We start from the raw sequence: 47,109 nt of genomic DNA, 5'->3' as shown, positions 1-47,109 counted from the left end.
GTCCCGCAGCGGTATTCGGATCGGGCAACGGAAGCCGGGTGACGTACTGCGTGATCCAGCGCCGCCGCCCGGCGTAGAGCCGGTTTCCGCACACGGCATCGTAGAACCGCAGCCCGAGCGTCGAATTGGCCACGCCCATCAGCAAATAGGCGATGTGTTCGTCGCCGATATCGGCCAGCGACATCCAGTAGCAGTCGCCGTTCACCACCGCACCGCTGCGATCGAGCGCGAACCGCGGCGCCACACTGATATCCGGGAACACCACCTTCGGCCGGCACCACAGATGCGGTCGCTGCGGCACCCAGATCTCGAACCACTCCCGCCCGGTGCCGATGAGGTAGTCCCGAGCGGCCAAGGTGTCCTTGTGCTGAGCGAGATAGGCTGCGGCACGCGGATATTCGTTCAGGTCGATCGGTGTGCGGCATGTACAGGAAGCATCGTAGGGATACAGCACGCGGGTATCGTGGGCGCGTGCGATCCGCCACGGAACGAGATCGTGATGAGTCAGCAGCCCCTGGAGCAGTTCGGGCTCCGGACAGCAGGGCCGATTTTCCCACTGATCCGAGATGAATACTCGATCCGCATTCGTCTTGATTCCCACCCTGATTCGCGCGACCTCGCCGAACGTGCGCCACGTGCCGGCGGCGATTCGCGCCAACCAGGCGTCGGTATCCGGTCGCGACATGCGCCACGGAGTAGCGGGATCGAAAGTGCCCGTGAGCGATCCGTCGTCGCACTTCACGTCGGCCTCGACACCCTCGGCGGGTGCCCACGAAGGCGCGTCCGCGGGCGGTTGCCCAGGCCCGACCACATCCCCGCGCCGCCGGTCGATCGACGCCGCATGCCCTGCCATCCCGGATTCAGCGTCATGCTCGCGGCCGATCCAGATGCTGCGGTGCGCCGGAACACCACCGGCAGCTCGGCTCGCTCCCGCTCGGCTTGCGACCACTGGCGACTCTCCACTCGCCGTGGACTTTTCGCTCGACGGTGACCTCCCGCCGGCCGCTGCCACGGAGGGGGCCATACCGAGCTCCGGATTCCGCACTTGCCCCGCGCTGTCGTGCGCACCGGTCCACAGTGTTCCGGTCTCCACCGCGATGCGACGCCCGCCGTGTTCGACTACGGAATCGGCCGGGCCGACCAAAGCGCCGAACAGGTCGGCATCGGCCGTCGGTTCACGCTCCGACTCGTAGGCCGTGACGAACCGGCAGGTCCGCTGCTCGCGCCCGCGCACAGCGATCGTCACCGCCGGCAACACCGCCGCCTCGAACAGCCGAGTATCCCCGAGGTCGTAGAGCTCCACCGGCGTCAACTGCGCATACAACAGCGCCCTCAGATTCGCTCCCGCCTTCGTGCTGAGGAATCGGTTGGCACACAGCAGGCCCAGCACTCCGCCGGGCCGCAACAGCCGTGGAATCGTCGCGACGAACGGATGGGTCAAATCGATACGTCCCGACAACCCGAACTGCTTGCTCAGCATCTGCGCGGTCACGCCGCCGAGTTGCTGAGTCCGCACATACGGCGGGTTCGTGATCACCGCGTCGAAGTGCGCGTCAGTCAACTCGGTTGCGGCACAGAGGAAATCGCCCACCCGCCAATCGATGACGATACGATTCGACGGCGGCGCGACATCCGTCCCAGGCCCCGCATCGAAGCATGCACCGACCGCGTCCAGCGCCCGCGATTCGGCGGTGCCCTCCTCCGGCGGGCTCCTGAATCGGCTGTTCCACGACACTCCCCGGGCCCGAGCTTCGTGAACCGCCGCGGCATTCAGGTCGTACCCCACCAGATGCAAGGTTGTGTCCGGAAAGCGTTGCGCCGCAACATGTGCCAGTGCCGACAGCAACTCACCGTCCCCGCAGGCCGGGTCGAGCACCGACAATTCACTGCCCGGTCGCATATGCGCGAGCATCCGCTCCGCGAGAAACTCCGCCAACCGCGGCGGCGTGTAATGCCGCCCGTGCCGTTTCCGCGCCCGACTCCCGCCCGGCTCCCGTCCCGCCCGGCGGTCTGCTGCTGGCTGCTCCCGCCCGCCGCGCATGTCCGCATTGTGCCTGCTGCGAGCACAAATGTGGGCGAACTCGACGTATCGCGCCGCCGAAGGTCAGCCTCTACCCGGGCGCGGTACCTCAGGGCGCGTCACCGTGACAACAGTGAGTAGTTCTTCCAACCCCTCGAAGTCCGATGGGTTGGTCGTGTAGAGCGGCAGCTGTTCGGCGACAGCCACAGACGCGATCATCAAATCGGTGAAACGGCGGCGCGGCTTACGGCCGACCCCGATCACGGCAGCACAGACTCTGCCGTATGCCCGGGCAGCTTCCACGTCGAACGGTATGGGGTCGAACTCGTTTTCGGCTCGCTGTAGGACGTCGAGCCGGCGCGCCCGCTCGGCATGTTCGTCGTAAAGGTCCTGCTCATCGTTTGCGCGAACTTCGTGTGGCCCGGCGGAGAGCTCGGCCAGAGTGACTGCCGTGATGGCCATCTCGTCCGGAAGCTCCATCGGGTCCAACCACCGACGCAGGATCATGATGTTTGTGTCGATGATCCCGCGAGTCCGGCCGGTGTGATCAGCGCTCATACGGGTCGTCCAGTCGCTGCTCCGCCGTGCGATCTTGGTCTGCGCGGAAGCTGTCCACATCAAGGGCCGGAGCTGTCTGTGACATCGCGGCAAACTCGAGACGCGAGACGAATCTGCGACGACGGCGCAACGGAACCAGTTGCCCGATCTGGTGGCCATCACGGGTAACGGTGAACGACTGCCCGTCTTGAACAGCGTCCATAATTTCTTTCGACCGATTGCGCAGGTCGCGCTGCGTGATCTCGGGCTGGGCGCTCATGACCACATGATACAGCGCGATAGCACGTGGTGCCACGGCGTGCTACACCGCACTCACCGGCGTTGAACGCGCTCCTCCGGCGGGCCGACCGCTCCCCGCTGACGCAGGTAGGTCTCCAACGCGTCCAGATCGGTCGGGCCGACCGTCGTGTCCGTACCCCGCGTGAACACCGCGAATCCGTCGCCGCCGGAGGCGAGGAAGTTGTTGGTGGTCACCCGGTAGGTCGCGACCGGATTCACGGGCCGGTCGCCGATGCGGACGGAGTCGGCGACCACCTTGTGCCCCGGCGCGGCCTCGTCGTCGTAGGCGTAGGAGATGCCCGCTACCGAGAGCAGGGCGGGTTTGCTCTTGTTGTCCCACTGCTGTTCCAGCAGGTCCAGGATCTGGCGGCCGGTCAGGGTGACGGTGACGACCTGATTGCCGAACGGCTGCGTCTCGTAGATGCTGCCGTAGGTGATCGGCCCGGGACCGATATCGGCGCGCACCCCGCCCGGATTCATGAACGCCGCGACCGCTCGAGCCGAGTCGTGGGTGACGTCGAGCATCGCATCGGCGATCACCGCACCCAGCGGCGATTCACCGCCGCCGCGATCGCTGCGCGTCAGTGGCGCCGTGGCGGTGCCCACGACCCGTTGCGCACGCGGCGCCGCCTGACCGGAGAAGAACCCGATCAGCTTGTCCACCGCCGGATCGGGAGTGACATCGCGCGTGACCACCCGATTCACCGCGTGCGCGGACACCTTCCCGTGGTCGAACCGCAGTGTGACGTCGGTGATCAGGCGGCCGTAGGACGCGGCCTGGGTCACCACCTTGCCGTCGAATTCGCAGTTGTACGCCTGGTGGCTGTGACCGGTGAGCAGCACCCGAACGGCAGGATCCGTATGCGCCGCCAATGCCGGCACATCGGGACTGATGTCGCCGCAACCGTTGTAGTCGGTGGTCTTCGCCGCTGTTCCCTGCGCACCGCCGTCGTGCACGAGAGCGACAACGGTTTCCGCACCGGCCTGTTTCATGGCAGGCACGTACTTGTTGATCGCCTCGGCCTCCTCGCCGAAGGTGTAGCCGCGAATGCCCTCCGGGAAAACGAGATTCACCGTATCCGGCGTCACCACACCGACCACGCCGATCTTGTGCCCGCCGACCGTCAGCATCGTCCACGGCCGCACCCCGGCCGGGGGCTCACCGCGGGAGTCGGTGAGATTGGCGGCGAGGAAATCGAACCGCGCACCCGTGAACGGCTCCCCCGGCGAGCACCCGTCGAGCGCACAACCGCCCGCCCGCAACCGTCCCAGCTCGACGACCCCGTGGTCGAGCTCATGATTACCCACCGCCGACGCCGCGACCCCCACCTGATTCAGGAAGTCGATCGTCGGCTCGTCGTGGAACAGCGACGACACCAGCGGACTCGCCCCGATATTGTCCCCCGCCGACACCACCGCGCTGTCCGGGTACGCCGCCCGCAACCGCTGCAGATGCGTGGCCAGATACGCCGCCCCACCCGCGGTGTACTCCCCCACCTGCCCGTTGCTCGCCTCCGGCGGTTCCAGATGGCCGTGCAGATCGTTGAACCCGAACAGATGCACCTCACCGGGCTGGGCCGACGGGAGGTCGCCGGTGGACACCAGAGGTATCGCGCCCTGATGCGCGGTGTCGCTGCCGCCGCCGCATCCGGACAGTGCGACCAGACTCACCGCGACGACACCACCGGCCGCCAAGCGCCGCAGAACACCCATACCGTCAGACTCTGACATACCGGAACGTCCCCGAAACGACAGTTCGGTGAACTCTGCTGTCGCCCTGCACTTCCGCGGAATCGAAACGGCGATCACACCGCGACGCCGAGGCCGCCACGGGCGGATGCCGACGCTTCGGCGCGAGCTGTTGTGATGCCAATGCTGTGAGGCGGTGCTCGAAGCCGCTGCACCACATCCGGTCCCGGGTGCGGCGAACACGACGGCGGCAGGGCGGACCCGTCAGCCCACCGTGATCGGCAACGTCTCCCAGCCTCGCACCGTCGAGGTCGACGACAAGGTGATGTTGTCCCAGTCGACGTCCCAGGTCGGGAAGCGGCGCAGCAATTCCTCCAGCGCCACGCGGCCCTCGAGCCGGGCCAGCGCCGCACCCAGGCAGAAGTGGGTGCCGAGGCCGAAGGTACGCAGATTGCTGACCTTGCGGTGGATGTCGAACCGCTCGGGGGCTTCCCAGCGCTCCTCGTCACGGTTCGCCGACGCGATCAGCAGCATCATCGCGCTTCCGGCGGGCACGGTGGTCCCGTAGAGCTCCACATCTTTCGTGACGTAGCGGGCGATGGCGTGCCCGGTGGGCTCGAATCGCAGGGTCTCCTCGATCGCGTTCGGGATCAGGCTCGCATCGGCGACGAGTTCGGCGCGCTGTTCGGGATGACGAGCGAGCAGCGCCCCCAGCCAGCCGATCAACCTGGCGGTGGTCTCGTTGCCGGCTCCGGCGACGACGGAGACGTAGGTCAGGATCTCGTCGCGCGTCAACGTCCGCGTCACGCCCTCGGTGTCGACGAATTCGGCGCGCATCAACTCGGTCATCAGATCGTCGGAGGGATTGTCGGCGCGCCAGTCGATGTATTGGGCGAACTGCTCCGCATCCGGAATCGCCTTGTCGGAGATCTGCATCCCCTGTCCGGGTTCGGTGCGTAGCGCGCTGTCGGCCTTGTCGCGCACGGTCTGCTGATCGGCCTCCGGAATGCCGAGCAGCATGCCGATCACACGCATCGGCACCTCGTTCGCGAACGCGGTCATCAGATCGAACCGGTCTTTCCCGGCGAGCCGGTCCAGCGACCGCCGGCACAGGTCGCGGATCTGCGGCTCCAGCGACATCACCCGCCTGGGCGTGAACACCCGCTTGAGCAACGCGCGATGGGTGTCGTGCGCCGGCGGATCCTCCATCAGCAACGTGCCCGGCGGAATCTCGATCCCCGCCTTGATGATCTCCAGGATCGGCCCCCGCGACGACGAGTACGTCTCCCAGTCGAGCAGCGCCGGATCGATATCCGACGCGCGGGTGAGGGCATAGAAGTCGTGCTTGTCGTTGTAGTAGAGCGGCGCTTCCGCCCGCATCCGCCGGTAGATCGGGTAGGGATCCTTGGCGATCTCGCGGTCGAACGGGTCCCAGTAGACCGCGTCGGCGCCATCGGGCGCGGGGGCGTCGTCGAGTGCTGTGGCAGGGCTAGGCGTGTCAGGCATGGAAGCATTCTCTCTCAATGAGAATGAGAATTCCATAGTGGAGAATATCAATACCCTCCTGGTGATCGCCGACCGCAAGGACTCCGGCCCTGGCGGCCGGTTGGCGGCCCTTCCCGGGCAAGGCGATGCTCCGACCAGCCCGGCCACGCAGGGCATCGTCCGGCGGAGACGCCGTGTCGTCCACCGACCAGCTGGAACGCCGAGCCGGGCGGGGATCACACGCACGCGTCGAGCGATCGCCTCGAGCCGACATTCCGTCCGGTCGGAATCTGTTGTCTCATATCACTTTTCGATCGAAAATTCCCGCCGTAGCAGCCCACCAGCGATGACGTAGCGAAACCCCTTGCAGCGCAGTGTTATCACGCGACTTTTCGTGGAAGCCCTCGGTTAACGTTGATGTGTTACAACGCTTCTGGAGGTCGAACCGGCCATGCTGATAATCAACGGCGACATCACCAAACCGAAGACCGAACAGCAGGTCGTCGAATGGCTCGCGAACTACGTCACCCATCCCGGAATCGCTGTTTCCGGCGTCTACGTCCCGAGGCTGGACGGCGGGAGCACCGAAGCCGGTCTTCTGGTTTTCACTCCGCACGCGGTGGCTGTCATCGAGGTCGACGCGCTTCGCAAGAAGGCTCGTGGACCGCTGTCCTGTTCGATGAACGAGCGGTGGTCGGCTCCCGGCATCCACGGCGACCCGGTCCAACTCCGCGGCGACGACCTCAACCCCCTGCACCAAGTGCGCAGGCCTGTCTCCGCGTTGAGAACCTTCGTCGCCGAACTGACCCGCGGCCCGGAACCGTTCGTCGACGGCCTGATCCTGCTCATGCCCAAGTCCGGCAGCACACTGGCCCTCGACAAGGGCCCGATGCCCGGCGGTTTCACCGTCCTCCTCGGCGACAGCGCCTCCCAGCTGTACTCGTGGTTCGGCCGAACCGCCCAGCACCGCGACCGAACCCCGTGGACCGCCGAATTGGTCGTCACCGTACTGACGGCCCTGCGAGTCGACCGCACCCGCGACGCCGAAAGCCGCCGGCGGTTGTACGCCGACCTGGTGGGGGAAGGCTTTCCGACCGAGGTGCCAGCGGTTCGGAGGGATGGAGACACAGACCCAACTGCTTCGTCGGCCGCCCCCTCAGGCGCACCGACCGCCCAGCCGGATCCAGCAGGCCAAACCGAACCGAATGCACAAGCGGATCCGGCAAGTTCGCACATCCCGCCTTCGCAGGACGAGTCAACCCCCGCAGCCCCGTCGACCCCGGCCTACATCTCCCCTCCGTCGGGCACACCGGACGCCCAGCCGGGGATGGCATTCCAGGTCGAAGCGAATTCGCAAGCGGTCCCGACAGGTTCACACCCCTCGACCGCGTCGGCTGCGCATGCCGATCCGACACCCTCCCCTACACGAGCTTCGCGACCGTTCCCCAACGATCCAGCCGCAGGCGCCCCCGCAGCCACAACTCATCATTCGAACTCCGCCCCGCTCCCCTCGTCCGGACCGCCCCGGAGATCGGCCGAGCCCATCCCCGCTCCCTTCCCATCCGGCACCACCGCCCACACCGCGCCGATCACAACCCCGCAAGCTGACGCACCGGAGCCCAACTGGCACGAGCCTGCCCCAGAGGTCGACCCACGAACCCAGCCCCCAGCCAACCACCGCCTCCGCACCGCACTCCTGGGAATCGCCGCCTCCCTGATCCTCGTCTGCGGCATCGGCTACATGGCAGGCAAGGACCACCCCCGCGCCCAAACCGGCTCTCAACCGGCACCATCCCAGGTCCGCGCACCCGAGAGGACAACGACACCGATCCCGACATCGCCCGTCACGCCCACTGAGCGGCAAGGCACCTCACCGCGTTCGACAACGCCTACCGAAGGGGCAACCTGTTATCCGTTCCAAGCGGGCTGCTGACGCATTTCAGCCGCGAGTTCAGCACCAGCGTCGCTCGTTCACCGAGAAGGCCCTGCTATAACAAATAGGTTATACTCGATGCGGTGACCTGGGAGATCAGTCTTCATCCGGAGGTGGAGTCGTGGTTCTTGGCAGTCTGCGCGGACGATCCGGAGTCTGGAGACCTCATCGAAATGGCGCTGGATTATCTGTCCGCAGAGGGGCCCGCCGCCGGAAGACCACTGGTGGACCGAGTGAAGGGCAGCCGCTTCCACAACATGAAGGAGCTCAGGCCCGCATCGACCGGACGCTCGGAGGTGAGGATGTTGTTCGCATTCGATCCGGCGAGAGAGGCGATAATCCTGGTAGCCGGCGACAAAGCCGACGATTGGCAGGGGTGGTATTACGAAGCGATCCCTCTGGCCGACAAGCGCTTCACTGAGCATCTGGAAGCGTTGAAGGAGCAGCGATGAGTTCGAAGTTCAGCACTTGGAGCGAAGTAAAGGCCAAGGCGCGCGATGCCGATTCCCGAACCGAGCCAGAACGCGCTGCAGCACGAGATCGTGCCCGAGAACGGCACGAGGCTTATTTGCGTGGCCACCAGCTCGCCGAGATCCGAAAGTCGATCGGCCTCACGCAGACGGAAGTCGCTGAAGCTTTGGGGATTTCGCAGGCGAGAGTCTCGAAGATCGAGCGAGGCGAGGTGTCCGGCATCGACACGATCCGAGCGTATGTCTCGGCTCTGGGTGGATCGGTCAACCTTGTCGTCACGCTTGGCGACCGTACCTGGAAGGTCGCCTGAGACGAGACCTCTCGCCTTGCTCAACTACTTCGCGTGGACAGCGTCTATTCGAAGCCGGGCGGCGGGGTGAATCCGCCGAACTCCTGCTCGAGCAATTCGGCGAATCGCAAGGTTGTCGGGTCTTCGAGATAGGGCCCGATGATCTGCGTGCCGAAGGGCAGCCCTTCCAGTGAGCGTCCGATCGGCGCCGCGGTGGCCGGGAGGCCGAGCAGGGTGGCGATACTCGCCCAGACCAGGTTGTAGTTGTACGGGTAGGCGGTGCCGTCGATTTCGAGCGTGCGGGTGTCCATGGCCGAATGGTCGTGGGGGAAGGCGGGTGTCGGGGTGATCGGGCACAACACCACGTCGAATTCGCCGAACAGCTGTCGCCACCTGTCGGCCAGGCCGATGCGGACGCGGTCGGCCTTCATCCAGTCGCCGTGGCTGGCAACGAACGCCCGTTGGATGACCGCCTCGAGGGTGTCGGTCTCCGGCGGGATCTCGGCAACGACGGCTTGGATCGCTCGGATGGCGTCGGGCGACGCGTCGGCGCCGAATTGCGACATCAGTAGTGTGAAATAGGTTTTCGCTGTCAGCGTCAGGTCGGGCAGTAGCGCACTCTGCCGAGCGACCGAGGCACCGGCCTTCTCGAGTCCCTGCGCGAGCCGTTCGAAACCGTCGCGAATCACGGTGGAGGTCGGCACCAGCGGATGACTGTCGATGATCAGCACGCGGAACTGTGCGAGTTCCTCGCCCCGCGGCGGTGGCAACTCGAGCTTGTAAGCGACCGCTTCCACGTCGTCGGGCCCGGCCAAGAGCCGTGTCGCCAACGTCAGGTCGGCAGCGCTGCGAGTCATCGGCCCGACTACGGGAAGGTCCATCGGCGCCGCCAGCGCCGGGGTGCGCGGCGGTATATGTCCGCGACCCGGCAGCAGGGTGCGGGACGGTTTGTGTGAGTAGACGCCGCAGAAATGCGCCGGAACCCGCAAGGAGCCGCCGATATCGGAGCCGAGCGCGAGCGAGACGTACCCCGCCGCGAGCGCTGCGGCCGACCCTCCGGACGAGCCCCCGGGCGATCGGGTCAGATCCCAAGGATTGTTGGTCGTGCCGTAGATGTCGTTGTAGGACTGCCAATCACGCAGGAAGAACGGCACATTCGTTTTGCCGACGACAACCCCGCCCGCTGCCTTGACACGTGACACCAGCACCGCGTCCTCGGCCGGCTCCCAGCCCTTCGCGTCGGGAAGCCCCCACGTGGTCGGCAGACCGGCGATATTGAAGGATTCCTTCACCGCGACCGGAACGCCGAGGAGCGGCGCATCCTCGCCCCGCGCCAATGCCGCATCGGCCTGTTTCGCCGCAACGCGAGCACGCTCGAAGTCCCGCACCACAACGGCATTGACCTTCTCGTCGAACTTCTCGATCCGCGCAATGCTCAGTTCGAGCAGTTCGGCCGCCGAGATGGTCTTGGCCTGCAACGCGGCTACCTGCTCCCGCAGCGTCGCAAACTCCGGTCCGGGCATCAGTTCTCCTTGCATCTCCGGGTGCGTGGCGCCCCTATTGTTCGTCGCCGACGCGTCCGTCCGGCGGCGCGGTGACAGACGCGACTCCCCCAACCTCCGACGGACGAAATTTATTCCCACAGAAAGCAATTGCCCGCAGCACACCGACAGCGACGGTGTCCGCATAATGCGGATATGGAAGCTAGAGCACACGCCGACGCCTGGCTGGCGGCATGGAGCGCGCGCGACCTCGACGCGATCATGGCCTGCTACGCCGACAACGTCGACTTCGTCGCCTCTACCGTGACGCGCCGGTGGGGCACACCCGATGGCCGGCTACACGGCAAGTCCGAACTACGCAAGCACTTCGAACTCGGCTTGCAGCTCGCTCCCGCCCTCACATTCACCGAAGAAGCACTGCTGACCAGCCCCGGTGGTTACGCCCTGCTCTACCGCCGCGAAAACGGCAATCGAGTCCTCGATGTCGTCGAACTCGACCAGGATGGCCACGCCGCCCACGTGCGCGCGTTCTACGAAGATCAGCAGCAGTAGCCCATTCGATGCGCGGAACAATGAGGAGCGCTCGATGGACATACCCCGGCCGCTCCCGCAGCACCGCATCGGACCACCCGGCAGGCCTACGATGACGACATGTCCCAGCCACGGATCGAGCGCCCCGACCTCCCGGAGTTCATGACCTGGGAAGAACTCGAACAGTTGCCCGAGGAGATCTCCGCGCAGATCGAGCTGTGGAATGGTCGTGTGGTGTGGGTTCGCCGCGGTCCGGCCGAGCACCAGATCTTCACCAACCGTCTGTGGGCCGCGCTCGAGCGGCACACTCGGGAAGTCACTCGAACGGTTCCCGACCAGTATTGGCGAGTGACGACCGAGACGAATGTTTTCCTCGGCAATAACGGTAAGTCCGACTTCCTGACCCCGGCTGTTCTCGTGCATCGTTGCCTCGGGTCCCCGTACCAGGACATTCGCTCGGCCGACGCGTTGCTTGTCGGCGAGGTACTGTCGCCGACCAACACCCAATCCGATATGGAAGCCAAGAAGGCGCGCTATGCGGGTGCCGGAATCCCCTGGTACTGGGAGGTGACCCTGGCTCGAACGGAAAGCGCGATCGCCACGATTCGCGCCTACGCCCTCGAAACGGGGCACGGCGACCTACCTCCGGGCGTCCGACCGCTGCATCCCGCCAACTACTTGCTCGCCGGCGAATGGTCCCCCACCGACTCGGAAGAAGTACGGATAGATTTTCCATTCCCCATCGTCATCGCGTGGCGCGAACTCGAATACTGATGCTGGAGGCCCGGATCAGATTCGAGTATTTGGAAACATTTCACGCGTAACTCGGATCGTTGTCCTCGCGGAAGCCCTGGACCGTCGCGTCGATGAGGCGTTGCAGGTGGTTCTGGACGATGGATGTGTCGGCGGGGTCGGCGCGGAGGTCGTGTTTGGTGTGGCGGACGAGGTAGCGGCCGTCGGAGTAGTCCATGATGTGGAAATCGCGGGCCGGGGTGGGGCGGCGGTCCCAGGCGGGGCCTGCGCAGACGGCGACGTGGAGGACGGTGCTGCGGGGGCGTTCGAAGAAGCGGGCGGCTTCGTCGCGGGGGGAGCGGGGGGCGTCGTCGTGGAATGCGGTGTAGGGGCGGTCGTCGTCGGTGAGGTCGGCGCGGTTGACCTGCAGAGCGGGGCGGGTGCCTCGGGGGTGGCCGGGGATGGCGGCGAGCAGGTGGCGGGTGAGGTTTTCGGCGCGCAGGAGCGACATCCGCACGGTCCCACCGGATTCCGGGTCGGATGAGGGTTGCTGAGTGACCAGGACCGCCTGCCGGTAGTGCACGGCCGCGTGGATGCGGACGCGATGGCGCGGATCGCCCATCTGCTCGAGATCGCCCGAACCGTTCGACGCGGCGGCGAATCCGGCGATCTCGATGCGTGATTCCGGACCGTGTAGGATGCGCACCGCGGCTTCGGCGTTGTCGTCGATGCGGCCGGCGAGGTCGGCGGCTTCGGCTTTCCACTGGGCTTCCAGTTCGTCCGAGGTCTCGGCCGTGGAGCGGAACTGTAAGGGATACGGCAGGATGTCGTGTCCCGCGGCACGCCACAGGACGGTGAAGCCGAGCGCGCTGAAAGTCCAACCTGCCATGCGCTATTCACCCAAGACCGGCGGGACGGTCTTCTGCCGTTGTTCCTCGGAAAGGCCGGTCAGTTCGTCGCCGTTGTCCCGTGACACCAACTCCTCGCTGATCTTGGACTTGTGGGTCTTCTCTTCCTCTTTCTTCGACTTGGCGCCGGGCGGCATCATGCCGGGCATACCGTTCATCCCGGCTGCCCCCTTGCCCACACCGGTCGCCAACCCACGAGCCGTCCCTTGCCCCGGCGCGCCGGCCCCTGGCACCGATGTACCGCGACCGGGCGAATTGCCGGAGCCGCCAACGGTTCCCGCCACGCCGGGTCCGCCCGAACCGTACGGGAGCCCGGTCCGTGGGTCGATACCCGAAGGCGTCACTGCCGACGGGGTGGTCTGTGTGCCGGCCGCTGACGGATCCCATCCAGCCGGGTTGGCGCTGGCCGCGGTGGTATTCGCGGGATTCTGCGCCGAGCCGGTCAATGTCGACGGGTCGACCGCGCTCGGTGTGGTGCCGTCCCCCGGACCTTGATCGGGATTTGGCGGTTTGGGCTGATCGGTATCACCGGGGCCGTGGCCATCGTCGGGGCCCTTCGAGGGCGGGCCTACCGGCGGAACTCCCGACGGCTTCCATTCCGTGTCGTCGGGCGTATTCACGGGATTGTACGGCCGAGGCGCCAACGGCACCTGCGTGTCACTCTCGCGCACGGCCGGGTAGAACACGTTGTTGATCAAGTGCTCGTTCGCCGCGCCGGCCTGAGTTTTGCGGTGGTCGTTCAGTTTCCACGTCGGCCCCGGCACCCAACCGGCAAGATCGCTGGTCCAACTCGTGTGCGGAGTCGGCTGCGCGGCAGGTTTGACGATCTCCACCGCCGAGCGAACCAGCTTCACCTTCTCGCTGACCAACTGAGCGGAGCTCACCAGATCTTTTTCTTTGTCGGTGAAACTCTTGATGCCCTCGGCAGTCTTCTGAGCCGCCGCACCCTGCCACTTCTCCTGAATGGCCTTCTGAATCTGCGGCCCGAAAGTGTTGTGCCCGTTGTCGATTTTGTTCCGCAGCCCCTCCCAGAAGTTGTGCAACGTCACCACCGTGCTGGGCTGCATCTTCTGAATGCGGTCGTACAGATTGTCGATATTCTGCGGATTCTTGTACGCGTCCTGCCCGACCTGCGGGTTCTGGTACTGCCCTCCGAATCCGCCGTTCACTATCTGGTTGATCCGATTGCGCGCCGCGGTCGCGTCCGGGCTCTGATCGCCCTGCGCATTCGCGAAAGAGTCGGGCGGGCCGCCCTTGTGCTGCTCCCAGAGGGCAGCAACCAGCGGCACGAGTGGAAGTACCATGTGCTCCCCCGTCAGTGGTTCTCGGAGCCGGCGATGGTGCCGGCGTTCTGCTGGTCGTGGTCGACGAGGCGGTCGACGGAGTGCTTGATGGTGTCGCGGATGAGTTGGAGCACCTCGATGTGGTCGCGGAAGGCTGTGTCAAAATCTCCCTCGCCGCCGATGGCTTTGGCGCCCAACATCTTCGCGAGTTGATCGGCCGCGGGGAAGTCCCCGAGCCCGGTCACATTCGACATATTTCCCAGCATCTGTCGGCAGTCGCGATAGACCGCAAGCTGGTCCTCACACGCTTTCAGACAATCGCGTGAGACCGAAGGGTCCAGTTCGAGGCGACCGGCCTTCGACTCCTCGGCCAGGAACATCCAGAGTGTGACATCTTCGCTTTGCGCCATGTTCACAACCATCCCGTTATTTCGGAAACAGGGGCACGATGTCTTGCGCGGCGGCCATCACGCTGTCACAGGGCGCCTTGGAGTCCCCCGGATCGTTGTTGTAGAACGACAACTGGTAAGCGCCTGGGGCAGCAGGGAAGACAAGGTCACACTTCTCGTTGTTCCGATCACTCGCTCGATGGAATTTCCAACCTTGCCGTCCAGCAACGGTAACCGCCGTGAAGTCGACGTTGTCTTGCTTGTTTTTGATGTCGTCCAGCGAGAAGGTGGTCGACCAGACCACCAACGATCGAGCATGCATCGGCGCAGCAGACCACGAACAGACTTTCCATCCATCGACTGGCACACCGCCTACGCCGGATTCGCGGGTTGACGGGTCTGCGCCCACCTGTCGCAGCACGCCATCGGTGACCTGTGTGCACGGGTCCCATAACGCCGCCGTCGCCACCTTCGGATCACTCGTCTCCGGCGAAGCCGTCCCCGAAGTCGACGAGGAACACCCGGCCCCCACCAACACCACCGCAACCGCCAGCACAGCCGTAGCCGCCTTACGTATCACCGATGCCTCCCGTTGATCCCCGCGCACACGTCCTCCTGGAGTCTAGGACGCACTCGACGGCCACTCGGTTCCACTTATTGATCATCACAAGAGAAGAGGAAGCCGGGCGCACCGCGGACGCCCACGCCCATTGACCAGGAATAGTTTTGTTGCAAAACTGTTGGCCCATGAGGATCGTGATCGTCGGCGCCGGCATCGGTGGCCTCGCCGCGGCTCTGAGCCTGCATGCGGCCGGATTCCGGGATGTGACCGTGTACGAGCGCGCCGATGTGTTGCGGCCGCTCGGTGTGGGGATCAATCTGCTTCCGCATGCCGTGCGTGAGCTGACCGAACTCGGCCTCGGCGAGCGGTTGGCCGCGCTGGGCGTGGCGCCGCGAAAACTGGTTTACTACAACCGGTTCGGCCAGGAGATTTGGTGTGAGCCGCGTGGTCTCGAAGCCGGATACCGCTGGCCGCAACTGTCGGTGCATCGCGGCACGCTGCAGAGGGAATTGCTCGATGCCGTGAACGAAAGACTCGGCGCGCAGACCGTCCGCACCGGACATCGCCTCCGCACCGCTAACACCGACGGTCGTGCCCACTTCGCCACGGCGACAGGCGAATTGACGGTCGACGCCGATCTGGTCATCGGCGCCGACGGCATCCATTCGGCCCTACGCCGCCGGCATCAGCCGGACGAGGGTCCACCCGTGTGGAACGGACTGATGCTGTGGCGCGGGACAGCGAAGCTCCCCGGCTTCCTCGACGGTCGCACGATGATCATGGCCGGTGATGCCGAGCAGAAGTTCGTGGCGTATCCGATCCGCGGCGCGATCAATTTCATCGCCGAGCGCCGGACAGTCGGATTCGGCGGACAGAATGCCGACTGGAATCGCGCGGTCGCATCGGTCCAGATAGTGGATCTGTTCCGAGAGTGGCGCTTCCCGTGGCTGGCAGTGACCGAATTGCTCTGTGCCGCAGACGAAATCCTCGAATATCCGATGGTCGACCGCGACCCGCTCGACCGCTGGACGTACGGGCGGACCACCCTGCTCGGCGACGCGGCACATCCGATGTACCCGAACGGTTCGAACGGTGCATCACAAGCCATTCTCGATGCTCGTACCCTCGCGTTCCACCTGGCCACCGCGCGCACCCCCGAGGAGGCTCTCGTTGCCTATGAGCAGGATCGACGCCCCGCCACGACAGCCCTGGTGCACAGCAACCGCAACCAGGGCCCCGAACAGGTCATGGTTCTCGCCCACGAACGCGCGCCGAACGGGTTCGCGCACGTCCACGACGTCATCTCGCCGAAAGAGTTGGCCGCCATCGCCACCGGCTACAAGAAGGCCGCCGGGTTCGATCGCGACACCCTCAACAACCGGCCGTCGCTGACCCCGCCATTCAACGAGGGGCATGTCTCGTGACCGATCTCGATCCCGCCCGGCTGGCATCGGTCATCTCACCGCTGCGCCGAAGCTTGCTCTCCGCCGCCCGCGCCGCCGAACATCTCCCGGACATCCCGGATGCGCAGATCGAAATCGTGCGCGCCCTGCCGCCCGGCACCGTCAGCACCTCGAGCGAATTGGCCGGACGACTCGGACTGAGCCGCCCCACGGTCAGCAATCTGCTGACCGCGATGGAGGCGAGCGGCTTGGTCGAGCGCCGCCCCCGGCCCGGCGACCGCCGCCACGTCGAAATCGCGACGACCGCGCGGGCCCACAATCTGTTCGCTCGCTTCGACGAGGCAAGCGGCGCTCTCATCAACGCCGCGGCGGCGACTCTCGATCCCGAGGACCGCGCCGCGCTGGCCACCGCCCTCCCCGCGCTCGAACGCCTGCGCGAGGCTCTCCAACGACTCCAGACCACGGAGGAAACCGAATGAGCACGCCCCGCCAGCGCCTTTCGCGGTGGATACAAGCGCGGATCATCACAGGACTCGTTCCCGGCCCGCACGACATCGCCGTCCGCAAGAACCTGCGCGTCCCGATGGACGACGGTGTCGAGTTGCTCGCCGACCTGATCACGCCGATCGGCAACCCCGATCCGAGGCTGCCCACCATCGTGATCCGTGGCCCGTACGGGCGCAGCGGACCCGTTGCCGGCCATGCCCGCGCCCTGGCCCGCGAGGGTTTTCCGGTGCTGTTCCAGAGCTGCCGCGGAACCTGGGGTTCCCGTGGTGTGTTCACCCCGCAAATCGACGAGCAGCGCGACGGTATCGCGACCCACCGCTGGGTTCACGAACAAGACTGGTGCACAGGGCCGGTGGTCACCTTCGGACCCAGCTATATGGGCTTCACCCAGTGGGCGGTGGCGGGAAAGCTGCAGAAGGAGGACCCGGACATCGCGCCCGATGCCCTCTGCCTGGTCGTGACGATGCCCGATTTCGGTGCCATCACCTGGGACAACGCGGCCTTCGCACTGCGCAACGCGCTCGGCTGGACGCAGATGATGGACCGGATGATCCACCGCGAACTGCTCGCCCTGGTGCTGGGTCAGTTGCGTCCGGATCGCAAGCTGCGCAAGGCATTCGACGTGCTACCGCTATCGCGCGGCGATGTGGCCGCGAACGGGCGCACGGTGCACTGGTACCAGGACTGGGTCGGTCACGAACGGCTCACCGACGAGTATTGGACCCAGCAGTCGCATACGGCGTCGGTTCCCGATGTCACCGCGCCGGTGTACATGATCACCGGTTGGTACGACATCTTCCTGCCGTGGCAGCTGCGCAACTACGCACAGCTCGCCGAAGCGGGACGACCACCGCGCCTCACTGTCGGCCCGTGGGGCCATCTCACCCGAGATATGGGCGCACCGACGGTCGCCGAGACAGTGGAGTTCTTGAAGGAGCATTTCGCCGATGCTCCGAGCAAGCGGGTAGCACCGGTGCGCGCCTATCTCACCGGCGCCGAACAATGGCACGACCTGCAAACCTGGCCACCGTCCGGCACAGCGAGCGAAACGCTGTACCTGCACGCCTCACGCAAGCTCGGCCCCGATGCCCCGGAAGGCGGCATCACCAGCTACGTCTACGACCCCGCCGATCCCACACCCGCCGTCGGCGGCCCCAGCCTGGGCCCGGCCTCGAGCCCGGTCGACAACGCCGCACACGAGCGTCGCGCCGACGTCACCGTATTCCGTGGTGAGCCGCTCACCACTCCGGTCACGGTCGCCGGAGAACCGGTGGCGCGCATCAGCTTTCGATCGTCACAACCCAGCGCCGACATCTTCGTCCGGATCTGCGATCTCCATCCGGACGGGCGATCGATGACCGTGTGCGACGGTATCCGCCGCATCGGCAGCATCGCCACGACCGAGACGGATCCGGTGCCGGACGCGGACGGTTTCCGGGATGTCGAGGTGCGGCTGTGGCCCACCTTTCACCGGTTCGCGGCCGGCCACCGCATCAGCGTGCAGATCAGTTCCGGCGCCCATCCGCGATACGCCCGCAATCCCGGATCCGGCGAGCCGGCCGCCACCGCAGCCACCATTCACTCTGCGACGCAAGAGATCTCACACGCCTCAGTGTCTCCGTCGCGGATCGAACTGCCGGTGTGGTCATCGTGAGTGCCCCGGCAGTGCCCGGCTTGGAGGTGGCGTTCCGGGTGGAGGCACGCCTGGGCCCGCCGGAGGACCACGGGGTGACCCGCGCCGCGAACGCGGTCGCTACACCGCCTATCGCCTCACCTAGACCAGATGCAGCCGAGGTGACGGCGGGAACGTGACCGGCAGTGCCGTCATCGAGCGATGGAACGGCCCAGGCCGCCAACTGATCTCACTCGGATCGACAGCGAGGCGGATTTCCGGCAGCGCGTCGAGCAGCTGATCGATCGCATCCTGTACCACCAGATACGCCACCGACCGGGCCGGACACGCATGCGGGCCCGCACCCCAAGCCAGATGCGAGCGATTACCGGTGCGATCGCCGCCCGCGATCTCGGGATCGTTATTGCACGCGGCCAGACTGATGATCACCGGTTGATTGGCAGGCAGCCAGGTGGTGTCGATCAGAATCGGCTGGCGAGGGTAGGTCATGCAGAAGTTGGCCAGCGGTGGATCGGTGAACAGCACCTCGTCGAGCGCATCGCGCGTCGACAGGCTGCCCGCGAGAATGTCGCCGCCGAAACGCTCGTCGGTGATCATCAGCAGCAGGGTGTTGGAAATTAAATTCTGCTGCGGTTCGATGCCTCCGCCGTAGAAGACGATCAGGTTGCGAACCATCTCCTCGTCGTTGAGCTTGGCCGGATGGTGGGCGAGATGCGAGGTGACATCGTCGGCGGGCGCGGCACGGCGCAGCTGCACCTGCTCCATCAGCGCCTGACTCATATGGTCCATACCCCATGCGGCGTTCACCGTGTCGAAGATCGCCGCCATCCCGGTGGCCACGCGACGGCCCAGATCCGCCGAACAGCCGACCATGCGGTTCAGCACCTCGAACGCCAGCGGAAATGCGTATTGCGACACCAGATCCGCCGAACCCGACTCGCAGAACTCGTTGATCAGCGGGATGGCGATCTTCTCGACGGTAGTGTGCAATTCGTGCAGGTCGACCCGGTCGAAGGCCGCCGTGAACGCCTGCCGATACCGCGCATGCGCACTGCCCGCGCTGCGGATCACGTTCGGATACCACTCCATGATCGGCCGCACCGGGCAATCCGCGGGAACGGTTCGCTCCCACGCCCGCGGGTCGGCCGGGAAGTGGTCGGGATCGTTGAGGATCTGCAACGCGGTGTGATAGCCGATGACCAGCGTCGCCGGCACGCCGGGCGCCAGCTCGATCGGCACGATGGAGCCGAAGCGGCGGCGCATCGCCTCGTAGGCGCGATGGGGGTCGGCGACGAATGCCGGTGTGTCCAGCACGATTCGGGGGCCGTCGGTGTCGAAGGGTGTACCGGCCTGATGGACAGGGCAGCCGGGGGCCGCAGCCAGGTCGGAAGGTGGGGTTGACAAAGGGGGTGACTCCAGAGAATGAACCAACAAGCGCGGCAGGGGATTCGCCGTCAGCCGACAGCGTCACCTCGTGCTTGGTGAGGATAGGGGCTGTGGCAGCCCTCCAGCTAGCGTTTTCGAAAACGGACAGGCGTCCTGTGAGCAGAAGGCGCGCACCCTGCGGCAGCGTTATCCCACTGGTCGATTGACCACTTCGCGGGACACGGCACCCGCCTGGCTACACCCAACGGGTCGGACCCCGCCGTGCATATCGTCCAGACGTCCCGGACGAGAGAGAGGTGCACCCGAAGACGAACGCTGGGGTCTGAATTTTTCGAGAGCCTCGCGCGCCCCTCTGCGCTGCGTCGAATCAGTCCACCTCGTCCAGTGCCGACAGCGCTGCACTCGCCGCGAGCCCGGCCAGGCAGCCAGGGAAACAATCACGGTGGATTTCCCACAATCGGCGAGCGCAGTCTCGTTCGAGGTGAGTGGGCTCCCAGGTGCAGTCGTTCAACGGTGGTGGTTCTACGGCATACGGTTTCGTTGTTCCGGCGAGCCACAACCGAGGTGGTGCGACGGTGGCCAGATCGAAGTCGGCGCTCACACGTTCAGGCCGATCGTCGACGTGGGCCAGGTCGTAGACGAGGACGGCCGACGCGTCCATCCCCGACGCGATCGCGAGGATGTCGCCGAGCGGGTCGCGAACACCCTCGGGCGGACGCAGCGTGCACAGCCAGCGAAACCCGAGATGATGAGCAAGACATTGGATTTCGATGTCGTGCCGCGCTGTGTCGGTCCCCGAGATCTCCGTACGCACCAACCCGACAGCCTTGCTGCGCGCCACCGACATCACCGCCAGCGCACCGGCGACATCCCGCAGAGCCGCAATCGATTCCGTCTCCTCCCTGGCGGGGTCCAACCCCTTCATGCCCCTCTCCTTCTCGAAAGATGTTCGAACAGCGGCACGCCTGGCCCGGCCAGGAAGCCGGTGGCGAGGCCCCTCCCCCGGGCCGGATTCCGCGCCGCGATCAGGCAAGGAGGCGGCGACAGGTTCTTCGGACGCAGGCGCAGGCATGGGACTCGTATTTCTCATCGGCGGTTCTCCCTTTTGGTCACCGGTGAGCAGCCGGCCGAAGCAGCTATGTCCGCCCAGAAATCGCGCTTGACGCTGTCCCACAATCGATTCCACTTCGGATGGAGCTCACGCGCCTGCGCCAGGTCCGTGCCGGGCGCGAACCGCCGGATCTGTTCCGGAGTTGCGCCGGCGTCGAATACGGCCGATATCTCGATGCGGCCACGTGGGTCCCGCGTCGATCGCCATACGGCACGCAATCCCTCCGCCTCGGTGATACGCTCACCAACTGCCGCGTGATCCTCTCCGCGCATGCGCGCCAACGGGTTTGCCTGCCCCGGGCGTTCCACTCGATCTGCTGTCATCACTGGCGATGCCTTGGTTCGATGGGAGGGGCCGACGGCTGTTCAGCACGCCCCGCCCCAGATGCAGTCCCAGCACAGCGAATTCGTCGTGAACCGACAAGCAAGTGTGGATAATCCGCTGGGATTCATCAGAAGTCCAAGCTCGTCGTCCCAGAACCCCGCGGTGTCCATCCACAACCCCGGACCGCCGCATCCAAAGGAGGCAGCTCGTCATGGTGGATATCAGTTCGACGCTCCCCCGCCGTCAGCTCGGCCGGTATCTACGGGAGCTCCGTCAGGGATCCGGCCTGACGATCGCGGAGCTCGCGCGCCGCATCGAACGCGGCGCCACCACGGTCCAGCGGCTGGAGACCGGCACCGCCGACCGGATCCGGCTGTGGGACGTCGACGCGATCTGCCAAGTCTGCGGCGCGGACGACACGACCACCGAAGCCCTCAAAGGGCTTGCGCAGCAGGGAAACAGTAAGAGTTGGTGGCATCAGTACGGGGATCTGATCCCGATGAACTTCGACGTATACATGGGCCTGGAATCCAGTGCGGCAAAGCTGACGTCATTCGCCGAACTAGTGCCGGGCCTGTTGCAAACACCCGAATATGCGCATACCCTGAGCCGACTTGCGCATCCGTCCGAGCCGGAAGGCGAGATCGGCAGGCGGGTCGAGATGCGAACGCGACGTCAGGTTCTGATCACCAAGAAGGCGGCGCCACTACCGATAGCAGTGATCCTTGACGAATCGGCATTGCATCGCGTTATCGGAACTCGTCGCGCGATGGGCGTGCAACTCCGTCATCTCGCAGACATGGGCACTCGGTCGAACATCTCGGTTCGAGTTCTCCCATTCGGCGCCGGCGTACCGCTGGGCGACTTGACCGGCCCCTTCATCATTTTGGATTTCGACCAACCCACGACTGAACGGCCGGTCGAGCCGTCCGTCGTGTACGCCGAGGGATACACCGGCGCGATGTACTTCGACGATCCCGAGGTCGTCGAACGGTATCGCCAGGCGCATGCCGACCTCCGGAAGGTAGCGTTGGATGAGCAAGACAGCAGAAAGTTGCTGAGGGATAAGGCAAGGGAGTTCGCAGGGTGAACGCTGATCTATCCACGGCTCGCTGGTTCAAGAGCAGCCACAGCGGCGGCAGCCAAGAATGTGTCGAGGTGGCCTTCCTCGCCGACGGCTCGGTCGGTGTGCGCGACTCGAAGAACCCGACAGGACCCGCACTCGCCTTCGCTCCGGCGGACTGGGATGCCTTCACCGCGACCGTAAAGCACGGCGGGCTCATCGCGCCGACCGCATAGCGGCCCCGCCGCGCACATCGCAATCATGTCGGCCAGCTTGGAATTGCCATGCGTTTCGTAGGCCACGAGCCTACGAAACGCGTTCCGGCACATATTGATAGAACCGAGCAGAGCCGGCGGATGAGCACCGAAACCCGACGTGTTCTTCCGACCCCGCCATAACCGTGCTGCACCGCGCCAACTACATCCTGACCGGCGCCCTGCCCGCCACCGCCGGGATGTGGTGACCATCGATCCCGTTTTCGATCAGTATCCCCTGGTCCGATCTCGAGCTCTGAGTCGAGTGTGACGGCCTGGGCGTAAGTACCCTCCAGACTGGACGACCTCAACCGCAGCGGCGACAGACCGCGCCCGGATTCGGCTCCTGAGTTGCCTGACTACCCCTCGGGATAGAACAGGAACAGCGTGCACCCCGTCTCGCTCGCCGGAACGTGCCAGCTTCCCGCCGGGGCATGGATGAAGGTGCCCGCCGAGTAATCCCGGGCGCCGTCGTTGAAGATGCCGGTCAGGATGAAGACCTCCTCGGGCCCGGGTTCGTGCACGTCGCGGCGGGGCCAGGAGGTGCCGGGGTCCATTTCCAGCACATGGGCGTGGGCGCCGTTGTCGCCCTTCCACAGTTGACATAGGCGGATGCCGGGGAAGAGTTCGCGACTCGGAGCGTCGGCGACGTCGGTCCAGGTGTAGCCGGGCTGGGCGAGGATTTCGGGGTTCATATCTGTCACGGTGCCGGATGCGGCGAGACCCGGACAGTGTCTGAGTCGACGTCGAGGGGTACATTCTTGCCATGCATCGTGTGGTGGCATTGGTGCGACCGGTGCAGTCGACGTTCGAACTCGGTTGCGCTGTCGAGGTTTTCGGTACCCCGAGAGATGGGGTGCCGCCGTACTACGAGTTCGAGGTGTGCACGGAGGCGCCCGGGGCGGTGCCGACGACTGCGGGTTATGCGATATCGGTGACGCGGGGATTGGCGGCGCTGGACTCCGCGGACACCGTGATCATTCCGGGGTGGCTGCCGGTGGAGACGCCGCTCTCGGAACCGGTGCGGCGAGCGCTGGTCCGGGCGCACGGCCGCGGGGCGCGGTTGGTCACCATCTGTTCCGGAGTGTTCGCGTTGGCGCGGACCGGGCTGTTGGACGGGCGTTCGGCGACGACGCATTGGGCGCGGGCCGGGCAATTGGCGCGGGAGTTTCCGCAGGTTCGGGTGGAGCCGGATCGGCTGTATGTCGACCACGGCGATGTGGCCACGAGTGCGGGGGCGGGTGCGGGAATCGACTTGTGCCTGCACCTGGTTCGCGCGGATCACGGGGCCGCGCATGCCGCACTCATCGCGCGGCACATGGTGATGCCGCCGCATCGGGACGGCGGTCAGGCTCAGTACGCGCCGCCCTCGCCGGTCGAGGACGGATTCGACGGTTTGCTGGAGTGGGCCGAGGCGCGGCTCGAGACATCGTTGTCGGTGGCCGATATGGCCGCGCATATCAACGTCTCGCCACGAACGCTGGCGCGCCGGTTCGCCGATCAGGTCGGCACCAGCCCGGGTGGGTGGTTGCTGGAGCGTCGGGTGGCGCGGGCGCGAGTTCTGTTGGAGAACACGGACTTACCGATCGATACCATCGCGGTCCGGGTGGGTCTGGGCTCGGCGGTCAATCTGCGTCGCCGCTTTCACGACCACGTCGGCACAACGCCGGGCGCGTATCGGCGCGCGTTCCGAACTCCGGCCGCAGGTAAAACGTAGATACTGCCGCCGACAGGAGCAGGCTCCGGCGGTTCGTCGTGATCAAGGAGTTCCGCAGCAGTCCCCCGCCAAGCCGGAGAGGCTGGAGCGCTGTATGTAGCAGCTGTTGCGGCTGCCTGAAAGGAAACCAGGCGCAGGAGTCCGCCGATTCCTCGTACCAGACGGTATCGGCCGAAACCTGCGACGAGACCGCACGCCGCAAGCCTTTATCACCGCCTCATCCGAACCCGACCGAGTCCATGTCGTCGTTGCGTCCCAGCCGACCAGCAGTGGCCGAGGGTTGTGACCGACTCGCAGGAGGGCCGATCCCACGCCGCGTAGCAAGCCGTGAGAATCCGATGAGGAAACCGACGTCGGCCACGAGCCCCACGCATTCTCGACGAGGGTTTCGTCGGGTGTGGCCGGGTAGACCGCCAGTGTGGACATCGGCGGACCCGGCGACCGCGAGGCAGTTCGTACGCTCGACACGCGTGGCGGCTACTCGCTGACACTCAGCGATCTCACGCTGCGCAACGCCGATCTGCGCACTCGGTGTGCGGCGGCCGCGGGCGCCGGCTTCACCGGCATCGGGCTCTCGGTCGAGCACTACCGTGCGGCGTTGACGGACCATTCGAACCACGTGGAAATCGCCGCCGTGATCGCGGAGCACGGTCTCCAGGTGAACGAAGTCGAGCTGGCCGCCCACTGGGCGGATCCGGCCGCATATTCCGCGGACGAACTCGAATCGGACCGCATCGTGGTGCGGATGGCGGCCGAACTCGGCGCCAGCCGAATCCACACGACCATGTCGCAACATTTCCCGTTGGAGACCCTGGCACGTGGGTTGCGCGAATTGTGCCACCGCGCCGCCGGTGCGGGGGCCTGCGTCGCCCTCGAGTACATGCCCTACGCCGCGATCGATTCCGCGACCTGCGCCTGGCAGGTGATAGAGGCATCCGGCGCGGACAACGCCGGACTCCTCATCGATGCCTGGCATTGGGAGCGCGCCCACACCGCCGACGAACCGGATTCCGCACTGCGGGCCATTCCGGCGGAGCGGATGGCGGCGATCCAATTGTGCGACACCCTGCCCGAACCGTTGTCCGACCTTCGCCGCGAGGCGCTGCATTGTCGCCGGCTGCCCGGTCACGGTGCGGCCGCGCTCATTCCGATGTTGCGCCGACTCGCCCGCCACGGTGTCCGGGCACCGATCGCGGTCGAAGTCGTATCCGATGACCTGGACGCGCAGGATCCGTACGTCACCGCCCGGCAGGCTTACGCCAGTTCGCGACGCGTTCTGCGGGACTCCGGCTGGCCGGATTCGTCTCCGCGCAGATCGGTGCGGTGAGCGCGCCGGACCACAAGATCGGCTGCGATCAGGATCCGTGCGCCGTCCGGTGAACCGGAATTTCGCGATGCCCATTGGTCACAATGCTCGGAATCGGCCGCAGCTCAGCAGGATCCACCGCGAGTTCCATATCGGGAAACCGCTCGAACAGACCCGGAAGCGCTATCGCCGCCTCCAACCGCGCCAGCGGCGCCCCCAGACAATGATGCACCCCGTACCCGAACGCGAGGTGTTCCTTCGACTGCCGCCCGGCATCGAACACATCGGCATTGTCGCCGTGCACTTTTCGATCCCGCCCCGCACCCGCCAACGACGCGATGATCACGTCACCCCGGCTGATCCGCACTTCCGGGAAGTCGGAATTACCGGCGATGTCGATGTCCTCCACCGCGAAACGCATCGGCATATGCGCCAGCGGTGCGTTCCATCGCAGTCCCTCTTCGATCACCTCGGACCACGGCGTTTGTTCCGCGATGGCGGCCTTCCGTTGGTCCGGATGGGTGAGGAGACCGACGATGCTGTGGTCCAACAGATTCGCGGTGGTTTCGTGACCGGCCGTAATGATCAGCAGCAGTGTGTCACGCAACTCCTGCTCGTCGAGCCGCGATCCGTCCGCGTCGTCGTGGGCGTTCATCAACACGGTCGTGAGGTCGTCGCCGGGATTCTCCCGCTTGTGCCGCAGCAGTTCTTCCATGAGGACGAACAGCGCGCCGAAATGCGCACCGACTTCGGCGGGGGCGAGGCTGGTATCGAGAATTCCGTCCGCGTGGATGCGCAGTTGTTCATCCATCCCGGCCGGAACACCCATCAGTTCGCCGATGACGCGAATCGGCAACTCGGTGGCGAAACGCGCACGCAGATCGACGATTTCGCCGTCGGGGACAGCAGACAACTCGTCGAGCAGTTCGGCGACGAACGCGTCGATCCGCGGCCGAAGCGCCTGGGTGCGTTTGTTCGTGAACGCCGGCGCCACGAGTTTGCGCAGCCGCTGATGCTGCTCGCCGTAGGTGGTGAGCATATTTCTGGCCGCCACCCACGGAAACATCACCCACTCGGGCCCGATCTCGCCGTCGATGAACCGCGGCCAGTGCTGGTGTGCGTCCTTGGAGACGCGCGGATCGGTGAGCAGCCGCCTGAGGATGGCGGCGTCGGTGACCGACCAGGCCGGTACGCCGCCGGGAAGCACCACCTCGGCCACCGGGCCGCGAGCGCGGACGCGGGTCAGCTCGCCCTGAATATCGGCGGCGCTGGGATCCAGCACCAGCGGCTGCGTATCTGTCATCGGAGATCCTCCATCAGGTGAGACGCATCGGCGGGCATGCGGGAAACACCACCGGCAGGGCTGCCAAGGCGCGGTGAAACTGCCCAGTTCTCCAACTTAGTTGCTGCGCAGGAACTTCCGGGCGAATATCCGGAAGCGCATCGAGCAGCAAATCGATGGCCTGCCGCGCGATCGTCTGCGCGAGCGGCTGCGCCGGGCACGAGTGCGGGCCGACTCCCCACGCCAGATGAGACCGGTTCCCTCGCCGGTCGCCGCCGACGATACGCGGATCGGTGTTGCATGCCGCCAAGCTGACGACCACCGGCTGATCGGCCGGCAACCACACGTCGCCGATGAGTTGCGGCTGTCTCGGATACGTCATGCAGAAATTGGCCAGCGGCGGATCCGCGAACAGGACCTCGTCGATGGCATCGCGGGTATCCATGGCACCGCTGAGCACGTTGCCGCCGTACTCTTCGTCGGCCATCAACAGCAGCAGGGTGTTCAGGATCAGATTGCAGGTCGGCTCCGTGCCCGCCGAGAACAGCAACGCGGCCTGGTTCACCATCTCCATGGGGTCCAGGCCCTCCGGGTGGGTCAGCAGTCGCGACGTGAGATCGTCACCGGGACGCTCGCGCTTCTGCTCGACCACCGCGAGCAGCGCCTCGATGAACCGCTGCTGACCTTCTTCGGCGCCGACTCCGTCCAGCATCGCGGCCATCCCCTGGTAGGCCGCCGATGCGGCGTCTTCGGGGAAGCCCATCAGCTCACTGAGAACCCGAAAGGTCAGTGGGAAGGCGTAATCCATCCGGAGATCGGCGGTGCCGCGCTCGCAGAAGGAGTTGACGAGAGCGTCGGCGGCGCGTGCGACCGCGCCGTGCACCTTGTGCAGGTTGACGGTGTCCAGCGCGTCGGTGATCGTGCGCCGGTAACGGGCATGTTCGGCACCCGCGGTGCGCAGGGCGTTCTGCCGATAGCCGAGCATCGGCGTCACCGGGCAGTCCGGCGGAGCGTTCTTCTCCCATCGGCGCGGATCGGCGGGAAAGCGAGCCTCGTCGTTCAAAATCTGCAGTGCCGCTTGATATCCGATCACCAGAGTGGCCGGCACCCCGGGCGCCAGCTCGATCGGTACCAGCGGCCCACGGCGGCGCATGGATTCGTAGGCGCGGTGCGGGTCCGCCGCGAAGTCGGTGGAATCGAGCCGGATCTGCGGTTCCGCGGAGCGCGCCGGAGAGCCGTGGCCGGACGTCCGGCCGCTGTGGTGCACCGCGTTTGCGTCGTTCAGCATGCGTCCCCCGCGTGTGATGTTGCGTGTCCTGTCCGATGTCCTGCGAGATTGCCTGCCATTCGTTGTATGGGCACGGCGGACACCCTAGCGGAAACCGTTGTACTTCAATGTTTTTGACGAAACAGTCAGCGAGGTAGCTTGTTGCGTGCAGGTAGCTGCTCGGCGACGAGCGTTACTGCTCCTCGCTCGGCTCCCGCATCAGCTCGGCGAGCCGGTCCCACGCCGGCGATGACGCACCGGGTTGCGACCGGACCGCCAGGCGGGCGATGGTCGCATCGTGATCCGGCACGTCGCTCGCTCCATTGTGTCTGCGCCCGAACCATTCTCGCGTCCGCGCCGCCAACTCGGGGAGCCGCGGATCCGCCGGGGAGCAATCGTAGACGGCGTCGTAGTCGAGATAGATGGCGCGGAATTCGGGATCGGTGAGTAATTCGCGCTTCTCGGCGATCCACGCGGCGGCCGCTGCGGGTGAGGCGGTCTGCATGAGGATCCAACCGTCTCGTTCCAGCTGGATCTGCCGCTCGCTGACGCCGAGTTCGCGCAGCTCGTCGAGATGATCGGCGACGTCCGCGGACACGTAGAGGCGGTCGCCGCCACGCAGCTGCGTGAGTTGTTCCCGGGTGCGCCGCAACTGCTCGATACGGTGTTCGAGGTCGTGGTCGATCTCGGTGAGGGCCGCCGAAAGGGCGCCCGGGTCGGCATCGAGCAGATCCTTGACGCGGGCCAGCGGCACCCCGGCGTGCGCCAGTGTCCTGATCTTGACCAGGTCGATCGCGTGCTGCGCGGTGTAGCGGCGATAACCCGAGGCATCGCGGTCGGGTTCGGCGAGCAGGCCGCGCTGGTGATAGTGGCGCACGGCCTTGACGGTCACGCCCGCATAGTCCGCGAGCTGTCCGATCGTGAGCATACCGACATCCTTCCGCGCGCCCGGGCGGTCAGGAACGCCGGGTCAGGCGGCCGCCGGCGTTGCGGAAACGAGCACGACCGTCGCGAATGTCGTGGTAGGAGACCAGCAGCAGTCGCAGGTACCCGTCGAAGATTTCCGGCGGATAGCCCACCGGCGCGAACAGACCGGGCCGGACCGGAACATACCGTTGCGGCGGTGCCGAGGTCGCACCCCCGGCGAATGCGGTGAAGATGCGTTCCTGCGTCGCGTCGTCGGGTTCGTAGGTCACGCGCTCCTCGAGCTGCCCGTCGACGATGTCGACATCGACGCGGAGCTGGCCCGACCGGTAGGTGCCGGCGTACGGGGTGAGGTCGAACTCCGCGTCGAATTCATCGATGAGCGTGGGGATTTCGATGTCCAGATGTTCGGTCAGCAGCCACCGCAGCAGCCGGTCGTGCAGCACGATCGCTCCGGATGTGTTGCCGAAGGCGGTGAAGACCAGGTCGTATTCGGGGACCACACACAGAATGGACACCCCTCCCGGTGACGCGCCCGACATCGCCAGCACCGTGGTGTCGCCGAGCGGATATCGCACCCAGCCGAGTCCCATCGGCGGGACGTTCAGAGTGTGCATATCGTGGGCGACTCGTCGCATCGTCGCCGTCGATTCCGCGGACAGGACCCGCACACCGGTGGGCGCGACGCCACCGGCGAGGTGGGTGCGTCCGAACGCCAGCAGGTCGGCGACCGTGCCGATCGGGGTGCCGCCGGCCGGTCCCCAGGTGTCGGGGAGCATGAACATGCCGGTCGGCGCGACACTCCCGGTGTCGGGATCGATGAAGTGGCCGACCGCCGTGCTGCGCAGAATCGCTTGTCGCGCAGAGGTACTCGACGTCGTCATGCCGACCGGGTCGAACAACTCCCGTTGCAGCAGGTCCGGGTAGGGCGTCCCGGTGACCACCTCGAGCAGACGGCCCGCCACGATCATGCCGCCGTTGGAGTAGCTGAGCTGCTCGCCGGGTGCGAACAGGGTGCCACACTGCGCGAGGCCCTCGACGTAGTGTCGCAGCGCGTCGCGGCCCTCGGCATCGGGGAAGAACAGGTCCGCGTCGATACCGTTGGTGTGGGAGATCAGGTGCCGGACCAGGATTTTGTCCGCGCCGTCCGGTTCCGCGAGCAAGAATTCGGGCAGGTAGTCCACCACCGGCGCATCGAGTTTCAGCAGTCCGCGTTCGACCTGTTGCAGTACCAGCGTGGTGGTGAGCACCTTGGTGACGGAACCGAAGAGGAACCCGGTGTCCTCGCGCATCGGGGCGCCGGTGGCGAGGTTCGCGGTGCCGTGCGAGACGAGAATCTGTTCGCCCGCGTGGTAGATACCGGCGACGTAGCCGGGGACCTGGTCCGATTCGCAGAAGGTTTCCACCTGCGAGCGGATCCGGTCGGCGATGGTGTGCAGTGCGTTGTCGTTCATGCGGACCATCGTCGAACCCTGCCCCTGGGTCAAGGTCAAGCCGGAGGCGGAAATTGTTCGACGCTATGACGCGGGGGCCTCCGGGCTCAGCTCATAGGCCTTCCGGACCATCGGCGACCGCTCCCCGACCCGGTCGGTGGTACGACGCCTCCACACCGAGTCGAACTGCTCGCGCAATTCACGGGATGTGGTAGACACATCCGCCCATTCCGAGGTAATCCCGGAACTCACAGATCAGATTGCTCAGCGCAGTCGCCGAGCCCGAGGCCGAACCCGTGCCGGTCGTGTCGGCGGATGCCGACGGCGCGGCCGCGAGCGGCAGCGCCAGGGCGGCAGCGGTCACGACGGTGACGGCGAATCGCTTGCTCATGAGACTTCTCCGTATCGATGAGTGTCAGGGCTGACTCCGGCCCCCACTTCGAAGAGTAAGAAGCCCTCGGAGTGCGAAACAGCCCCGAGTTTCCAGGTCTGGTGACCTTGGTGATTCGGGTCGCAGAGCGCACTGGCCGGGCGGGTGGCGGGATAGCCTGGGCCTCGAGGGAGGGCACCATGATGATCGATTTCGTTCCGGACAAGAGTCTGTATCCGTTCGAGTCGCGTTGGTTCGACTCGTCGGCCGGGCGCATGCACTACATCGACGAGGGGTCCGGGCCGACGATCCTGTTCTGCCACGGGTCTCCGACGTGGAGTTTCCTCTATCGCCGTATCGTCACCGAACTGCGGGATCGATATCGGTGCGTCGCGGTGGATTATCCGGGGTTCGGATTGTCCGAGCGACCTTCCCATTTCGGTTATACCGTCGCCGAAGTCACCGCGGTGCTCGGCGAGTTGATCGATCATCTGCGGCTCGACGAATTCATCGTCATGGGACAGGATTGGGGCGGGCCCATCGGGTTGGGCGCGGCGGTCGCGCGGGCGGATCGGGTGCGGGGAATCGTGTTGGGTAACACGGTGTTCTGGCCGATCGAAGCAATGGCCAACAAGGCATTCAGCGTGATCATGAGCAGCCGTCCGATGCAGCGCCGAATACTCGAGCAGAACTTTCTCATCGAGCGCGTACTGCTCTCGGAATTGGGGCGCACGCTCACCGCGGCGGAAGCCGAGCATTATCGCGCGGTGCAACCCGCCGCGGCGGCGCGTTGCGGACTTGCGGTGATGCCCAGGGAAATTCGTGCTGCGACTCCCCTGCTGGAGCAGCTTTCCCGAGACGTTCCCACGCGCCTCGGGGACAAGCCGGCGCTGTTGGTGTGGGGGATGCGCGACCCCGTGTTCCGGCCGAAAACGTGCATTCCGCGCATACGCGCCGCCTTCACCGATGTCGAAACGGTCGAACTCGCCCGTGCTCGTCACTTCATCCAGGAGCACGCGCCGAATGAGATCGCGACGGCCATCGCGAATCGTTTTCCGTAAGTGTTCCGCGGCAGAGGCGTAGCCCTCCAGGCTTTACCGGCGCGCCGTCCGACACTCCGCGCGGCGAACCGAACTATACGAAGACCTGCGCGGCTGTCGGTCGAACAGCTTATTGTGGACGCCGACCAGCCCCGCGATAATCGGTAGCCGATCTGCGGCAAGTCGGCCGACCACTCGAACCTGATGAGACCGAGAAGGTTTCGGAAAGCGTGCGATGAACAGGCGTGCAGTTGTTTCACCGTTCGTCACGATGTCGATCTGCCTGCTGACGATGGGCGTTGTCGGGTGCGGTGGTTCGGCCGGCGAGGCGGTCGGCGACAACGAGGCGGTCGGTGACGTGCGGAGTGTCGGGACAGCCTCGCCCGCAGGCACATCGGCTGCGTTGTCGAATATGGCGATGCCCGGCGTGGCAGTGGCCGATGCCCGGTCGTACGCGGCCAACTCCGGCGGGATCGACGGTTACTACTTCACCACTCCGGCCGGGCGATGGCATTGCGCGATCGTCGTCGGCGGTGACCCACATATGGCCGGATGCCAGCCCGCGACGAACACCGGCGCGGGGATCGGCGTGAAAGGCGCTCCGACGGTGGAGAGCCACTACTCCCACAAACAGGTCCCGCCCGACACGATCATGATCGAGCGGGGCAGCCAACCGCGTTTCGCGGTACTGGGGCAAGCGGTGTTCCGGCAGGCGCCGAACGAGGCAAAAGTGTTGCCTTACAACACATCCCTGTCGGCCGACGGCTTCACCTGCACCGCCCGAGACTCCGGCGTGTCGTGCCGAGACGATGCCTCCGGAAAGGGGTTCACCTTCTCCACCGAAGGCTTTGCGATGAACTGAGCCAGCACGTACACCACCAGGCGGTAGGCGAGAACAGCCGGCTACGACGGCGATCGAACGGCGAAATCTGGTGCTCGCAACTCCGGACCTATCGGACTCCCCTGGGCCCGAGGGTAATTCCATACCTCACCGTACCCGGCGATCGAGCCACCCTCCGGCCCACGAACCAGCTCACCAGCCGTTCGTCGGCGAACCGGTTCAGACCTCGGAGACGAAGCCGCGCAGTGCGACCACCCGCCGGCCGTCGACCTCCAGTTCCGCGATCCCTCGTTCGGTCGGGGTGCGCACACTGACGGTCACGAATCGGCCCGCCGCGATGGTCTTGCCGACCTCGAGTCCGCGCACCCGCTTGACGAATTCGGCATGGCCCACATCGGAACCGGCCGGCCATTCCACCACCGCGCCAGGGCTCAGCACCGCGCGCACACCGGCGACGTCACCGCGACCGGCTGATTCCAGCAATCCGGTGGCGGCGCGTTTGCCCGCCGCGCCGACCCGGAGGAAACCGCGGCTGAAACCCACAGCGCCACCGATACCTTGGTTTCCGAGCAGCTGCGGCGCGAGTTTCGTGGCCGCGGCGAGCCCGCGCCCACCGGCGGCGAGCAGTTGACCGACCATCACCGGCAGCTCCCAGTGCGCGTAGAGGCGGGCGATCTTCCATTCGCCGCCGACGCGTGCCAGGTCGTAGCGCAGGTGCATCGGCACGTGCAGGGTTACACCGGTGGACATGGTGGTGTCGAGGACGAGGTCGCGGAAAACCGTGGCACCGCGTACGACGTCGTGATCGACATGAAAGGCGATGTCGTTGGGGCCGATGAAGGTGTCGTAGAAGCGTTCGATCGCCGCTCGGCCGATGTGCGGGCGCGAGCCGACCGGATCCTCGACCCGGCCGTCGGGTGCGAACAGATCCACCCATGCCGCACGATCGTGCGCCGCGACCGCCTGCGGGGATCGTTCCACCGTGGCGAGCAGTTCCGCCGCCGACGCGTTCGCGGACATCGTTCCTCCAGACTCTCGACTGCCCACAATCTATAACGCGTTCCAGTTTCATACCGGGTAACCAGCGAACCTCCGGCAAGTGCGCGTGACGGATCTCGCGATGATCGAGCCGCGCCCCGGGCGTACGGTGACCGGTATGCAGGTCGGGCAACCCAGCAGAACCGCGATGGCCACCGCACAGTCGCGGGCCTATCACCAACTCGCCGATGAACCGCGGATCTTCACCGATCCGCTGGCGGTGCGGATCGTCGGCGAGGAAGCGGCTCGCGACAATCCCTTCGACAAGGGGGTCGATCCGGAACTGGCCCGGCGCCGCCGGTTGTTCCTCGCCACCCGCAGTCGCTTCGCCGACGACACCGTCGCGGAGGCGGTAGCCGGCGGAACCCGCCAGGTGGTCGTGCTCGGCGCGGGTATGGATACCGCCGCCTACCGCAATCCCCACCCGGATGTGCGGTTCTTCGAAGTCGACCACCCCGACACGCAGGCGTGGAAGCGAAACCGGTTGTCCGAAGCGGGAATCGAGGTTCCCCACTCGATGACCTTCGCTCCGGTGGACTTCCACCGCGACGATCTCGCCGACGCGCTGGCACAGGCGGGACTGGATCGTGCCCGCAGCGCGGTCTACGTCTGGCTCGGCGTGGTGGTCTACCTCGAACACGACGCCATCGCCGAGACGCTGCGCTACATCGCCGGCCAGGGTGGCGGTGCGGACCTGGTGTTCGATTACTCCTACCCACCCGACGCGGGACAGCAGGCTCGCGGGAAACGCGTTGCGGCCGTGGGGGAACCGTGGGTGAGCTTCTTCACCGAAGAGCAGATGCGGAGCGAACTGGAGTCGGCCGGATTCACCGACATCGAGGACCACTCGGGGATCGCGCTGGTGCGGTCCTATGCCGACCTCCCCGCCGACGGACCGGCGCTCCCGGGCCCGCATCTCGTTCGTGCGAGAACCGCTGTGAACGACTGAGTCGACCGGAGGCTCCCGAAACCGGCTGCGGCACTGCGCGCGCCGCCCTCTTCGCGCCCCTCGGAACAAATCTCCGGCAGACGGCGGTTGCCCCGAGAGATAGCAGAATGCGAACTCGGGAGGTGCGATGCTGGCGATCGGATTCGAGGAGCCGGGTGGTCCGGAAGTACTGAAACCGGTCGAGGTGCCCGAACCGCACGCCGGTCCCGGCGAGGTGCGGATCCGGGTGGCGGCCGCGGCCGTGAACCCCTCCGACACCGTGACCCGCTCCGGCATGGCACACGATCGCTACCGGGAGGTGACGCCGCCGTACGTCCCCGGCTGGGACGCCGCGGGAATCGTCGACGAGGCCGCCCCCGAGACGGGCTGGCACAGCGGCGACCGGGTCGTCGCGATCACGCTACCGGTACTCGCCGGTGGCGGTGCCTATGCGGAGAAGATCGTGGTACCCGCGGGCCAGGTGGCGCGCCTGCCCGAGGGGAGCGACTTCGTCTCCGCCGCAACGCTTCCGATGAACGGCCTCACCGCCTGGTTCGCCCTGGACGCGCTCGACCCGCGCGCCGGGCGCACCATCGCGGTGACAGGGGCGGCCGGTGCGGTCGGCGGTTACGTGATCCAGCTGGCCAAGACGCGCGGCTACACCGTGATCGCCGACGCGAAACCGGCCGATGAGCAGCTGGTCCGCGATTTCGGCGCGGATGTCGTCCTACCGCGCGGCGAGGACCTCGCCTCTCGCATCCGCGCCCACGCTCCCCACGGTGTGGACGCGCTGATCGACACCGCGCTCCAAGGCGATGCGGTGCTCGCGGCGGTGCGCGACGGCGGTGCGTTCGTCATCCTGCGGCCCGCGGCCTTGGGTGGCGGAGCCACGCCGGAGCGCGGCATTTCGGTCCACCTCGTGATGGTCGCCGACCATCTGGACGAACCACATGCGCTGAGCGAATTGAGCCGCCTCGCCTCCGAAGGCGCACTCACCCTGCGCGTGGCCCGGACCTTCCCCGCCGACCACGCCGCCCGAGCGCATGAGCTGCTCGAAGCCGGCGGTGTCCGGGGCCGGATCGTCCTCGAATTCTGAAGAGCGCGGTACTAGTTCCGCGGCGGCAACGGAGGTAGTTCGAGGTTGTCGCGGAACGTCTCGCCCACGTAGTCGGAGCCGACGATGCCGCGGCGGCGTAGTTCGGGGAGCAGGCCCGCGAGCAGGAAGTCGCGGTTGCGCGGGTCGTCGAGGCCGCCGAGGCCGATCACGTCCAGGACGCCGGCGTCGTAGCGTTCCTGAATCGCGTCGGCGAGTTGTTCGGGAGTGCCGGCGGCGGCCCAGTGGCCGGTGTCCTTGGCGGCGATGATCAACTCGCGCAACGTTTTTCCGGAACGAGCCAGCGCGGTGAAGATCTCCACGCGGCCGCGGCGCCGGTTCACCGCCTGCACATCGGGCAGCAGCGAGTCCGGGATCGGCCGGTCCAGCGGCAATTCGGACAGGTCGATCTCGCCGCCCAGCATGTCGGCCAGCGCATGGCGGCCCGCCTCGAAATCGGTGGCCTCGGCACGTTCACGAACCAGTCGCCGCGCCTCCTCCTCGGTGGCGCCGTAGGTGGTGTGCAGCGAGCTGAAGATGTAGGGCAGCCCGTCGGCGCGGCCCAGATCCGCCGCGCGCGTGCGAATTTTCTTCGTGTAGGTGAGCGCGTCGTCGAGCGTCGCCAGTGAGGTGAACACCACCTCGGCGAACCGGGCGCCCAATTCCACGCCGCCCTCGGATTGTCCCGCCTGGAACTGCACCGGGCGTCGCTGCGGCAGCGGCGGAATGTTCAGGGGGCCGCGCACGGTGAAATAGCGTCCGGCATAGTCGATCGGGCGGACCAGTTCGGCATCCAGAACAGCGCCGCCGTGGCCGTCCGGCGTGAGCGCGCCCGGCTGCCAGCTGTCGAACAGCGCGTTCGCGACTTCGAGGACTTCGGTCGCGCGGGCGTAGCGTTCCTCCGGGCTCGGCAGGTCCCCGGCGCCGTAGTTCTCCTCGCCCAGAGAGGAGGTCACCGCATTCCACGCGGCGCGCCCGTTGCTGATGTGGTCGAGCGTCCCGAACAGTCGCGCCAGGTTGTAGGGGTGATGGAAAGTCGTTGTGACCGTGGCGATCAGGCCCACATGCCGGGTCACCGCGCTGAGGGCGGACAGGAAGATCAGCGGTTCCTGCGCCCCGATGGCGCCCTGCGCGCCGAAACTCAGCAGATCCGCCGCGAACAGGGCGTCGAAGCGGTGTTCCTCGGCGAGTTTCGCGACCCCCAGGGCGTCGTCGAGCGTCGAGCGCCGCGGATCGATCGCGGCATCGTAGATTTTCGGCGAACCACTGACTCCGGTCACGATCTTCAGCGGCCGGCGTCGCGCACTGCTACCCATCCCCCGACGGTATCGATAGCCGTCCTCGTCGCCACCGGTTGCATTCAGCCGGATCATTTCGGTCGAATCGGGAATTACGTTGCGAGCCTGATTGTTTCACTTCGCCGGGCCGGGTGGAAGTTCCGGCCCCACCGCCGTCAGGCTTCCCGGCCGGCGTCCCTTACCCCAGCCGATTTCGCGCCGATACGCGCCGATGTGCTCACGCGGGACCTCCTGTTGCGGCGGCAGCGGTGTGGATTGCGGGTCCACGTACAGCGCGTCGGTCGGGCAGTACGCCTCACACATGAAACAGGTCTGGCAATCGGATTGCCGTGCGATGACCGGGATTCCGTCATCTCCACGCTCGAAGACGTTCGTCGGGCAGACGTCGACACATTTGTCGCACGCGATACAGGCCGGAGCGTGAACCAGTTCGATCATCAGGCCACCGCCGCGACCGCGGGGGCATCGGCCGACCGCAGCGCGGCCGCCACCGTCCACACCTCGTCGAGCCCGCCGCTGAGGATGTGGTGGTGCTGTGCGGGATCCAGCTCCGGATGGTCGGCCCGTTTGCTCATACCGCGAGATTCGGTGCGCGCCAATGCCGATCGGTACATCAGCCGTCCGACCGCGGTGATCGCGGCGGCCTCGCGCGCCCGCACGCGGTCTGCGCCGGTGGCCCGCAATCCCGCGGCCGCCTCCGTCCACACCGCGTCCAGGGCGGCCAACGCCGGACGGACCCGGTCGCCGTGGCGCAGATAGTTCTTCTCCACCGGCAGCAGTTCGGCGCGGGCCGCGGCGAGTACCTCGTCCGCACCGACGCGCCCGGATCCGTTGGGCCGCAACCCGGTTCGCCCGGCCCGTGTCAAACCGTCCGGACGGCCACCGCGCCGCGCGAATCGCGCCGCACCTTGCCCCGCCCAGCTGCCCGACGACATCGCCCATGCCGCATTGTGGCTGCCGCCGCCGGTGAATCCGCCGCAGATGCGTTCGCGGGTGGCCGCGTCGCCCGCGGCGTACAACCCGCTCACCGAGGTCGCGCACTCGTCGCTGACCACCTCGATCCCACCGGTGCCGCGCACCGTGCCCTCGGCCAGCAGATCCACCTCGAAGCGCTGGGTGAACGGGTCGATGCCGCGGCGATCGAATTGCAGGAAGAAGTTCGGTTGTCCACGCCGCATCTGCTCCTGCGTGGTTCGGTCCGCCCGGTCCAGTTGCGCGAATACCCTCTCCTGCAACAGGGTTCGCGCGATGACCGAACGTCCCTGCACCGATCCGGCGCCCTCGAGAATGCTGCCGTCCTCGTGGAAGAAGGTGGCATAGCGGTAATAGGCGGTCTTGGTGACGGTCGAGCCCTTCGCCGCGATGCCGTAGGCGTTGGAGAATTCCATCCCGGAGAAGCGCGCGCCCACCTCGGCGGCCATGAGGGTGCCGTCACCGGTGTCGACGTTGGTGCCGAGCGCGCGCGAGAGGAAGGCGCAGCCGCCGGTGGCCAGCACCACCGCGCCGGCGTGCACGCGGTAGTCGCGATGCTCGCGCAGCAGATAGCCGGCCGCGCCGCGGACCGTGCCGTCCCGATCGACCAGCAGTTCCAGGGCCGGGGCGTGGTCGACGATCCGCACACCCAGCCGCTGCACCCACGCCCGCATGCGGCGCATGTATTCCGGGCCTTGCACGCCGGTGCGAATCGGGTTGCCGGTGCGCGGGTCGACCGGGAACGGGTAGCGGCCCTCCTCGGCCAGCCGGTGCATATTCGCGTAGGTCTGGTCGAGCACTCGGTCCATCCAGTGGTGGTCGGCGAGGAAGCCGCCCAACTCCTCGCGACTGGCCTTGGCCGCCGCACGGGCCGACGGATCCGGCGCCACGTACCAGACGCCCGTCCCCGCGGGTGCGGTCGCGCCGCTGGTGCCGCAGTACCCCTTGTCGACCAGCACCACCTCGGCTCCGGCCTCGCGGGCGTGGATCGCGGCCCAACAGGCGGCCGGTCCACCGCCGATCACCAGCACATCGGCATCGATCTGCCATGCCTCGCTCATCGCCGTACTCCTTCGAAAACGGGGCCGAAACCGTCGCCGGACAGATGCCCGACAGAAATACTCGCCCGCGCCCCGGCGGCGGAGAATCCTTACGATCAGCAGGATTCTGTGATGGAGAAGCGGGCGCCGGTGAATTCGAATCACGCCCCGCACAAACCGTTTACGCGACCGCACCCGTTTGGTTGACTGCCGTCGCCCGGTCCGCAGACCGGGTTCATCGCGACTATCGGACGGGTGTGCTCGTATGAGTGAACGGCAATTGCATCTGAACGCCTTCATCTATCCCGCGGGCCATCACGAGGCCGCGTGGCGGCACCCCGACAGCAGGCCCGACCGCATCTACGACGTGACCTACTACCAGGAGATCGGCCGCACCGCCGAGGCCGCCACCCTCGATGCGGTGTTCTTCGCCGACGGCCCCGCGCTGCGCACCGATGTGCGCTACAACGCCGCGCCCGGCCTGGAACCGATCACACTGCTCACCGCCATCGCCTCGGCCACCACGCATCTGGGCCTGATCGCGACCGCGTCCACGACCTATTACGAGCCCTACAATCTGGCCCGGCTGTTCTCCTCGCTCGATCACATCTCGGGCGGGCGCGCCGGATGGAATATCGTCACCACCGGAACCGACCTCGCCGCAGCCAATTTCGGCCTGGACCGTCACCCCGACCACACCGAACGCTATGCGCGCGCCCGCGAATTCGTGGACGCGGTCGTCGGATTGTGGAACAGCTGGGACGACGATGCGGTACTCCTCGACCGTGCCGCCGGCATCTACGCCGATCCCGACAAGATCCGTCGCATCGATTTCCGCGGCGAATATCTGCGCGTGCGCGGACCGTTCAACGCCGCGCGCACTCCGCAGGGCCATCCCGTGCTCGTGCAGGCCGGCGCCTCCAACGACGGACGGGCTTTCGCGGCCCGCTACGCCGAGGCCATCTTCACCGCCCACCAGCGGCTCGAGGACGCCCAGACGTTCTACGCCGACATCAAGCGCCGGGCCAAAGATTTCGGCCGCGATCCCGAGCATGTGAAGATCCTGCCGGGTATCAGCCCGTTCATCGCCGATACCGAGGCGCAGGCGAAACAACTGCAACGCGAATTCAACGAGCTGACCGTGCCCGAATACGGTCTCGGCCAGCTGGAAAGCCTCGCCGGGGAGTCGCTGCGGAATCTCGCGCTCGACGAACCGGTGCCCGCCGCATTGTTCGCCGACGCCGGCGATGTCACCGACAACGCGGCCAGCCGCCGGCAGGTGATCGCGGGCATCGTCACCCGCGAGCAGCCCACGCTGCGCGGACTGCTGCACCGGCTCGCGGGTGCGCGGGGGCACCGGGTCTTCGCGGGCACGCCCGAACAGGTCGCCGACACCATCGAGGATTGGTTCCGCCACGGCGCCGCCGACGGATTCAACGTCATGCCGCCCTACTATCCGGGCGGACTCGAGGTGTTCACCAGCACGGTGGTGCCGATTCTGCGCAGCCGCGGGCTGTTTCGCACCGAATACACCGGCACCACGCTGCGCGACCACTTCGGATTGCCGCGCCCCGGGTCGGCCGCGGCGAACTGATGCCGAAACTGTTCCGCCGCATCGCTTTTCAGCGAGCCGGGCATTCGTTCGGCGCGGGGACACCGCGCAGTCGCTGATCGAGCCAGTCGATCGCACCGGGGAAACCGGCCATCAGGGTGATCGAATGCTCTCCCAGGACGCTGCGGAAGACGGCCGGTACGCCGCGAGCGCACTGCGTGCGGAACAGATCGGTCGACTCGACCTCGGGAATCCAGATGTCGAGCAGGCCGTGGTAGATGTACAGCGGCGCGGCGGAGGTGCGGTCGCGCAGATCGGTGGCGGCGAACAGTGCGCGGGCCGCCTCGGTGTCGAGCGGATGGGCGGTGTCGGTCGCCAGCTCGATCGGCACGCCGGTCACGCCCAGCGGCCCGTTGCTGTCGCCGCAGGTGTCCTTCACCGGGGAGGTGGCCAGCCACTCCCCCAGATGGTTCAGCTGATCCAGCAGTTCCGGATGTTCCCGGGCGAAGGCCAGGGCGACGACCATCAGGATTCCCGACGCGATATTGCCGTTGAAATGACGGGCCACCTCGCTGTAGTCGGTGGCCAGACCACCCACCGACACCCCGACGATCGAGCTCGCCAGTTCCGGCGCGTACTCGCCGAGCAGCATATCCGCCGCATAGGCCGCGATCGCACCGCCGGAATAGCCGCCGATCGCGAACTTGCTGTCTCCCAACGTCTTCGGTTCGACCGTCCGCACCGCGCGCATGGCGTCGAGGATCACGTGCCCGGCGACATGCGGTTCGGCGTAGGCCATCCACGGGCCCTCGTGGTCGGGCACGAGAACTCCGTACCCGCGCGAGAGGCCCCACCACGTGGTGGGCGGGAAGAGGTCACCCGCGCTGAATTTGGGATGCAATCCGTGCGCCAGGGCATAACCGGGGGTGCAGCGCAGGCCGAGCGAATTGATCGGGATGGCGTTCACCAGCACGGGCCGCTGTCCGGGGCCGGTCCAGTTCGCGGCGGGAATGAGCAGGGTCGCCGTACCGAACGAGGGCGCGCCGGTCGCACCCGTGGAACGGAATTTCAGCTGCAGCGCGCGGGCGATGGGCACCACCGCCAGCGGCGCGGCCGTGGCCGTCACATCGCGCACCTCGATCGGGTCGCCGGGACGCATGGCATCGAGTCCGGCCGGCCACTGATCGAACAGCGGATCGCCGGCCGGCGGCGACAACACCGACCGCCACAGGGCGGCGAGCTCGGGCCGCAGTTGGGCGTTGGGCGGCGAGGGCGCCGGTGGCAGGTTCGGCGCCGGGATCGTCCGATCGATCCACTGCTGCCATTCGGTCGAATCCGTGGGAGCGGGGCCGTTGTCCGCACGACCGAGCGGTGGGCGAACCGTCATCGACGCCAGCAGGGCACATGCCGCGAGCACGACGATCAGCAGCGTCCGGGCTCGTTTCACAGCAACCTCCACAACAGATCGACCAACCCCGTGCCGGGGCGGTAGTGACTGGAGCCGAGATCGGGTTCGAAGGACCCGCCGGGCACAACGATATCCCCAGCTGACGGCGCCTGCGCGCAACTCACCGCCGTTCCGCCGACCGCGTCGGCCACGAGAATGCCGGCCGCCAGAACGGCCGCCGGGAGGAACCGCCGGCAAGGTTTGGATGCCACACCGAAAATCACTGTGCCCCTTTGTGAATGACTGCCCCGACGCAGGCACACCATACGGTCGGCGGGTGCGGCGCAGAGCCGATCGAGCCACGGTCGTGCACAACTCACGAAGCCGGAGCGCCGACATGGGTGCCCGGCACAACGGCTCGACAGGTGAAACGGGCCATTTTCATCAAATGTGCATGATGCACCTCATATGTATGATGCAAACTTCGGCTCGTGATATTCGAGGAGTAGGGCGTGGAGAAAGCACATACCGCCGGGCGTTCCGGCGCGATACTGGCGGTGCTGGCATTCGCCGGCATCGTCGTCTCGCTGACGCAGACGGTGGTCGTGCCGTTACTCGGCCAGCTGCCGCAGATCCTGCACACCAGCCCCGCCAACGCCACCTGGGTGGTCACCGTGAGCCTGCTGGCCTCCGCGGTCACCACACCGGTGTCGGGACGATTGGGCGACCTCTACGGCAAACGCCTCGTGCTGCTCGGCTCGACGGTGCCACTGCTGGTCGGGTCGGTGATCTGCGCGGTGTCCTCCTCGCTGTGGCCGATGATCGTCGGGCGCGGCCTGCAGGGTATGGGCGCCGGCATCGTGCCCGTCGGCATCGCCGCACTGCGCGACCTGCTGCCGCGCGAACGCCTCGGATCGGGTATCGCGCTGATCAGCTCCTCGCTCGGAATCGGCGGCGCGCTGGGCCTGCCCATGGCGGCCGCGGTCATCCAGTACTCCGACTGGCGGGTGCTGTTCTGGACGATGGCCGCGCTCGCGGCGGTGATCGGCGTCCTGATCTTCACCCTGATTCCCGCCACCCCGCCGACTTCCGCCGCCACCGGGCGGTTCGACGTGCTCGGCGCCCTCGGTCTCGGCGTGGGCCTGGTGTGCTTGCTGCTCGCGGTGTCCAAGGGGTCGAGCTGGGGCTGGGGCAGCGGCCTGACCATCGGCTTGTTCGTCGCCGCCGTCGTCGTCCTGCTGCTGTGGGGCTGGTGGGAACTGGCCGCCCGCAACCCCCTCGTCGATCTCCGCGTCACCGCACGACCGCAGGTACTGCTGACCAACGCGTCCTCGATGGTCGTCGGCATGGCGATGTACGCCCAGTCGCTGGTGGTGCCGCAGCTGTTGCAACTGCCGAAGGCCACCGGTTACGGACTCGGGCAATCGATGATGGCCATGGGCCTGTGGATGGCACCGGCCGGACTCATGATGATGCTGGTCTCCCCCATCGGCGCCAAACTCTCCGCCCGCAGCGGACCCAAGATCACCCTGATCGTCGGCTGCGTCATCATCGCCGCCGGATACGGATCCTCGATGGCGCTGATGGGCAGCACCTGGGGCCTGCTGATCGTGACGCTGATCATCAACACCGGCGTCGGATTCGCCTACGGCGCCATGCCGGCCCTGGTGATGGCCGCGGTGCCGCAGTCGGAAACCGCCGCGGCCAACAGCTTCAACACGCTGGTCCGCGCGATCGGCACCTCGGTCGCGGCCGCCGTGGTCGGCGCGGTGCTGGCGCAGATGACGATCTCGCTCGGCGGACATGCCCTGGCCAGCGAGAGCGGATTCCGCGTGTCGCTGCTGATCGGATGTGGTGTGGCCGTGGCCGGCGCACTGGTGGCGACGTTCATTCCGGGGCACCGGACGGCCGCGATCGCCGCGACCGCCGCCGTGGATATGGATGCCGAGCACAGCTCGCACTCCGCGTCGCACGCCACTGAATCCGCGGTTGCGAAGGACGCAAACACTGTGCAGCGCAACGGTATCGCGCAGACGCCGCGCCGGCCCGCCGGGTCCGGACCGGTCGCCTTCGGTCGCGTCCACGACTCCCGCGGTGCGGCGCTGCCGAATGCCGTGCTGACCCTGATCTCGATGTCGGGCCGCCAGATCGGCCGGGCGCTGACGGACGCCGAGGGTTACTTCGAACTCGCCGCCCCCGAACCCGGCTCGTACGTGCTGATCGCCTCGATCGACGGGCGCCGCCCGGACGCGTCCACCGTGCAGCTCGCGCACCATCCGGTGCCCTGCGATGTCGTGCTCACCGCGATGGCCGGACTGGCCGGCACCGTGTCGCGCGGCGACGACGGCACCGCCATCGCGGGCGCGCGGGTGTCGGCTCTCGACTCCCGCGGTGAGGTGCTCTCCACCGCGGCCACCACCGACGACGGCACGTTCGGCCTGGCGGAACTGCCCGAAGGCGATTTCACGATCGCGGTGAGCGCCAACGGCTTTCACCCGACCGCCCTCCCGGTGCGACCAGGTGGCAGCGACACCCCGCGCCTCGACGTGACGCTGCGCCCCTGCGCCCGCCTGCACGGCGTGGTGCGCGGACGCGACGGCCGTCCCCTGCCCGACGCCCTGGTCACCCTCACCGACTGGGACGGCACCGTGGTCGACACCATGGTCACCGGCCCCGACGGCGCCTACACCTTCGCCGACCTGCACGACGGCACCTACACAGTGGTGGCGAGCGGTTACGCACCGGTGCACACCCCGGTAGTGGTCGGCGCCGAGGCCGAGGAGCTGAACGTGGAACTGGGACACGGTAATTCGAGCGAACACCGATCCGCCGACCAGCTGGCACGCCGGTATTCCGCCGACCGGCCGTAGCGGCTGGACGCCGCTGACGCCTTCCTCACCGACCGCCTGCTCCGCCGGACGCCGGTGAGTTGGTCGACCGTCCGGCATCGCGTCGAAGAAAGAAGTTTCGCCGATGCCGGCACGGGTACGGATCGAATATGTGCGGTATGCACCTCCCCACCACTGCAGCTCGCAGTGCGGTGCCAGGTGTCGGCATTCGGATGTGATCCGTTGTGACCGCCGCTCCGCTCATCTGCTGGCAAGCCAGGAAAATCGATCGCTGTGTGGTGCTCGAACCCGATCTCACACTCGATGCGAAGACATACCGCCAATTCAGCGATGGCCTGGTCAAATTCGTCATCGGGCAACCTCGAGCGGTCATCGTATGCCTCGACCACATGACGGTCGCCTCCGACGCCGTTCTCACCGCATTCACCAGCGCCCGGCTGCGCACGTCGAAGTGGCCGAGTGTGCCGATCCTGCTCGTCGCCAGGAGTGTGGAGGTGCGGCGCCGGCTCGAGCGCAGCGCGATCCGCCGATTGCTGACAGTGCATTCGACCGTCGCCGCAGCGATCGCGGCGTCGGGCGAACCGCCGATTCGGCGGTGGACCACGAGGACCATGGCGCTGTCACCTTTCACCGGGCACATGGCGCGTCGGCTCATCGATGAAGTCTGCGCCGAATGGGGCATCGGCGAGGTCAGCGAGGCCGCACAGATCATCGCCACCGAATTCATCGACAATGCCGACCTGCACGGCCACTTCACCAGCGTCCCCGATATCGACGTGCGGCTGGAATATCGCGAAAACCTTCTCACTGTCGCGGTCGCAGATCCGGATCCTCGCGAAGCGGTCCTGCGAGAACCGGATCCGGGCTCCTCTGGGCGCCGATTACACGGCCTGCACATCGTGGCCGAGATGGCCTCGGCGTGGGGATGCGTACCGCGGTGGCCGACCGGCAAAGTGGTGTGGGCGACGTTGTCGACCCGGCGCCCGCAGGACCCCTGAGCGCGGTCCGGACCGCGATCATTCGGATTTCGGGCAGGCACGCTGCCCACGACGGAATATCTCCGCGGCACCGAGGATAGGGCGTCCAGTGACCGGCCCCGGCGCCCGCCACCAGGACCCCAGCGCCCGCCACGAACACCACATCCGATCCGGCTATCGAGGAGTGAACGTGAAAGCAGTTGTCTGGCACGGTGTCGGCGATATCCGTCTCGACGTCGTCGACGATCCGAAGATCCAGGAACCCACCGACGCCATCGTGCAGATCACCTCGTCCGCGATCTGCGGTACCGATCTGCATCTGGTGCGCGGCACGATGCCCGGCATGGTGCCCGGGACGGTCCTGGGCCACGAGGCCGTCGGCACGGTCGTCGACACCGGTTCGGCGGTGCGGGGATTCGCGCCGGGCGATCGCGTGGTGGTGTGCTCCACGGTGTCGTGCGGGCACTGCGCCTACTGCCGCAGCGGCTATACCGCCCAATGCGATACGGCCAATCCGAACGGCCCGCTGGCCGGCACCAGTTTCTTCGGCGGGCCGGAGACCACCGGGCCGGTCGACGGTCTGCAGGCCGAGTACGCACGTATCCCGTATGCGAACAACACCCTGGTCAAGGTGCCCGAGGGCGTCTCCGACGACCAGGCGATCATGGTTTCCGACGTGCTGCCGACCGGCTGGTTCGGCGCCCGGCTCGCGCAGGTCAGCGAGGGCGACACCGTGCTGGTCCTCGGCGCGGGCGTCGTCGGGCAGTGCGCGGTCGCGTCGGCGTTCCGGCAGGGCGCCGGCCGGGTCCTGGTCGTCGACGGGATCGCCGACCGGCTCGAGACCGCACGCGCCCAGAACGCCGAACCGATCGACTTCCACCGGGAGGATCCGGTCGAGGTGACCCGCGAGCTGACCGGCGGGATCGGCGCCGATCGCGTCATCGACGCGGTCGGAGTCGACGCCCAACGGCCCGAGCGGGGACCGGCGGCCGACAACCTTCCGGTCGAGACCGACGTCTTCGAGGAAGAACGCCGACTCGCCGCACCCGAGGGCAATACCGACTCCGGTCAATGGCTGGTCGGCGACGCACCGAGTCTGGCCGGGCGCTGGGCGGTGCAGGCGGTCGCCAAGGCAGGTTCGGTCGGGGTGATCGGCGTGTATCCGCCCACCTTCGACCGATTCCCGCTCGGGGTCGTCCTCAACCGCAATCTCACCGTGCAGGGCGGCAACTGCAATCACCATCGCTATGTGCCGGGTCTGCTCGACAAGGTGGGGCGCGGCGATCTCGATCCCACCCGGTTCATCACCCAGCACGCCGAGCCGCAGTCGATGATCGACGCCTACGAGGCCTTCGATCTGCGCCGGACCGGCTGGCTCAAAACCGTGGTGCCGATGTAGATCTCTCCGCCTGATCACCTCCGACCGCCCCCGCGCCGGCGCGAAGCGCGGGTGGTTAATGTACGGACGGCTCGTGAGAACCCT

Annotated in this window: 43 protein-coding genes and 1 pseudogene; 21 read left to right on the top strand and 23 right to left on the bottom strand. The window is 66.7% G+C overall.

What is annotated here, in order from left to right; all coding sequences use genetic code 11:
* From RJ03_RS38685 to RJ03_RS30995, 5 genes are all read right to left on the bottom strand, one after another.
* On the bottom strand, positions 1–2,041 hold a 2,041-nt coding region (locus RJ03_RS38685), incomplete at its 3' end, for an Eco57I restriction-modification methylase domain-containing protein (RefSeq protein ID WP_245552440.1).
* Positions 2,042–2,104: 63 nt separating this feature from the next.
* Positions 2,105–2,578 carry a type II toxin-antitoxin system VapC family toxin gene (locus tag RJ03_RS31010; protein ID WP_036509426.1) on the bottom strand — a complete coding sequence of 158 codons (474 nt, stop codon included), beginning with the start codon at positions 2,576–2,578 and terminating at the stop codon, positions 2,105–2,107.
* Positions 2,568–2,837: a type II toxin-antitoxin system Phd/YefM family antitoxin gene (locus RJ03_RS31005; RefSeq protein WP_036509420.1), complete on the bottom strand. Its 270-nt coding sequence runs from the start codon at positions 2,835–2,837 to the stop codon at positions 2,568–2,570. The genes RJ03_RS31010 and RJ03_RS31005 overlap by 11 nt, the downstream gene beginning before the upstream one ends.
* A 53-nt stretch (positions 2,838–2,890) precedes the next feature.
* Positions 2,891–4,570, bottom strand: a complete 1,680-nt coding sequence (locus RJ03_RS31000; protein ID WP_036509418.1) for a bifunctional metallophosphatase/5'-nucleotidase — start codon at positions 4,568–4,570, stop codon at positions 2,891–2,893.
* 240 nt (positions 4,571–4,810) lie between these two features.
* Positions 4,811–6,052, bottom strand: coding sequence for a cytochrome P450 (locus RJ03_RS30995; RefSeq protein WP_083871454.1), 1,242 nt, complete (start codon positions 6,050–6,052; stop codon positions 4,811–4,813).
* 430 nt (positions 6,053–6,482) lie between these two features.
* Here RJ03_RS30995 and RJ03_RS39135 point away from each other — a divergent pair, with 430 nt between their 5' ends.
* From RJ03_RS39135 to RJ03_RS30980, 3 genes are all read left to right on the top strand, one after another.
* On the top strand, positions 6,483–7,964 hold the full coding sequence (locus RJ03_RS39135) for an NERD domain-containing protein (protein ID WP_083871453.1): 1,482 nt from the start codon (positions 6,483–6,485) through the stop codon (positions 7,962–7,964).
* Positions 7,965–8,047: 83 nt separating this feature from the next.
* Entirely contained in the window at positions 8,048–8,416 is a 369-nt protein-coding gene (locus tag RJ03_RS30985; RefSeq protein ID WP_036509413.1) for a type II toxin-antitoxin system RelE/ParE family toxin, read from the top strand.
* On the top strand, positions 8,413–8,745 hold the full coding sequence (locus RJ03_RS30980) for a helix-turn-helix domain-containing protein (protein WP_036509412.1): 333 nt from the start codon (positions 8,413–8,415) through the stop codon (positions 8,743–8,745). The genes RJ03_RS30985 and RJ03_RS30980 overlap by 4 nt, the downstream gene beginning before the upstream one ends.
* Positions 8,746–8,789: 44 nt before the next feature.
* On the opposite strand, the gene RJ03_RS30975 is transcribed toward RJ03_RS30980, so the two are convergent.
* Positions 8,790–10,247, bottom strand: a complete 1,458-nt coding sequence (locus tag RJ03_RS30975; RefSeq protein WP_036509453.1) for an amidase — start codon at positions 10,245–10,247, stop codon at positions 8,790–8,792.
* A 174-nt stretch (positions 10,248–10,421) separates the two neighbouring features.
* Here RJ03_RS30975 and RJ03_RS35380 point away from each other — a divergent pair, with 174 nt between their 5' ends.
* A complete protein-coding gene (locus RJ03_RS35380) occupies positions 10,422–10,778 on the top strand; it encodes a YybH family protein (RefSeq protein WP_051025472.1) in 357 nt (118 codons plus the stop codon).
* Between the two features lie 99 nt (positions 10,779–10,877).
* Positions 10,878–11,531 carry a Uma2 family endonuclease gene (locus tag RJ03_RS30965; RefSeq protein WP_036509408.1) on the top strand — a complete coding sequence of 218 codons (654 nt, stop codon included), beginning with the start codon at positions 10,878–10,880 and terminating at the stop codon, positions 11,529–11,531.
* A gap of 40 nt (positions 11,532–11,571) precedes the next feature.
* Here the strand turns inward: RJ03_RS30965 and RJ03_RS30960 are convergent, their stop codons facing one another.
* Genes RJ03_RS30960 through RJ03_RS36475 form a run of 4 tightly spaced genes read right to left on the bottom strand, consistent with a single transcriptional unit; the run spans position 11,572 to position 14,676 of the window.
* Complete coding sequence (locus RJ03_RS30960; RefSeq protein ID WP_036509406.1) at positions 11,572–12,378, bottom strand: ESX secretion-associated protein EspG; 807 nt, start codon at positions 12,376–12,378, stop codon at positions 11,572–11,574.
* Between the two features lie 3 nt (positions 12,379–12,381).
* Complete coding sequence (locus RJ03_RS30955; protein WP_157163552.1) at positions 12,382–13,686, bottom strand: hypothetical protein; 1,305 nt, start codon at positions 13,684–13,686, stop codon at positions 12,382–12,384.
* Positions 13,687–13,712: 26 nt separating this feature from the next.
* Positions 13,713–14,102 (bottom strand): hypothetical protein, encoded by a 390-nt coding sequence (locus tag RJ03_RS30950; protein ID WP_063064136.1) that lies wholly within the window; start codon positions 14,100–14,102, stop codon positions 13,713–13,715.
* 4 nt (positions 14,103–14,106) lie between these two features.
* The gene (locus RJ03_RS36475) at positions 14,107–14,676 is read right to left on the bottom strand and encodes a DUF3558 domain-containing protein (RefSeq protein ID WP_083871452.1); all 570 of its coding nucleotides are present in this window, start codon (positions 14,674–14,676) and stop codon (positions 14,107–14,109) included.
* Positions 14,677–14,816: 140 nt separating this feature from the next.
* Here RJ03_RS36475 and RJ03_RS30940 point away from each other — a divergent pair, with 140 nt between their 5' ends.
* The 3 genes from RJ03_RS30940 to RJ03_RS30930 are packed head-to-tail and all read left to right on the top strand — an operon-like array spanning position 14,817 to position 18,195.
* Positions 14,817–16,055, top strand: coding sequence for a flavin-dependent oxidoreductase (locus RJ03_RS30940; RefSeq protein WP_036509397.1), 1,239 nt, complete (start codon positions 14,817–14,819; stop codon positions 16,053–16,055).
* The gene (locus tag RJ03_RS30935) at positions 16,052–16,513 is read left to right on the top strand and encodes a MarR family winged helix-turn-helix transcriptional regulator (protein WP_036509395.1); all 462 of its coding nucleotides are present in this window, start codon (positions 16,052–16,054) and stop codon (positions 16,511–16,513) included. The genes RJ03_RS30940 and RJ03_RS30935 overlap by 4 nt, the downstream gene beginning before the upstream one ends.
* Positions 16,510–18,195, top strand: a complete 1,686-nt coding sequence (locus RJ03_RS30930; protein ID WP_036509392.1) for a CocE/NonD family hydrolase — start codon at positions 16,510–16,512, stop codon at positions 18,193–18,195. The genes RJ03_RS30935 and RJ03_RS30930 overlap by 4 nt, the downstream gene beginning before the upstream one ends.
* 120 nt (positions 18,196–18,315) lie before the next feature.
* Here the strand turns inward: RJ03_RS30930 and RJ03_RS30925 are convergent, their stop codons facing one another.
* Both RJ03_RS30925 and RJ03_RS30920 read right to left on the bottom strand, forming a co-directional pair.
* Positions 18,316–19,578: a cytochrome P450 family protein gene (locus RJ03_RS30925; protein WP_036509390.1), complete on the bottom strand. Its 1,263-nt coding sequence runs from the start codon at positions 19,576–19,578 to the stop codon at positions 18,316–18,318.
* A 349-nt stretch (positions 19,579–19,927) separates the two neighbouring features.
* The gene (locus RJ03_RS30920; RefSeq protein WP_036509387.1) at positions 19,928–20,485 is read right to left on the bottom strand and encodes a hypothetical protein; all 558 of its coding nucleotides are present in this window, start codon (positions 20,483–20,485) and stop codon (positions 19,928–19,930) included.
* Between the two features lie 721 nt (positions 20,486–21,206).
* Between RJ03_RS30920 and RJ03_RS30910 the strand changes: the two genes are divergently transcribed.
* Entirely contained in the window at positions 21,207–22,085 is an 879-nt protein-coding gene (locus RJ03_RS30910) for a helix-turn-helix domain-containing protein (RefSeq protein WP_036509381.1), read from the top strand.
* Positions 22,082–22,294, top strand: a complete 213-nt coding sequence (locus RJ03_RS30905; RefSeq protein ID WP_036509378.1) for a DUF397 domain-containing protein — start codon at positions 22,082–22,084, stop codon at positions 22,292–22,294. Before RJ03_RS30910 ends, RJ03_RS30905 begins: the two co-directional genes overlap by 4 nt.
* 377 nt (positions 22,295–22,671) lie before the next feature.
* Here RJ03_RS30905 and RJ03_RS30900 read toward each other — a convergent pair whose 3' ends face one another.
* Positions 22,672–23,007: a cupin domain-containing protein gene (locus RJ03_RS30900; protein WP_036509377.1), complete on the bottom strand. Its 336-nt coding sequence runs from the start codon at positions 23,005–23,007 to the stop codon at positions 22,672–22,674.
* A 71-nt stretch (positions 23,008–23,078) separates the two neighbouring features.
* On the opposite strand from RJ03_RS30900, the gene RJ03_RS30895 reads away from it, so the two are divergent.
* A complete protein-coding gene (locus tag RJ03_RS30895) occupies positions 23,079–24,029 on the top strand; it encodes a GlxA family transcriptional regulator (protein ID WP_036509376.1) in 951 nt (316 codons plus the stop codon).
* Positions 24,030–24,447: 418 nt separating this feature from the next.
* Positions 24,448–25,356, top strand: coding sequence for a sugar phosphate isomerase/epimerase family protein (locus RJ03_RS30890; protein ID WP_051025471.1), 909 nt, complete (start codon positions 24,448–24,450; stop codon positions 25,354–25,356).
* A 28-nt stretch (positions 25,357–25,384) separates the two neighbouring features.
* Here the strand turns inward: RJ03_RS30890 and RJ03_RS30885 are convergent, their stop codons facing one another.
* The 5 genes from RJ03_RS30885 to RJ03_RS30865 form a co-directional block, all read right to left on the bottom strand.
* Positions 25,385–26,638 carry a cytochrome P450 family protein gene (locus RJ03_RS30885; RefSeq protein ID WP_036509374.1) on the bottom strand — a complete coding sequence of 418 codons (1,254 nt, stop codon included), beginning with the start codon at positions 26,636–26,638 and terminating at the stop codon, positions 25,385–25,387.
* A gap of 13 nt (positions 26,639–26,651) precedes the next feature.
* A complete protein-coding gene (locus RJ03_RS30880; protein WP_051025470.1) occupies positions 26,652–27,905 on the bottom strand; it encodes a cytochrome P450 family protein in 1,254 nt (417 codons plus the stop codon).
* A 172-nt stretch (positions 27,906–28,077) separates the two neighbouring features.
* A complete protein-coding gene (locus RJ03_RS30875) occupies positions 28,078–28,812 on the bottom strand; it encodes a MerR family transcriptional regulator (RefSeq protein WP_036509372.1) in 735 nt (244 codons plus the stop codon).
* Between the two features lie 28 nt (positions 28,813–28,840).
* Entirely contained in the window at positions 28,841–30,262 is a 1,422-nt protein-coding gene (locus RJ03_RS30870; protein WP_218001035.1) for a serine hydrolase domain-containing protein, read from the bottom strand.
* Positions 30,263–30,440: 178 nt separating this feature from the next.
* Positions 30,441–30,632: a hypothetical protein gene (locus RJ03_RS30865; protein WP_036509369.1), complete on the bottom strand. Its 192-nt coding sequence runs from the start codon at positions 30,630–30,632 to the stop codon at positions 30,441–30,443.
* A 179-nt stretch (positions 30,633–30,811) separates the two neighbouring features.
* Between RJ03_RS30865 and RJ03_RS30860 the strand changes: the two genes are divergently transcribed.
* Together RJ03_RS30860 and RJ03_RS30855 are read left to right on the top strand one after the other, a co-directional pair.
* Positions 30,812–31,672, top strand: coding sequence for a haloalkane dehalogenase (locus tag RJ03_RS30860; protein WP_036509368.1), 861 nt, complete (start codon positions 30,812–30,814; stop codon positions 31,670–31,672).
* A gap of 391 nt (positions 31,673–32,063) precedes the next feature.
* The gene (locus RJ03_RS30855; protein WP_157121749.1) at positions 32,064–32,513 is read left to right on the top strand and encodes a hypothetical protein; all 450 of its coding nucleotides are present in this window, start codon (positions 32,064–32,066) and stop codon (positions 32,511–32,513) included.
* Positions 32,514–32,711: 198 nt separating this feature from the next.
* On the opposite strand, the gene RJ03_RS30850 is transcribed toward RJ03_RS30855, so the two are convergent.
* Positions 32,712–33,512, bottom strand: coding sequence for a nuclear transport factor 2 family protein (locus RJ03_RS30850; RefSeq protein ID WP_036509366.1), 801 nt, complete (start codon positions 33,510–33,512; stop codon positions 32,712–32,714).
* Between the two features lie 100 nt (positions 33,513–33,612).
* Between RJ03_RS30850 and RJ03_RS30845 the strand changes: the two genes are divergently transcribed.
* Together RJ03_RS30845 and RJ03_RS30840 are read left to right on the top strand one after the other, a co-directional pair.
* Positions 33,613–34,479, top strand: coding sequence for a class I SAM-dependent methyltransferase (locus RJ03_RS30845; RefSeq protein ID WP_245552439.1), 867 nt, complete (start codon positions 33,613–33,615; stop codon positions 34,477–34,479).
* 127 nt (positions 34,480–34,606) lie between these two features.
* Entirely contained in the window at positions 34,607–35,554 is a 948-nt protein-coding gene (locus RJ03_RS30840) for an NADP-dependent oxidoreductase (RefSeq protein WP_036509363.1), read from the top strand.
* Between the two features lie 11 nt (positions 35,555–35,565).
* Here RJ03_RS30840 and RJ03_RS30835 read toward each other — a convergent pair whose 3' ends face one another.
* The 3 genes from RJ03_RS30835 to RJ03_RS30825 form a co-directional block, all read right to left on the bottom strand.
* The gene (locus tag RJ03_RS30835) at positions 35,566–36,867 is read right to left on the bottom strand and encodes an NtaA/DmoA family FMN-dependent monooxygenase (RefSeq protein ID WP_036509438.1); all 1,302 of its coding nucleotides are present in this window, start codon (positions 36,865–36,867) and stop codon (positions 35,566–35,568) included.
* 96 nt (positions 36,868–36,963) lie between these two features.
* Positions 36,964–37,287: a 4Fe-4S dicluster domain-containing protein gene (locus RJ03_RS30830; RefSeq protein WP_036509436.1), complete on the bottom strand. Its 324-nt coding sequence runs from the start codon at positions 37,285–37,287 to the stop codon at positions 36,964–36,966.
* Entirely contained in the window at positions 37,287–38,882 is a 1,596-nt protein-coding gene (locus RJ03_RS30825) for an FAD-dependent oxidoreductase (protein ID WP_036509361.1), read from the bottom strand. The genes RJ03_RS30830 and RJ03_RS30825 overlap by 1 nt, the downstream gene beginning before the upstream one ends.
* A 244-nt stretch (positions 38,883–39,126) precedes the next feature.
* Here RJ03_RS30825 and RJ03_RS30820 point away from each other — a divergent pair, with 244 nt between their 5' ends.
* Complete coding sequence (locus RJ03_RS30820; RefSeq protein ID WP_036509359.1) at positions 39,127–40,455, top strand: LLM class flavin-dependent oxidoreductase; 1,329 nt, start codon at positions 39,127–39,129, stop codon at positions 40,453–40,455.
* 28 nt (positions 40,456–40,483) lie between these two features.
* Here RJ03_RS30820 and RJ03_RS30815 read toward each other — a convergent pair whose 3' ends face one another.
* Complete coding sequence (locus RJ03_RS30815; protein WP_036509357.1) at positions 40,484–41,860, bottom strand: lipase family protein; 1,377 nt, start codon at positions 41,858–41,860, stop codon at positions 40,484–40,486.
* Between the two features lie 452 nt (positions 41,861–42,312).
* Here RJ03_RS30815 and RJ03_RS38675 point away from each other — a divergent pair.
* The 4 genes and pseudogenes from RJ03_RS38675 to RJ03_RS30795 all read left to right on the top strand — a co-directional run.
* Positions 42,313–43,719 (top strand): annotated as a pseudogene (locus RJ03_RS38675) (MFS transporter); the annotation flags it as partial.
* Between the two features lie 18 nt (positions 43,720–43,737).
* On the top strand, positions 43,738–44,670 hold the full coding sequence (locus tag RJ03_RS38670) for an MSCRAMM family protein (protein WP_281032303.1): 933 nt from the start codon (positions 43,738–43,740) through the stop codon (positions 44,668–44,670).
* 203 nt (positions 44,671–44,873) lie between these two features.
* On the top strand, positions 44,874–45,647 hold the full coding sequence (locus RJ03_RS35375) for an STAS domain-containing protein (protein ID WP_051025468.1): 774 nt from the start codon (positions 44,874–44,876) through the stop codon (positions 45,645–45,647).
* 169 nt (positions 45,648–45,816) lie between these two features.
* The gene (locus RJ03_RS30795; protein WP_036509428.1) at positions 45,817–47,025 is read left to right on the top strand and encodes an alcohol dehydrogenase catalytic domain-containing protein; all 1,209 of its coding nucleotides are present in this window, start codon (positions 45,817–45,819) and stop codon (positions 47,023–47,025) included.
* The last annotated feature ends 84 nt before the right edge of the window (positions 47,026–47,109 follow it).

The organism is Nocardia aobensis NBRC 100429 (assembly GCF_000308375.1).
GTDB classification, from domain to species: domain Bacteria; phylum Actinomycetota; class Actinomycetes; order Mycobacteriales; family Mycobacteriaceae; genus Nocardia; species Nocardia aobensis.
This window is presented reverse-complemented; position numbering and strand designations above follow the sequence as displayed.

What these genes read in the sequence shown, in the direction of transcription:
- RJ03_RS31010 (WP_036509426.1), bottom strand. Translation starts at nt 2,578, where the DNA reads ATGAGCGCTGATCACACCGGCCGGACTCGCGGGATCATCGACACAAAC.
- RJ03_RS31005 (WP_036509420.1), bottom strand. Translation starts at nt 2,837, where the DNA reads ATGAGCGCCCAGCCCGAGATCACGCAGCGCGACCTGCGCAATCGGTCG.
- RJ03_RS31000 (WP_036509418.1), bottom strand. Translation starts at nt 4,570, where the DNA reads ATGGGTGTTCTGCGGCGCTTGGCGGCCGGTGGTGTCGTCGCGGTGAGT.
- RJ03_RS30995 (WP_083871454.1), bottom strand. Translation starts at nt 6,052, where the DNA reads ATGCCTGACACGCCTAGCCCTGCCACAGCACTCGACGACGCCCCCGCG.
- RJ03_RS39135 (WP_083871453.1), top strand. Translation starts at nt 6,483, where the DNA reads ATGCTGATAATCAACGGCGACATCACCAAACCGAAGACCGAACAGCAG.
- RJ03_RS30980 (WP_036509412.1), top strand. Translation starts at nt 8,413, where the DNA reads ATGAGTTCGAAGTTCAGCACTTGGAGCGAAGTAAAGGCCAAGGCGCGC.
- RJ03_RS30975 (WP_036509453.1), bottom strand. Translation starts at nt 10,247, where the DNA reads ATGCCCGGACCGGAGTTTGCGACGCTGCGGGAGCAGGTAGCCGCGTTG.
- RJ03_RS35380 (WP_051025472.1), top strand. Translation starts at nt 10,422, where the DNA reads ATGGAAGCTAGAGCACACGCCGACGCCTGGCTGGCGGCATGGAGCGCG.
- RJ03_RS30965 (WP_036509408.1), top strand. Translation starts at nt 10,878, where the DNA reads ATGTCCCAGCCACGGATCGAGCGCCCCGACCTCCCGGAGTTCATGACC.
- RJ03_RS30960 (WP_036509406.1), bottom strand. Translation starts at nt 12,378, where the DNA reads ATGGCAGGTTGGACTTTCAGCGCGCTCGGCTTCACCGTCCTGTGGCGT.
- RJ03_RS30950 (WP_063064136.1), bottom strand. Translation starts at nt 14,102, where the DNA reads ATGGTTGTGAACATGGCGCAAAGCGAAGATGTCACACTCTGGATGTTC.
- RJ03_RS30940 (WP_036509397.1), top strand. Translation starts at nt 14,817, where the DNA reads ATGAGGATCGTGATCGTCGGCGCCGGCATCGGTGGCCTCGCCGCGGCT.
- RJ03_RS30930 (WP_036509392.1), top strand. Translation starts at nt 16,510, where the DNA reads ATGAGCACGCCCCGCCAGCGCCTTTCGCGGTGGATACAAGCGCGGATC.
- RJ03_RS30920 (WP_036509387.1), bottom strand. Translation starts at nt 20,485, where the DNA reads ATGAAGGGGTTGGACCCCGCCAGGGAGGAGACGGAATCGATTGCGGCT.
- RJ03_RS30910 (WP_036509381.1), top strand. Translation starts at nt 21,207, where the DNA reads ATGGTGGATATCAGTTCGACGCTCCCCCGCCGTCAGCTCGGCCGGTAT.
- RJ03_RS30900 (WP_036509377.1), bottom strand. Translation starts at nt 23,007, where the DNA reads ATGAACCCCGAAATCCTCGCCCAGCCCGGCTACACCTGGACCGACGTC.
- RJ03_RS30895 (WP_036509376.1), top strand. Translation starts at nt 23,079, where the DNA reads ATGCATCGTGTGGTGGCATTGGTGCGACCGGTGCAGTCGACGTTCGAA.
- RJ03_RS30885 (WP_036509374.1), bottom strand. Translation starts at nt 26,638, where the DNA reads ATGACAGATACGCAGCCGCTGGTGCTGGATCCCAGCGCCGCCGATATT.
- RJ03_RS30880 (WP_051025470.1), bottom strand. Translation starts at nt 27,905, where the DNA reads ATGCTGAACGACGCAAACGCGGTGCACCACAGCGGCCGGACGTCCGGC.
- RJ03_RS30875 (WP_036509372.1), bottom strand. Translation starts at nt 28,812, where the DNA reads ATGCTCACGATCGGACAGCTCGCGGACTATGCGGGCGTGACCGTCAAG.
- RJ03_RS30870 (WP_218001035.1), bottom strand. Translation starts at nt 30,262, where the DNA reads ATGAACGACAACGCACTGCACACCATCGCCGACCGGATCCGCTCGCAG.
- RJ03_RS30865 (WP_036509369.1), bottom strand. Translation starts at nt 30,632, where the DNA reads ATGAGCAAGCGATTCGCCGTCACCGTCGTGACCGCTGCCGCCCTGGCG.
- RJ03_RS30860 (WP_036509368.1), top strand. Translation starts at nt 30,812, where the DNA reads ATGATGATCGATTTCGTTCCGGACAAGAGTCTGTATCCGTTCGAGTCG.
- RJ03_RS30855 (WP_157121749.1), top strand. Translation starts at nt 32,064, where the DNA reads ATGGCGATGCCCGGCGTGGCAGTGGCCGATGCCCGGTCGTACGCGGCC.
- RJ03_RS30850 (WP_036509366.1), bottom strand. Translation starts at nt 33,512, where the DNA reads ATGTCCGCGAACGCGTCGGCGGCGGAACTGCTCGCCACGGTGGAACGA.
- RJ03_RS30845 (WP_245552439.1), top strand. Translation starts at nt 33,613, where the DNA reads ATGATCGAGCCGCGCCCCGGGCGTACGGTGACCGGTATGCAGGTCGGG.
- RJ03_RS30840 (WP_036509363.1), top strand. Translation starts at nt 34,607, where the DNA reads ATGCTGGCGATCGGATTCGAGGAGCCGGGTGGTCCGGAAGTACTGAAA.
- RJ03_RS30835 (WP_036509438.1), bottom strand. Translation starts at nt 36,867, where the DNA reads ATGGGTAGCAGTGCGCGACGCCGGCCGCTGAAGATCGTGACCGGAGTC.
- RJ03_RS30830 (WP_036509436.1), bottom strand. Translation starts at nt 37,287, where the DNA reads ATGATCGAACTGGTTCACGCTCCGGCCTGTATCGCGTGCGACAAATGT.
- RJ03_RS30825 (WP_036509361.1), bottom strand. Translation starts at nt 38,882, where the DNA reads ATGAGCGAGGCATGGCAGATCGATGCCGATGTGCTGGTGATCGGCGGT.
- RJ03_RS30820 (WP_036509359.1), top strand. Translation starts at nt 39,127, where the DNA reads ATGAGTGAACGGCAATTGCATCTGAACGCCTTCATCTATCCCGCGGGC.
- RJ03_RS38670 (WP_281032303.1), top strand. Translation starts at nt 43,738, where the DNA reads ATGGATGCCGAGCACAGCTCGCACTCCGCGTCGCACGCCACTGAATCC.